This is a genomic window from Bradyrhizobium neotropicale (assembly GCF_001641695.1).
GTDB classification, from domain to species: Bacteria; Pseudomonadota; Alphaproteobacteria; order Rhizobiales; family Xanthobacteraceae; genus Bradyrhizobium; species Bradyrhizobium neotropicale.
On the sequence record NZ_LSEF01000008.1, the window covers coordinates 71,212 to 119,259 of the forward strand.

51 protein-coding genes are annotated in these 48,048 nt (G+C 64.0%); 19 read left to right on the forward strand and 32 right to left on the reverse strand.

Translation table 11 applies throughout. The features are described 5' to 3' along the window. Positions 1–10 precede the first annotated feature (10 nt). The 10 genes from AXW67_RS01085 to AXW67_RS01125 form a co-directional block, all read right to left on the reverse strand. Positions 11–469 carry a hypothetical protein gene (locus AXW67_RS01085; RefSeq protein WP_063675953.1) on the reverse strand — a complete coding sequence of 153 codons (459 nt, stop codon included), beginning with the start codon at positions 467–469 and terminating at the stop codon, positions 11–13. Positions 470–718: 249 nt separating this feature from the next. After that, positions 719–2,101, reverse strand: a complete 1,383-nt coding sequence (locus AXW67_RS01090) for a hypothetical protein (RefSeq protein ID WP_245315340.1) — start codon at positions 2,099–2,101, stop codon at positions 719–721. Positions 2,102–2,668: 567 nt separating this feature from the next. Further along, a complete protein-coding gene (locus AXW67_RS01095) occupies positions 2,669–3,076 on the reverse strand; it encodes a hypothetical protein (protein WP_051310553.1) in 408 nt (135 codons plus the stop codon). Positions 3,077–3,319: 243 nt separating this feature from the next. After that, a complete protein-coding gene (locus tag AXW67_RS01100) occupies positions 3,320–3,988 on the reverse strand; it encodes a hypothetical protein (protein ID WP_347336738.1) in 669 nt (222 codons plus the stop codon). 5 nt (positions 3,989–3,993) lie between these two features. Then, a complete protein-coding gene (locus tag AXW67_RS42980) occupies positions 3,994–4,209 on the reverse strand; it encodes a hypothetical protein (protein WP_201723622.1) in 216 nt (71 codons plus the stop codon). Positions 4,210–4,371: 162 nt separating this feature from the next. Beyond that, the gene (locus AXW67_RS01105; protein ID WP_063675959.1) at positions 4,372–5,976 is read right to left on the reverse strand and encodes a TRAP transporter large permease; all 1,605 of its coding nucleotides are present in this window, start codon (positions 5,974–5,976) and stop codon (positions 4,372–4,374) included. Continuing rightward, a complete protein-coding gene (locus AXW67_RS01110; protein WP_063675961.1) occupies positions 5,973–6,512 on the reverse strand; it encodes a TRAP transporter small permease subunit in 540 nt (179 codons plus the stop codon). Before AXW67_RS01110 ends, AXW67_RS01105 begins: the two co-directional genes overlap by 4 nt. 293 nt (positions 6,513–6,805) lie before the next feature. Further along, on the reverse strand, positions 6,806–7,840 hold the full coding sequence (gene moaA, locus AXW67_RS01115) for a GTP 3',8-cyclase MoaA (RefSeq protein WP_063675962.1): 1,035 nt from the start codon (positions 7,838–7,840) through the stop codon (positions 6,806–6,808). A 108-nt stretch (positions 7,841–7,948) separates the two neighbouring features. Then, complete coding sequence (locus AXW67_RS01120) at positions 7,949–8,440, reverse strand: hypothetical protein (RefSeq protein ID WP_063675963.1); 492 nt, start codon at positions 8,438–8,440, stop codon at positions 7,949–7,951. A gap of 173 nt (positions 8,441–8,613) precedes the next feature. After that, a complete protein-coding gene (locus AXW67_RS01125) occupies positions 8,614–9,288 on the reverse strand; it encodes an HAD-IA family hydrolase (RefSeq protein WP_063675964.1) in 675 nt (224 codons plus the stop codon). 160 nt (positions 9,289–9,448) lie between these two features. On the opposite strand from AXW67_RS01125, the gene rpiA reads away from it, so the two are divergent. From rpiA to gor, 3 genes are all read left to right on the forward strand, one after another. Next, a complete protein-coding gene (gene rpiA / locus AXW67_RS01130; protein ID WP_145927340.1) occupies positions 9,449–10,153 on the forward strand; it encodes a ribose-5-phosphate isomerase RpiA in 705 nt (234 codons plus the stop codon). A gap of 11 nt (positions 10,154–10,164) precedes the next feature. Continuing rightward, complete coding sequence (locus AXW67_RS01135) at positions 10,165–10,704, forward strand: DUF2059 domain-containing protein (protein ID WP_027551744.1); 540 nt, start codon at positions 10,165–10,167, stop codon at positions 10,702–10,704. Between the two features lie 74 nt (positions 10,705–10,778). After that, positions 10,779–12,167: a glutathione-disulfide reductase gene (gor, locus tag AXW67_RS01140; protein WP_063675967.1), complete on the forward strand. Its 1,389-nt coding sequence runs from the start codon at positions 10,779–10,781 to the stop codon at positions 12,165–12,167. A 23-nt stretch (positions 12,168–12,190) separates the two neighbouring features. Here the strand turns inward: gor and AXW67_RS01145 are convergent, their stop codons facing one another. Together AXW67_RS01145 and pdxR are read right to left on the reverse strand one after the other, a co-directional pair. Beyond that, positions 12,191–12,820, reverse strand: a complete 630-nt coding sequence (locus AXW67_RS01145) for an FMN-binding negative transcriptional regulator (RefSeq protein ID WP_063675969.1) — start codon at positions 12,818–12,820, stop codon at positions 12,191–12,193. 80 nt (positions 12,821–12,900) lie between these two features. Beyond that, entirely contained in the window at positions 12,901–14,385 is a 1,485-nt protein-coding gene (gene pdxR / locus AXW67_RS01150) for a MocR-like pyridoxine biosynthesis transcription factor PdxR (protein ID WP_063675971.1), read from the reverse strand. 142 nt (positions 14,386–14,527) lie between these two features. On the opposite strand from pdxR, the gene AXW67_RS01155 reads away from it, so the two are divergent. Further along, positions 14,528–14,908 (forward strand): nuclear transport factor 2 family protein, encoded by a 381-nt coding sequence (locus AXW67_RS01155; RefSeq protein ID WP_063675973.1) that lies wholly within the window; start codon positions 14,528–14,530, stop codon positions 14,906–14,908. A gap of 51 nt (positions 14,909–14,959) precedes the next feature. Here AXW67_RS01155 and AXW67_RS01160 read toward each other — a convergent pair whose 3' ends face one another. Together AXW67_RS01160 and AXW67_RS01165 are read right to left on the reverse strand one after the other, a co-directional pair. Beyond that, complete coding sequence (locus tag AXW67_RS01160) at positions 14,960–16,462, reverse strand: hypothetical protein (protein WP_245315342.1); 1,503 nt, start codon at positions 16,460–16,462, stop codon at positions 14,960–14,962. A gap of 300 nt (positions 16,463–16,762) precedes the next feature. After that, positions 16,763–17,221 (reverse strand): cupin domain-containing protein, encoded by a 459-nt coding sequence (locus AXW67_RS01165; RefSeq protein WP_063675977.1) that lies wholly within the window; start codon positions 17,219–17,221, stop codon positions 16,763–16,765. Positions 17,222–17,319: 98 nt separating this feature from the next. On the opposite strand from AXW67_RS01165, the gene AXW67_RS01170 reads away from it, so the two are divergent. The 5 genes from AXW67_RS01170 (at position 17,320) to AXW67_RS01190 (ending at position 21,364) form a co-directional block, all read left to right on the forward strand. Then, positions 17,320–18,873 carry a winged helix-turn-helix domain-containing protein gene (locus AXW67_RS01170; protein WP_063675979.1) on the forward strand — a complete coding sequence of 518 codons (1,554 nt, stop codon included), beginning with the start codon at positions 17,320–17,322 and terminating at the stop codon, positions 18,871–18,873. Between the two features lie 400 nt (positions 18,874–19,273). Beyond that, on the forward strand, positions 19,274–19,747 hold the full coding sequence (locus AXW67_RS01175) for a TerB family tellurite resistance protein (RefSeq protein ID WP_063675981.1): 474 nt from the start codon (positions 19,274–19,276) through the stop codon (positions 19,745–19,747). Between the two features lie 2 nt (positions 19,748–19,749). Then, on the forward strand, positions 19,750–20,109 hold the full coding sequence (locus AXW67_RS01180; protein WP_063675983.1) for a hypothetical protein: 360 nt from the start codon (positions 19,750–19,752) through the stop codon (positions 20,107–20,109). Next, positions 20,106–20,744 carry a TerC family protein gene (locus AXW67_RS01185; protein WP_027551734.1) on the forward strand — a complete coding sequence of 213 codons (639 nt, stop codon included), beginning with the start codon at positions 20,106–20,108 and terminating at the stop codon, positions 20,742–20,744. The genes AXW67_RS01180 and AXW67_RS01185 overlap by 4 nt, the downstream gene beginning before the upstream one ends. 35 nt (positions 20,745–20,779) lie before the next feature. Beyond that, positions 20,780–21,364 carry a TIGR00645 family protein gene (locus tag AXW67_RS01190; RefSeq protein ID WP_027551733.1) on the forward strand — a complete coding sequence of 195 codons (585 nt, stop codon included), beginning with the start codon at positions 20,780–20,782 and terminating at the stop codon, positions 21,362–21,364. A 15-nt stretch (positions 21,365–21,379) separates the two neighbouring features. Here AXW67_RS01190 and AXW67_RS01195 read toward each other — a convergent pair whose 3' ends face one another. From AXW67_RS01195 to AXW67_RS01205, 3 genes are all read right to left on the reverse strand, one after another. Further along, a complete protein-coding gene (locus tag AXW67_RS01195) occupies positions 21,380–22,339 on the reverse strand; it encodes an AraC family transcriptional regulator (RefSeq protein WP_063675985.1) in 960 nt (319 codons plus the stop codon). A gap of 499 nt (positions 22,340–22,838) precedes the next feature. Then, positions 22,839–23,399 (reverse strand): DUF2478 domain-containing protein, encoded by a 561-nt coding sequence (locus tag AXW67_RS01200; RefSeq protein ID WP_063675987.1) that lies wholly within the window; start codon positions 23,397–23,399, stop codon positions 22,839–22,841. 69 nt (positions 23,400–23,468) lie between these two features. Further along, entirely contained in the window at positions 23,469–24,878 is a 1,410-nt protein-coding gene (locus AXW67_RS01205; RefSeq protein WP_063675989.1) for an aldehyde dehydrogenase family protein, read from the reverse strand. A 182-nt stretch (positions 24,879–25,060) separates the two neighbouring features. Between AXW67_RS01205 and AXW67_RS01210 the strand changes: the two genes are divergently transcribed. Beyond that, positions 25,061–25,438 (forward strand): hypothetical protein, encoded by a 378-nt coding sequence (locus tag AXW67_RS01210; protein WP_063675990.1) that lies wholly within the window; start codon positions 25,061–25,063, stop codon positions 25,436–25,438. Between the two features lie 13 nt (positions 25,439–25,451). Here the strand turns inward: AXW67_RS01210 and AXW67_RS01215 are convergent, their stop codons facing one another. From AXW67_RS01215 to AXW67_RS01240, 6 genes are all read right to left on the reverse strand, one after another. Further along, a complete protein-coding gene (locus tag AXW67_RS01215) occupies positions 25,452–25,826 on the reverse strand; it encodes a winged helix-turn-helix domain-containing protein (protein ID WP_063675991.1) in 375 nt (124 codons plus the stop codon). Positions 25,827–25,978: 152 nt separating this feature from the next. Then, complete coding sequence (locus AXW67_RS01220) at positions 25,979–26,332, reverse strand: gamma-glutamylcyclotransferase family protein (protein WP_063675992.1); 354 nt, start codon at positions 26,330–26,332, stop codon at positions 25,979–25,981. Positions 26,333–26,386: 54 nt separating this feature from the next. Then, a complete protein-coding gene (locus tag AXW67_RS01225) occupies positions 26,387–27,172 on the reverse strand; it encodes a class I SAM-dependent methyltransferase (RefSeq protein ID WP_063675993.1) in 786 nt (261 codons plus the stop codon). Positions 27,173–27,181: 9 nt separating this feature from the next. After that, positions 27,182–28,609 carry an NAD-dependent succinate-semialdehyde dehydrogenase gene (locus AXW67_RS01230; protein WP_063675995.1) on the reverse strand — a complete coding sequence of 476 codons (1,428 nt, stop codon included), beginning with the start codon at positions 28,607–28,609 and terminating at the stop codon, positions 27,182–27,184. Next, positions 28,591–29,394 carry a glutamine amidotransferase-related protein gene (locus AXW67_RS01235; protein ID WP_245315344.1) on the reverse strand — a complete coding sequence of 268 codons (804 nt, stop codon included), beginning with the start codon at positions 29,392–29,394 and terminating at the stop codon, positions 28,591–28,593. The genes AXW67_RS01230 and AXW67_RS01235 overlap by 19 nt, the downstream gene beginning before the upstream one ends. Before the next feature lie 96 nt (positions 29,395–29,490). Then, positions 29,491–30,573, reverse strand: coding sequence for a substrate-binding domain-containing protein (locus AXW67_RS01240; protein ID WP_063675997.1), 1,083 nt, complete (start codon positions 30,571–30,573; stop codon positions 29,491–29,493). A 112-nt stretch (positions 30,574–30,685) separates the two neighbouring features. Between AXW67_RS01240 and AXW67_RS01245 the strand changes: the two genes are divergently transcribed. Together AXW67_RS01245 and AXW67_RS01250 are read left to right on the forward strand one after the other, a co-directional pair. Further along, the gene (locus AXW67_RS01245) at positions 30,686–32,167 is read left to right on the forward strand and encodes an aldehyde dehydrogenase family protein (RefSeq protein WP_063676098.1); all 1,482 of its coding nucleotides are present in this window, start codon (positions 30,686–30,688) and stop codon (positions 32,165–32,167) included. A 190-nt stretch (positions 32,168–32,357) separates the two neighbouring features. Beyond that, positions 32,358–32,621: a hypothetical protein gene (locus AXW67_RS01250; protein ID WP_063675999.1), complete on the forward strand. Its 264-nt coding sequence runs from the start codon at positions 32,358–32,360 to the stop codon at positions 32,619–32,621. 21 nt (positions 32,622–32,642) lie between these two features. Here the strand turns inward: AXW67_RS01250 and AXW67_RS01255 are convergent, their stop codons facing one another. The 3 genes from AXW67_RS01255 to AXW67_RS01265 form a co-directional block, all read right to left on the reverse strand. Beyond that, positions 32,643–33,434, reverse strand: a complete 792-nt coding sequence (locus AXW67_RS01255) for a COG4705 family protein (RefSeq protein ID WP_063676001.1) — start codon at positions 33,432–33,434, stop codon at positions 32,643–32,645. Positions 33,435–33,502: 68 nt separating this feature from the next. Next, complete coding sequence (locus AXW67_RS01260; RefSeq protein WP_201723619.1) at positions 33,503–33,841, reverse strand: hypothetical protein; 339 nt, start codon at positions 33,839–33,841, stop codon at positions 33,503–33,505. 128 nt (positions 33,842–33,969) lie between these two features. Further along, positions 33,970–34,719, reverse strand: coding sequence for a COG4705 family protein (locus AXW67_RS01265; RefSeq protein ID WP_063676005.1), 750 nt, complete (start codon positions 34,717–34,719; stop codon positions 33,970–33,972). A 230-nt stretch (positions 34,720–34,949) separates the two neighbouring features. Here AXW67_RS01265 and AXW67_RS01270 point away from each other — a divergent pair, with 230 nt between their 5' ends. Beyond that, a complete protein-coding gene (locus AXW67_RS01270; RefSeq protein ID WP_063676007.1) occupies positions 34,950–35,612 on the forward strand; it encodes a response regulator transcription factor in 663 nt (220 codons plus the stop codon). Further along, entirely contained in the window at positions 35,609–36,928 is a 1,320-nt protein-coding gene (locus tag AXW67_RS01275; protein ID WP_063676009.1) for an ATP-binding protein, read from the forward strand. The genes AXW67_RS01270 and AXW67_RS01275 overlap by 4 nt, the downstream gene beginning before the upstream one ends. A gap of 3 nt (positions 36,929–36,931) precedes the next feature. On the opposite strand, the gene AXW67_RS01280 is transcribed toward AXW67_RS01275, so the two are convergent. Further along, positions 36,932–37,828 carry an alpha/beta hydrolase family protein gene (locus tag AXW67_RS01280; RefSeq protein ID WP_063676010.1) on the reverse strand — a complete coding sequence of 299 codons (897 nt, stop codon included), beginning with the start codon at positions 37,826–37,828 and terminating at the stop codon, positions 36,932–36,934. Between the two features lie 181 nt (positions 37,829–38,009). Between AXW67_RS01280 and AXW67_RS01285 the strand changes: the two genes are divergently transcribed. From AXW67_RS01285 to AXW67_RS01300, 4 genes are read left to right on the forward strand one after another with little or no spacing between them, the layout of a single operon-like run. Then, entirely contained in the window at positions 38,010–39,398 is a 1,389-nt protein-coding gene (locus AXW67_RS01285; protein ID WP_027551722.1) for a class II 3-deoxy-7-phosphoheptulonate synthase, read from the forward strand. A 5-nt stretch (positions 39,399–39,403) separates the two neighbouring features. Next, positions 39,404–39,757: a diacylglycerol kinase gene (locus AXW67_RS01290; protein ID WP_063676012.1), complete on the forward strand. Its 354-nt coding sequence runs from the start codon at positions 39,404–39,406 to the stop codon at positions 39,755–39,757. 24 nt (positions 39,758–39,781) lie between these two features. Beyond that, the gene (locus AXW67_RS01295; protein ID WP_063676014.1) at positions 39,782–41,539 is read left to right on the forward strand and encodes an NAD+ synthase; all 1,758 of its coding nucleotides are present in this window, start codon (positions 39,782–39,784) and stop codon (positions 41,537–41,539) included. A gap of 38 nt (positions 41,540–41,577) precedes the next feature. After that, positions 41,578–42,111 carry a putative immunity protein gene (locus AXW67_RS01300; protein ID WP_063676016.1) on the forward strand — a complete coding sequence of 178 codons (534 nt, stop codon included), beginning with the start codon at positions 41,578–41,580 and terminating at the stop codon, positions 42,109–42,111. A gap of 78 nt (positions 42,112–42,189) precedes the next feature. Here AXW67_RS01300 and AXW67_RS01305 read toward each other — a convergent pair whose 3' ends face one another. The 5 genes from AXW67_RS01305 to AXW67_RS01325 form a co-directional block, all read right to left on the reverse strand. Further along, entirely contained in the window at positions 42,190–42,582 is a 393-nt protein-coding gene (locus AXW67_RS01305) for a cytochrome C oxidase subunit IV family protein (RefSeq protein ID WP_063676018.1), read from the reverse strand. A 9-nt stretch (positions 42,583–42,591) separates the two neighbouring features. Further along, positions 42,592–43,314: a heme-copper oxidase subunit III family protein gene (locus AXW67_RS01310; protein ID WP_063676020.1), complete on the reverse strand. Its 723-nt coding sequence runs from the start codon at positions 43,312–43,314 to the stop codon at positions 42,592–42,594. Between the two features lie 14 nt (positions 43,315–43,328). Next, a complete protein-coding gene (locus tag AXW67_RS01315; protein ID WP_027551717.1) occupies positions 43,329–44,033 on the reverse strand; it encodes a cytochrome c oxidase subunit 3 in 705 nt (234 codons plus the stop codon). After that, the gene (locus tag AXW67_RS01320) at positions 44,030–45,808 is read right to left on the reverse strand and encodes a cbb3-type cytochrome c oxidase subunit I (protein ID WP_063676022.1); all 1,779 of its coding nucleotides are present in this window, start codon (positions 45,806–45,808) and stop codon (positions 44,030–44,032) included. The genes AXW67_RS01315 and AXW67_RS01320 overlap by 4 nt, the downstream gene beginning before the upstream one ends. An 80-nt stretch (positions 45,809–45,888) precedes the next feature. Next, positions 45,889–46,722 carry a cytochrome c oxidase subunit II gene (locus AXW67_RS01325; RefSeq protein WP_063676024.1) on the reverse strand — a complete coding sequence of 278 codons (834 nt, stop codon included), beginning with the start codon at positions 46,720–46,722 and terminating at the stop codon, positions 45,889–45,891. A 545-nt stretch (positions 46,723–47,267) separates the two neighbouring features. Between AXW67_RS01325 and AXW67_RS01330 the strand changes: the two genes are divergently transcribed. Next, positions 47,268–48,048: DUF2189 domain-containing protein (locus tag AXW67_RS01330; RefSeq protein WP_430648692.1), on the forward strand; the 781-nt coding region annotated here is incomplete at its 3' end.

Genomic DNA, 48,048 nt, shown 5'->3' on the forward strand with positions numbered 1-48,048 from the left:
GAGCCGCTGGTCAGAGCGTGTCCAGATGGAAGTCCACGCCTCCACCCCATGCGAAGTTGCCGTCTCCGCCGTGGCCGCCGATACCGGCCGCGACTTCCTGGTGCTGGTCCACCATGAGCTTGTTGATCTGAGTGGCGTCCGTATTGGCGTATACCTTGGTGGTATCGTGGCCGCTGTAGGACTTCTGGCTTCCGTTCGACTCCGCGTCTCCGCCATGGGCCTTGGAAAGCAATGAGGCCTTAGCGTTTGCGCCTCCGGCGTCCCAATCCGCCGTCTGTTTGACGTGATCGCCGGTGCTCACATGCACATCGGCACCGTCGGCCTTGTTGGTTGGATCGAAGTTGAGAGTCGGCTTGCTGATGATGGCTCCCTTGAAAGTGCCGTCGCCGCCATTTCCGGCACTTTGACCGCCGGTGTTGATCGATTTGAAGTCGATCGTGTCCGTGATGTTGATTGCCTTTGGCAACATTTGAGGCCTCCGTCGTTCTGTTGTTGTCGTGCAGCATCCATCCCAAGCAGGCGGACGCGCACGGCAAGTCTGATCCGCCCGCGCGCGAGGGCGATAGATGTCAAATCGGACACCATCCGGTTTGGTGGGCCTACGTACGAAAGTACGACATTCGTCAGGGGAGGGCGCCTCGGTGCGGGCTTTGCATGCGAAGAGTGGCGACTGCGCCTGCCGCCATGCGATCAATCCTGCGAGCGGTGCGACGTTTCGCTATGCCACCAGGTGAAGGTCCGACAAGAGATGCGCCGCGTCGCCGCCCAGCGCGAGATTGCCGTGGCCGCCGTCGCCGCCAACTCCGGCGATCTGGACCGCACTCTGGTCGATGTGCACGTTGTTGACCTGATCGGCCACGGCCGTCGAATGTGGACCTGCGATTGCGATGTTGATGGGTGTATAGATCGCGACGCTGACATCGACCAGACTGCCCGCAAAATAGCCGTTGCCGCCATTGCCTGCGCTGTTCGAACCAGTCGCGATCGTGTCGGAGCCGCCCCACAGATTATGGGAGAGAAGGTTTGCATGGCTGCCGGCTGCGGCGTTGTCGTTGCCGCCGTGCCCGCCAATGCCGGCGATCTGAACCGCGGATTGATCCACGGAGACATCATTTGTCTGGACCGCATAAGCGCTGGAGCCATAGCCCGCGACCGCGATGTTGATCGGGTTGTACAGTACGAACGAGGTATGGACGAGCTCGCCGTAAAACGCGCCGTCACCGCCATTGCCGGCCTGATTGCCGCCGGTTTGAACGTCCCAGGCGCTCGCTCCGTGGCTTGATCCCCAACTGGGGTCGAGCGTGAGGATGCTACCGCCGGCGGCCACATTGCCATGTCCGCCACTCCCGCCGACGCCCGCGATCTGCGTGACCGATTGATTGATGTCGACCGTGTTCGATTGACTTGCGTGAGCAGAGCCGCCCGAACTCGCCAATGCAATGTTGATCGGATGATAGATCACCACGGGAGCGTCCACCAACGCACCCGAGAAATAGCCGCTGCCGCCGTTACCGGCACTGTTGTCGCCGCTCGCGATCAAGCCGGCGCCCGCGGAACTACTGACGCTCCCTCCCGACGCAATGTTGTCGTTGCCGCCATGTCCGCCGACACCGGCCATCTGAAAGGCGGATTGATCGACATTCAGATTGTTGGACTGGCTGGCGAGGGCGACCGATCCGTATCCCGAACTCACCGAGATGTTGATGGGTTCATAGATGAGCAGGGACGCGTGAATGATGCCCCCGTAAAAGTAGCCGTCTCCGCCGTTCCCGGCCGTGTTCGCCCCGCTCTCGATCGTGGCAGTGCCCATCCCGGGGTGGGATGCGCCAGAAGCGGACTCGGTGGCCGAAGAATGCTGGCCCGTCGCGGCGTGGTGGCCGCCCGTGCCGACCGCCGCTGTGGTGGGGTGTTCGGATTGAATTGGGCCAGAGTCATGGAGCGGGGAATGGGCGCTCACCGGCCGCGCTCCAAGATCTCCGAAAGAGCCTGGACTATGGATCAGCGGTGCCGGCCCCGGTTCGTCATCAGCATCGTACCCATCGTGGTGATGGGAGGCGTGATGATGCAGCCGGATTCCATCCGACATCAGCGAAAAATCCATCGAAGCCTTCCTCATCACAATCGCTCCGTGCAATCGGACGGGTTCCGCACTCCGGACAGAATGTCATCCCGGGAAGGTCGAAAGCCCAGTCGTCAGTTCGGACATGACCCTTCGTGCGGCAGCCGTAACATCGGCTATATCCTTTCGGGTACCACCACAGCCTTTGTAACGTTGCGCAAGTCGATGCTGGAATCGGGATCGCCTCCTCAATCGCCATTCGATCACCACGAACCGGCGCGTCTTCTCGCGCTCTCGCGAAAACAAAAGGCCCCGGCGTCGACCGGGCCCTTATAAGGGCAGTAGCCCATCGACGTTTGCGGGCCTGACTATGCTACTTCGGCAAAACTCGCTCCGCCAAGATTAGGACTGGTTTGGGCTAAAAAGGCGAAGAGCTCAGCGGACCTCAATGAACGCCGAGCCACTTCGCTGATGGGCCCGGAAGCGGTCATCAACTAGCAGACAAGCGCCTGCCTGCCTCCATGCTGGCCCTCTCAGGACGAGAGCCTCGGTGCGGTATGAATCAGGCGGCCCCTTGGGGCCGCCTGATTCAGCCTCGGAGCGGATGATCTATTGGCAGAGATGCTGGAGACCGTCAGCGCCCTTGTAATAGGTGCCGGGCCTGCAGACGATGCCGTTGCGGGCAGCATACGTGCTCCAGTTGCCGTACCAGCCGTTCTCGCCGTACATGCCGTTCCAGCCGGTGCCGCCGTACATGGCGTAGGAATTGCCCCAGCCGCCGGCGGTCGCGGGCGCCGCCGCAGGCGCGCGATACACCGATCGCCGAATTGGCGCCCGATATCGATAGATGGGGGTAGACCCGGTTCCAAGACCCGTGCAATTGGCGAATTCAGCTTGGCATTCGTCCGGATTGGAGAGGGACGCCTGCGCCAGTGCGGCAGAGCTGGACAGGGCGGATGCCGCAATCACGATCGAGAAGGCGCAAGCAGCTAGGGCAACCTTTCTTACATGCTTCATAGGCTTTCTCCGTTGCACAGGAAGACAACGTTGACACGTGTGTTGTCCGCGTTGCAACGAGGGTTGATCCATATCAACGTGTGCGATCCGCAATCCGAAATGCCGATAAAGTCTTCGTGACCCTTGTCTGTCATCTGCGAATGTGATCGCAAATTTGCATCCGGTCGCGCGACATGAAGCACGCATTGTTCGCGTCACTTGCGCGGTCACGCCAATTCAGGATGTCAGCTGCGCGCGCTGTGCTCAGGGCGGCAGGAATGCTGCTGCCCGCTCGAGCTGGTCGACCGGCGCAGCTTCGGTGGGCCGCTCGAACACCAGGCGCGAGGTCGCTGATATTGCAGCGTCTGCACTGCCATCCTGGCCGATGAGGATAAGGCCGGCTCCGCCATTGGCGACAGTCAGAATGATCTCCTCGCCGCTCCAGGTCTTGATCGAGTCCATTCCGATGATGAGAAATTCACCCGTGGGCTGGTCAAGATATTGAAGCCTCAATTGAGGGCCGATCTCCGCTGGAGCGATCCCAAAACCCAGCCGCTTGGCGCGCGCGTAAATTGAGGCCAAGGTCACGGTATCCGTCTTGAAGCCGAGCTCTGCCGCCGAAACCGTGACAAGCTCGACGTTCTTTTTCCTGGAGCTGACGATAAAGGCCGGTCGTGCGAGGACTTCCTCAGCCGATCCTCCGACATGGCAGCCGTTTGCATCCAGGGCATTACGAAGGGTGAGCGAATTCGAAAAATTACCGAGCGTGATTTTCTTCCATGCCGGTGGATCGACGACGGATCTGATCGGCGTGACCGGCGCATGAGCTGAGGAGGCCGGCTTCAGCTTCAATTGTTTCTGCAACACATCTCGCGCGCTGCATTGCGCGCGAGATTCAGTCGCGAACTGGAATATGCACACCGCGCAGAACATCGCGATCAAGAGAGGATGTTTGCGATGATGTGCTGCTGTCGAACGATGTTGTCGCGCCCGACAGGCAAATCGCTGATAAAAACTTTGGTCCATTGCAACCTCTCGCGTGAGGCGCGGACAAAATGAATTACGAAGCGCTTTTCAATATCGGCGGCCAGTCCGCGTCGTAACGGACCTCTGGAAACGGCTGTCAGCTTAAACCCGATCGCGAGCGTGAGCATCGGAAATTTCGGGAGAGGCACAGAGAGTCTATCGGGCAAGCATGCTGACGGAGCTCGCACACGCCGGTGCGCTAGCACCGTTCGAATACCGCGCACGCTTTGATGAGCACCTTCCCCCGTGAGGGAGAAGGGAAGGGGCCAAGTGTCGGCCGAGTGTCCGCCTTACTTCTGCGGCGGTCCCAGATCCAGCGGCGGCAGGTCGATCTGCGGCACCTCGATCTTGACCTTGTCGAGGTCGACGTTGAGCGGCTTGTCGAGCAGGCCCGTCACCACGGACGGGAAGACGATCACGAGCAGCACCATGATCATCTGCAAACCGATCCAGGGCACCGCGCCCCAATAGATGTCGGAGCTCTTCACCGAGCGCGGCGCGACGCCGCGCAGGTAGAACAGCGCGAAGCCGAATGGCGGATGCAGGAACGAGGTCTGCATGTTCACGCAGAGCATCACGCCGAACCAGATCAGGGCGGCATCCGGGCCGACCACCGGCGCCAGTACCTTCTGCGCGATCGGCGCGATCATCGGCAGGATGATGAAGGCGATCTCGAAGAAGTCGAGGAAGAACGCGACGAAGAAGATGAAGAGATTGATGAAGATCAGGAAGCCCCAGACGCCGCCGGGCAGCGAGGTGAGCAGGTGCTCGAGCCAGACGCCGCCGTTGCATCCCAGGAACACGATCGAGAAGCAGGTCGAGCCGATCAGGATGAAGGTGACCATGCAGGTGATGCGCATGGTCGTCTCGTAGCCCTGCTTGATCAGGTCGCGCAGGTCCGGGATGCGGGCCGCTTCGATGCAGATCCAGGCGACCGCGAGATAGGTGATCGCATAGGCGAACTTGAAGACGATGTTCTCGCTGTAGAGCATCGCGATGATCGTGCCGATGCCGGCGGTGATCACACCGATGATCAGGATCTTGCGCCCCGCGGAGGAGAAGTCCTTGTGGTGGATGGCGGCGAGAACGATGGCGCCGACCGCACCCATCGCGCCGGCTTCGGTCGGGGTCGCAAGGCCCAGCATCATGGTCCCGAGCACGACGAAGATCAGGACGGCGGAGGGGATGATGCCGAGCAGGCATTTCCGCCAGAGCGGCCACCCGGTCAGGGTGCGCGCCTCCTTGGGGACCGCAGGAACATGGCTCGGCTTGATGAGGCCGAGCACGAAGGTGTAGCCGGCGAACAGGATGATCTGGAAGATCGAGGGGCCCCAGGCGCCGAGATACATGTCACCGACGGACTTGCCGAGCTGGTCGGCGAGCACGATCAGCACGAGCGAGGGCGGAACAAGCTGCGTGATGGTGCCGGAGGCCGCCAGCACGCCGGTGATGTAGCGGATGTTGTAGCCGTAGCGAATCATCACCGGCATCGAGATCAGCGCCATGGCGATGACCTGCGCCGCCACCGTGCCTGTGATGGCGCCGAGGATGAAGCCGACGATGATGACGGAGTAGCCGAGGCCGCCGCGGATCGGGCCGAACAGCTGGCCCATGGAATCCAGCATGTCCTCGGCAAGCCCGCATCGCTCGAGCACCGCTCCCATGAAGGTGAAGAAGGGAATCGCGAGCAGGAGCTCGTTGGAGAGCACGCTGCCGAATACGCGGCCCGGAATCGCCTGGAGGAAGTTCAGGTCGAAGAAGCCGAGATGGATCGCGAGAAACCCGAAGGAGAGGCCGAGCGCCGCCAAGGTGAAGGCGACGGGATACCCAATCAGCATCGCCAGAACCAGGCCGCCGAACATCAACGGCGGCATCATCTCCAGCGTAATGGTCATTGGGTCGGCCTCTCATACTTGGCGTCGATCGTCACGTAGCCCTGGAGAGCCGCGATACGCTTGATAACTTCGGATACACCCTGCAGCGCCAGCATGACGAAGCCTGCGGGGATGACGAACTTGATCGGCCAGCGGAGCAGACCGCCGGCATTGCCGGACATCTCGCCGACGTCATAGGCCTGCATGAAGAACGGCCAGGAGAGTTTGGCCAGCAGCAGGCAGGAGGGGATCAGGAAGAAGAGTGTGCCGATCAGGTCGAGCCAGAGCTGGCCGCGTTCGGATAGCATCAGATAGAATATCTCGACGCGGACATGCTCGTTGCGCTTGAAGGTGTAGGATGCGCCGAACATCACGAGGACGGCGAACATGTACCATTGCAGCTCCAGCCAGCCATTCGACGAGTAGCTGAAGGCGTAGCGGATCATGGCGTTTGCCGCGCTGACGAGGCAGGCCAGCAGCACCAGCAGATTGCAGATGTTGCCGATCTTCTCATTGAGAAGGTCGATGGCGTTACTCACCGCCAACAATGGACGCATCTTAGTTCTCTCCGCCGCGGCCTGACTTCATGGGAGGCATCAGCACGCATCACTCGGCCCGCGTGCAACATGCGCGCGGCCGCACGGCCGTATTCCGGAGCGATTGCGGCGTCAGTCCTCCCCTCAATGCCTTGCCGTCTTGACCGCGACCGCCAACGGGGCGGGCCGGCTTATTGTTGCCGGGCAAGCAAAGGCGGATGCACCATTTCAGCGGGTTGCTGCGCCGTCAATCGGAAAATGGACAAATTGACGCGTCGTCAGCAGCTTAGGTTAGCGGGGCGTGCGACGAATCGTCAGCCGCCGGTGACGCTCATGTGCCGGCTCACGCTGGGCCGGTCGTGGCGGCGATCGATGATGAAGTCGTGGCCCTTCGGCTTCAGTCCGATGGCGCGGTCGATCGCATCGGCAAGCAGCGCGTCCTCAGCCGACGCACGCAGGGGTTTGCGCAGGTCGGATGCGTCCTCGTGGCCGAGGCAGGTGTGCAGCGTTCCGGTGCAGGTGATCCGCACGCGGTTGCAGGATTCACAGAAATTGTGGGTCATCGGCGTGATGAAGCCGAGCTTGCCGCCGGTCTCCGCGACGCTGACGTAGCGCGCCGGCCCGCCGGTGGACTCCGTGAGGTCCGTCAGCGTGAACTGCTGGGCGAGCCGCGCACGCACCAGCGACAGCGGCAGATACTGGTCGATGCGCCCCGCACCGATCTCGCCCATCGGCATCACCTCGATCAGCGTCAGGCCCATGCCCTTGCCGTGGGCCCACCGCATCAGCTCGGGAATCTCGTCCTCGTTGAGGTTCTTCAGCGCCACCGCGTTGATCTTCACGGCAAGGCCCGCGGCGCGCGCCGCTTCGATGCCCTCGAGCACCTTGTCGATCTCGCCCCAGCGGGTGATCTCGCGAAACTTTCGCGGGTCGAGCGTGTCGAGCGAGACGTTGATGCGGCGGACGCCGCAATCGGCAAGCTCCTGGGCGTATTTCGCAAGCTGCGTACCGTTGCTGGTCAGCGTCAGCTCATGCAAGCTCCCGGTCGTCAGATGGCGCGACAGCGAGCGCACCAGCGACATCACGTTGCGGCGGACCAGCGGCTCGCCGCCGGTGAGGCGCAGCTTCCTGACGCCCTTGGCAATGAAGGCGGAGCAGAGCCGGTCGAGTTCCTCGAGTGTCAGCAAATCCGCCTTGGGCAGGAACGTCATGTCCTCCGACATGCAGTAGAAGCAGCGCAGGTCGCAGCGGTCGGTGACGGAGACGCGCAAATAGGTGATGGTCCGTCCGAACGGATCGGTCATTGGGCTCGACAGCGCGGCGAGGGGGCTCGCAGGAGATCCGTTCATTCGATAGGCCTTGTCACTTACGGCGACGGGCGCACCTTTGCTTCAGCGGTGCTCTCCGTGCAATCTAAGCATCGGACGCGGCAAGGACAATCGTGCGCTTCACGGAGTTCAGCGCTGCGGCGGCGAGCCCGCATTGGGATCGGGGAACGGTGAGCCGGCGGTCGGTGCGGTGTCTGCGGGTGCGGCTGCGGCGGGAGCCGGTTTCGGCTTCCTCGGCCGGTGCGGCTTTTTCCTGACTGGCTTCGGCGGCGCTGCCGGCTGGAGTTCCGCGAACACCGGATTCGGATCGGTCGTGGCGGTCGCGGGCGAGGTGAAGCTGCCGGGGTTCTTGATGACATTCACCGGCACGCTGGCCGCCTGGTACTTGTTGAGGGCGTAGCTGACCGTGAACGGGCCGTCCGGCGCGGGGACCGAGACGGAGCAGGGGGTCTTGCAGCCCGGGCCAAGCGAGGTCGTGGCGTCGGCGCCCGGCGGGTTGGATTCGAGCTGGACCTGGACCGGCGGTGGGGCGGACTTGAACATGTCCGAGACCGAGGAGCAGCCGCCAAGGCTCGCGAGAAGGCTCGCCCCCGCTAGCGCAATCGCGATGACACGACGCATGGCCCATCCAATTATGTGCGACAGACCGCCACAATCCCCAGCGGCGACCTTAGGAGCGTCGTTCCGCCCGGGCAACCGGCCGGGCGCGCATGGATAATAGATGGTTAACGCAGTGGAGCGTTGGGATTAACTAGTGTTTTCAGTTGCTTGCTGCGAACCCCTAAGCGCTTGCCCTAAGCACTTATCAGGCTGCTTGCGGCAGCCGGCAGGTCGCGCATGTGATGGATCAGCCGGTCCGGCTTCAGCTCGGCGATCGGTACGTCGGTATAGCCGAAGCTGACCCCGATCACGGGAACCCCGGCGCGCCGGGCTACTCCCACGTCGGTTCCGGCATCGCCGACCATGATGCTGGCGGCGAGCTGCCCGCCGGCCCGCGCCACCGTCTGGCGCAGGATGGTCGGATCGGGCTTCTGGACGCCAAAGGTATCGGCGCCGCAGATCGCCGCGAAACGGCCACTCAGTCCGAGCTGGTCCAAAAGCCGCTTGGACAGCCATTCCAGCTTGTTGGTGCAGACCGCAAGGGTGTGGCCGTGCTCTGCAAGATGGTCGAGTGCCGCCTCCAGGCCCTCGAAGGGACGCGATTCGTCGGCGATATGGTCGGCGTAATAGGCGATGAAATCGGCCGTCAGCCGGTCCATCTCCGCGATGCCGACCATGCGGCCTTCGGCCTCCAGGCCCCTCTCGATCAGCTTGCGGGCGCCGGCGCCGATCATGTTGCGGGCCGACTGCGCCGGCACGGGCGGCAGCCCTTCGCGGTCGAGCACGTGGTTCAGCGCGTTGATCAGGTCGGGCGCCGTATCCACAAGCGTGCCGTCGAGATCGAAGACGATGGTGTGACGAGAGGTCATGGGCGAAAGCGCTATCGGGCCGGCCGTATCAGCGCAAGGGGACATCCCATAAGATCAGCTTATAGACTTGGCCCGAGACCCTGTTCTCCGGGCCAAAACGAGGCTAGATAGCCCCGCAAGCGATGGTTTCAGCGGCATACCGATCGAGGACAGGCTCAACGTGGACATGGACCAATTGAAGCGGCAGGCCGCGGCGCGTGCGCTCGAGGACGTGCGGGACGGCATGCAGCTCGGGCTCGGCACCGGTTCGACGGCAAAACATTTCATCGAGCTGCTCGGCGAGCGCGTGCGGGCCGGCCTCAAGGTGATCGGCGTGCCGACCTCGGAGGCGACGCGCGCGGATGCCGAGCGCTGCGGCGTGCCGCTGACGACGCTGGACGAGATCGACCATCTCGACCTCACCGTCGACGGCGCCGACGAGATCGATCCCGCGCTCAATTTGATCAAGGGCGGCGGCGGCGCGCTGTTGCGCGAGAAGATCGTGGCAGCGGCCTCGGATCGTATGATCGTCATTGCCGACGACACCAAATGGGTGCCAACGCTCGGCCGCTTTCCGCTTCCTGTGGAGGTGATCCCGTTCGGGCTCGGCGCGACGCGCCGGGCGATCGAGAAGGCATTTGCGAGCTGCGGAGTTTCCGGGCAAATGGCGGTCCGCAAGGCCAAGGATGGCCACGTTTTCGTCACCGATGGCGGCCACTGGATCCTCGATGCCCAACTCGGACGTATTGAAGATCCGGCGCGCCTCGCCGAGGCGTTGAGCGCGATCCCCGGTGTGGTCGAGCACGGGCTGTTCATCGGCCTGGCCAGCTCGGCTGTTCTGGCGGGTGGCGGCGGAATCCGCGTGGTTGAACGGCGAAAGCCCTAAGGAGACTAGGAATGAAGAGCGTGTTTAAATTCTTGCCGGCCGCGACCCTCGCTGTGGGACTGGCCTTCGGTGCCCTCCCGGCCTCGGCCCAGCAGCCGGCCGCGCCGCCGCAGCAGCCGGCCCAGCCGCGATCGACGCCGGCCGCGATCGCCGCGGCCAAGGAGATCCTGGTGCTCAAGAGCGCCAATTCGATGTACGCCAACGCCGTGCCCGGCATGGTGGAGAAGACCAAGACCGCGCTGATTCAGCAGAACCTCAACTACCAGAAGGATCTGAACGAGGTCGCGCCGATCGTCGCCCAGCAGCTCAAGGGCCGCGAGAGCGAGATCGGCGAGGGCATGGCGCAGGTCTATGCCAGCGAGTTCACCGAGCAGGAGCTGAAGGATCTCGTCACCTTCTACAAGTCGCCGCTCGGACAGAAGCTGATTCAGGCCGAGCCTCGCGCCATCGGCCTCAGCATGGCCTTCATGAACTCGTGGGCCCACAACTTCTCCGAGACCGTCATGGGCGCCTTCCGCGCCGAGATGCGCAAGCGTGGCAAGGAAATCTGACAGACACTATATCTGATCAGAATCCCTAAAGCGCCCATCGCGCTTTAGGGTGTTATTTGAGGTCGGAGTGGACAATGGCTGAATTCGACGTCGACCTCTTTGTCATCGGTGGCGGTTCGGGCGGCGTGCGTGCCGCCCGCATCGCGGCCGGCCACGGCGCCCGCGTGATGATCGCGGAAGAGTACCGCATGGGCGGGACTTGCGTGATCCGTGGCTGCGTACCCAAGAAGCTGTTCGTGATCGGCTCGCACGTCCGTCACGAGATCGAGGATGCCGCGGGTTTCGGCTGGACCATTCCGCAAGCGACCTTCGACTGGCCGACGCTGATCGCCAACAAGGACAAGGAGATCGCGCGGCTGGAGGCGGCCTACACCACAAACGTCGAGAAGTCGGGCGCACAGATCGTCAAGAGCCGCGCGGTGCTGGAGGACGCCCACACCGTCCGCCTGCTCGAGAACGACAGGAAGATCACGGCAAAGTATATCCTGATCGCCACCGGTGGTGCGCCCAACCATGGCGCGTCCATCCCCGGCATCGAGCACGTGATCTCCTCCAACGAGGCGTTTCACCTGAAGAAGCTGCCGAAGCGGATCGTGATCCAGGGCGGCGGCTACATCGCTCTGGAATTCGCCGGCATCTTTGCCGGCTACGGCTCCGACGTCACCGTGATCTATCGCGGCGACAACATCCTGCGCGGCTTCGACGAGGACGTTCGCGCCCATGTCCGTACCGAGATGGAGAAGCAGGGCATTACCATCCTCACCGGCTGCACGGTGACCAGGGTCGATCGCCACGGCGAGGAATTCACCACCCATCTGTCGAACGGCTCCAGCGTCGCCTCCGAGCAGGTGATGTTCGCGATCGGCCGCCATCCGGGCGTCGCCAATCTCGGCCTCGAGAAGGCCGGCGTCGCCATCAACCCGAAGAACGGCGGCATCGCGGTCGACCACTTCTCGAAGAGCTCGGTCGACAACATCTACGCGATCGGCGACGTCACCCATCGCTTCAATCTGACGCCGGTCGCGATCCGCGAGGGCCACGCCTTCGCCGACACCGTGTTCGGCAAGCGCGAAGTCAGGGTCGATCACGCCAACATCCCGACCGCGGTGTTCTCGCAGCCGGAGGTCGGTACCGTCGGCCTGACCGAGACCGAGGCGCGCGCGCAGTACAGCCACGTCGACATCTACAAGACGACGTTCCGCCCGATCAAGGCGACGATGTCCGGCCGCGACACCCGCGTGCTGATGAAGCTCGTCGTCGACGGCTCTTCCGACCGCGTGCTCGGCTGCCACATCGTCGGCGATGCCGCCGCCGAGATCACCCAGGCCCTCGCCATCGCCGTGAAGATGAAGGCGACCAAGGCCGATTTCGACGCCACGGTCGCGCTGCATCCGACCGCGGCCGAAGAACTCGTCACCATGCGCACGCCGACCGCCCGCCACGTGCGGCAGGCGGCGGAGTAGGTTTTTTCGAACAGTCGCGCCCGTCAACCCGGAAGCGGGATCAGCGGCGCGACCTCGCGGTCATGCGGGTTCTCGCTCGCCGCAAGGCCTGCCGCGACGCCGACGCGGTCGGCTTCGGGACGGTTCTGGCTCATCTTGCGCTTGCCCTCGAACCGCACGACGGGAATGCGTATGCCGACGATTCCGCGAAGTTGCGCGGCGATGAAGTCGGCGGGAGCGTCAGTGACGGCCCAGGGTTTTGCGCGGGATCCTTCATGCCTGTTCGTCAGCCGCGTCACAGCGTCGAGCAGACGTTCCGGCTCCTGGAAGAACTCCACCGGGCCGTAGGCATGCACCGCGACGTAATTCCAGGTCGGCACGACCTTTTCGGTTTCCCGCTTGGTCGCGTACCAGGACGGCGTCACATACGCGTCGGGGCCTGAGAAGATCGCTAGCGCATCTCCGATCGGGGCCAGCTTCCATTGCGGGTTGGCCTTCGCCAGATGGCCGTACAGCACGCCATGCTCGCCTTCGCTCTCGTCGAGGAAGAGCGGCAGCGGGGTCGCCACCGGACCCTCGGTGGTCGCCGTCACCAGATTGGCAAGGCGCGCGGAGCGGATGGTCGCGCGGATGCTCTCGATGTCGTCGTCCTTGAAGGCAGGGGGTATGTACATGGCTTATCTCCTTGGGCTCGGAGATAGTCCAAATCTGGCCTGCAAGAAACGGCCAGTTTTGAGCAATTCAACAAGTCCAGTTATCCATGCGCCACCTCGTCGACTGCCTGGGCGAGAAGCCGGCAGCCGCGTTCGATCTGCGCCGTCTCAAGCGCCGCATAGCCCATGACAAGACCGACCGCCTCCCGCGACCGGCGCCGGCCAACTCGGCGTCCATCGAACAGGGCGGAGACGGGATAGATGCCGACGCACTTGGCGCGGGCCGCTTCGATCAGCGCCGCTTCGCGCGCTTGCGGCACATCGTCGAACCACGCCACCACGTGCAGGCCAGCGGCTGCGCCGTCGATCCGGACCCGGCCGCGGAACCTGCGGTGCAAGGCGTCGAGCAGCGCCTGCTGGCGTTCGGCGTTGCGTCGGCGGACCCGGCGGACATGACCGTCGTAGGCGCCGCTCTCCAGCATCGCGGCGAGCGCATCCTGCTCGACCAGCGGTGTGTGCCGGTCCATGACCTGCTTGGCGGCGCCGAACAGGGATCGAAGCCCGGAGGGCACCACGAGATATCCGATCCGCAGTGTCGGAGAGAGTGTCTTGGAAATGGTTCCGAGATAGATCACGTTGTCACTGCCTTCCAGCGCATGCAGCGGCGGAATCGGTTTGGTGTCGTAGCGGTACTCGCTGTCGTAGTCGTCCTCGATCACGCAGGCGTTGCTTTTCCTCGCCCAGGCGAGCAACTGGTGACGGCGCCCGATCGGCAGGACGCCGCCCAGCGGATATTGATGCGACGGCGTCACATAGGCGAGACGGGCTTCGACGCCATCGAGCTGTTCCGTCTCCAGGCCGTCCTGATCGACAGGGATCGGGACCGCGACGGCGCCCGTCGCCGCAAAAGTGTGCCGCGCCATCTGGTAACCGGGATCTTCCATGACGAAACGGTCGCCGGCGTCGAGCAGCAGGCGCGCGCAGATGTCGAGGCCCTGCTGCGAGCCGTTCACGACGACGATCTGATCGACCTCGCATCGCACGCTGCGCGACCGCCACAGATAGCCCTGAAGGGCGTTGCGGAGCCGCAGCGAGCCGCAGGGATCGTCATAGGCCAGGCGTTCGGGCTTGCGGCCCATCGCCGCGACCACGGCTTTCTTCCACGCGAGCATCGGGAAGTCGGATGGCGAAAGCTCGCCATAGCGGAAGTTCGCGACCAGACCGCGCGGCGGCTCGGTCCAGCGCGGCGGATCCTGCTGCAGCCGCTCGCCGAACTTCGACAGCCGTACGACGCGCGTGGACGTCCGAGGGGCGACGCGCGCACGTCCGCGCTCGACGACCGCGGGCGCGACGCGCGGCCTTGCGCCATGCCGTATCTCGATGAAACCTTCAGCGGCGAGCTGCTCGTAGGCGACGGTGACGGTCGAACGCGCCACGCCCATCTCGTCGGCGAGCGCCCGGGACGAGGGCAGCGCGCCGTCGGTGCCGTATACCCGCGCCATGATCTGATCCCTGAGCGCCTCGTAAATCTGGCGCGCTCCCATCCGGCCGGCACGGCGCTCGGGATTCGTTCTCATCTCGACCATCCATCGTTCGCAGGAAGGAGCGATCTCTCACGCTCGTGATCAGTACGACATGAAAGGCGGCGTAGCATATCTTCATTGCAGGCGCCGGCTTCAACGTTGTTCTAAGGGGCCGAAGTGACAGAAGCGTAGACCGGAGATCGAGATGGACGATCGAGTCAGGTTGACGGCGCTCCAGCGCCATTGGGATGCTTCCGACGCAAACGATTTCGAGGTCGAGCATGACATCTATCGTGAGGATGCCGTGCTTGATTATCCGCAATCGGGCGAGCGGATCCGTGGTCGCGGGAACATTCAAGAGAGCCGTTTCGTCCAGCCGAACAAGAAGCGCTTCACGATTCGGCGAATTGTCGGCGCCGGCGATCTGTGGGTGACCGAATTCGTCCTGACCTATGACGGCGCGCCATCCTATGCGGTGAGCATCATGGAATTCCGCGAAGGACTGGTCGCGCACGAAACGCAATATTTTTGCGATCCGTTCGACCCAGGCTCCTTGCGTGCACATCTTGTCGAGCGCGTGAGTTAGGGCGCTTCGGTCTGGATGCGCCGAGGGACTTTGGGCTGCGTTCGTAGATGTTCATCGCTCCAAATCTGATTGATCGACAAATATTCGAACGCGGCCAACATCCTCGACTTCACGATAGTGGCTCAACTCCTTTTTGAGTTCGGGATCTGAATTGGCCCAAGCCAACCAATCGAACTGGAACGTGCTCAGCAGATAGGTATCCACCAGAATTACATCCGGGCGACCGTTTCGCAGGTCTGCCAGCAACTGCCGCCGCTCGAACTGTATGATGTCGTCCAGTTTCGCTTGCTCGGCTTGCGTTGGTTGCGAGCCGTTCTGGCGCAATATTGCGCCGGCCGCCAAGAGCTGCGCACAAGAGCTGCCCACCCAAATTCCATGGATTTGACGGACGAGCGGATGCCCCAGACCGATGTGATCGGTAATCGTGAGCAGCCGCGGGTGCTTTACAAGTGCTTGGACACGCTGCTCCAGCGACGGAAACCCCGGGGCGGGTGAGGATAAATAGAACCCGACGAGCACAACGACAGCAAGGCCGCCGATCGCAACCGCCGCCCGCAATGTCTTGGTGCAGACATGCAGCAGCGGCGCCGCAATCGCGAACAGACAAAGCGCGTAGGCCGTGTAGGGCCACCCCTTGCCTTGAAGAAGGAAAGCCGCGCCTCCGCCGACCGATGCAGCCAGCCAAGGCGTCGCGTCGCTCCACATTCTGAAGTTTTGAGGGGCTACGAGGCGCAGGAACGCGATAGAGGCGCCGACCACGGCGATTGGGAGAGGAAGTAGGCTCCCGAACTCTCTCCTGATTGGCAAATAGGCCTCAGTGACCATCGGAGCATAGGAGAACAGATATTCGGGGAAGACGGCAAACACGACCGCCCCGTAGCTGGCCACAGTAATGGCGGCTGTACATGCTTCAAAGGTCAACAAAGGCCCGAAAGAACGCTGACGGACGGCGGCAAGGATGATCGGCAGGCCCAGCACCAGAGCAAAAAAGGGCTTGATACACATGGCCAGCCCCGCGCCCAGTCCTCCGAAAATCGCGACCGGTCCGGGATCGAAGCCGCGCCAACGTATCGCGGTGATGGCTACAAAAGGGGTCAGCGCAATGACGGCGATGTGTTCACGTTGTCCGAATATGGCGCCCGGAAGAATTGCGAGCAAAATCGCAAGCGACCACGCCGAGAAATTTCGCTCTCCGGCTTCCAGCTTTGCCGCTGCAGCTGCGCGATCGATGACGACAAGCGCGCCAACGATCTCGACAATTACCAGGATGATCACGATGTACTCGGGGGCAATGCCGGTCAATCGTGCAAGCTTCACTGCCGGCATGTACATGTAGACCGATAGAGGCGGGTTGGACTCGAAGAGGTCGATCCCAAGCCTTCGGCCATCCAGGATTTTTTCGTTTGCAGTGAGCAGCCAGCCCAGATCCGCGTTGAGTACGAGAGGTATCTGAATCAACAAGGCCGTTGCGAGGATCGCGGCCACGATAGTCCAGCGTTGATTCATGCTGAAGCTGCTTCTTGCCGCGAGCGCCCGCGGCAGATCGAGCCTCACGTCTCGGCCGCCAAGCGGAGGCGATCTATCCTCTTCCACCTAGGTTAACCTGCCATAGCGTGATCAGCGCCATTCTCAACCGGCAGTCGTTACTATTGTCCTACAATGATCCCGAGCAATCCTGTTTGGGGGGCCTGGGGCAGGACCCGTTGCAGCCTCGTTCCGGGAATTGCTGACGGAACTGGGCACAGGAGCGGAGCTTCGGTCTCATCAGCCGACGTCAGATCTATCCACTCCCTTCAGGGGGGGCACGGACTTCCGCGCGAAGGCGGGGACGATCAAGCCAGGATGACGGGGCGACTAACTCCTGAGTGCCGATAGCTGATCCGTGTCATAGCGGGCCCGCAATTTCGCGATCTCAGCGGGATCGGCCGCGCCGCCGCGCGCCACGATCTCGGCCAGCTCCTCGAAATAGCGCTCATGGCCGGGCGGCGACACCGTCATGAGCACGCGCGCGATCTTGTCGGACGAGTTGCCGATGTTGTGCGGCACCCCAGGGGGAAGAAACACATAGGTGCCGGGCGTGGCGCGCACGCGTTCGTTGCCGACCTGCCAGTCGCACTCGCCCTCCAGGACGTAGAACGTCTCCTCCTGCACGCGATGGACATGCAGGCCGGTCGAGAAGCCGGGTGGGATCATCCACTCGAACATCGAGGTGTGTCGCGTGTCGTCGCCGGTGACCAGACACGTCATGGGATGGCCGGCAAGCCTGACCTGCCTGCCTTCACCGGGTCTGCGGATGATCGGCTTTGCACTCATCTCCAACGCTCCAGTTGCCATGATGGGGGCTTCAGCCTGCTCCTGCCGCCTCCAAAGGTCGTGAAAGACCCCCGAAATTGGTGCAAAATATCCCCGAAATGGCCCCGCAGCACGCACCAGACACCTACAAGTTCGGCGCCTTTGCACTCGATGCCGAGACGGGCGCGCTGTTTTGCGGCGGCGCGCCGACCTTGCTCGGCCAGCGGGGCGCCGCGCTGCTGCGCACCCTGTTGGAGCGCGCCTCATCTCCCGTCAGCAAGGACGCGCTGATGGAGGCGGCGTGGCCGGGGCTCAATGTCGAGGAAAGCAATCTCACGGTGCAGATCGCCGCACTCCGCCGTGCGCTCGAACAGGATGGCGGCGGCCGCTGGATCGAGACGTTGCCGCGTCGCGGTTACCGCTATGTCGGTCCGCCAGTGACGCGCGTCGAGGCGAATGCGAACGAAGCCGCGCACCGGGCCGCGTTGTTGGTGCCGGTCAAGCCTTCGGTCGCCGTGCTGCCGTTCGAACATTCCGGCGAAGCCGCCTGGTTCGCTGACGGCATGGTCGACGACATCATCACGGGGCTGTCGCGCATCAGATGGCTATTCGTGATCGCGCGCAATTCCAGCTTCGTCTGGCGGGACCGCGTCGCGGACGTCAAGCAGGTCGGCCGCGATCTTGGGGTACGCTATATCCTGCAGGGCAGCGTGCGGCGCGCCGCTGACCGCCTCCGCATCAATGCGCAGCTCGTCGATGCCGCAAGCGGCACCCATATCTGGGCCGAGCGCTATGACCGCACCGTGGGCGACTCGTTTGCCCTGCAGGACGAGATCGCGCTCGCCGTGGTCGGCGCGATCGAGCCGAGCCTGCGCCGCGCCGAGGTCGAGCGCATCCGGCGCAAACGCCCCGACAGCCTCGACGCCTACGAACTCGTGCTGCGCGCCCAGCCGGATGTCGACTCCGGCATGCCTGATCGTGCTGCGCTCGCGCTGCCGCAGCTTGAGCAGGCCTTGGAGCTCGATCCCAGTTACGCGCTCGCTCACGGCCTCGCCGCGATGAGCTATCACAATCGCTTTCTGCGGGCAGGGCTGAGGGAAGAGGACCGGCTGGCGTCAGTCCGTCACGCGCGACTTGCAATCGAGCACGGGCGCGACGATGCGCTCGCGCTGACCTTTGCCGGCTTCTCGCTCGGCATGGATGCTCATGACCGCCAGGCCGCCTTCGCCGCGTTCGAAGCGGCCCTGGCGCTCAGCCCCTCGACTGCGCTGGCCTGGATCCTCGGCAGTGTCGTCGCCGGCTGGGCCGGTCAAGCGGAGCGCGCCATCGATTGGAGCGAGCGCGGCATGCGCCTCAGCCCGTTCGATCCCTGGGCCTTTGCCGCCTACGATGCGCAGGCGCTCGGCCATTTCTGCAGGGACCGCCATGAGGAGGCGGCGAGCGCGGCCTACAAGTCCAATCTCGCCAATCCCGCGCATAGCATCACCTGGGTCCAGCTCGCAGCATCCCTCGCTGCGCTCGGCCGGCTGGAAGAGGCGAGGGCGGCGGCCGCGTGTGTTCTGGAGTTGCAGCCGACTTTCCGCATCGCCAGCCAGTTCGCCGGGGTCGATTGCGCGGCGGAGCTCGCATCGAAGCTCGGTCGCGCGCTGCGCGCAGCCGGCCTGCCGGAGTGATGTGGGCTCAGTGCAGCAACGCTAACGCGTAGCAGCGTGTTCGGGACACGAGAGCGATAATGCCGCTATGCCACACTCCGTCATTGCGGAGTGGGGCATTGCGTAGCAGTCGCGCCTAAGCCGGCTTGTCCGAACACGGCAACATGGAACCGATGCGGCTGCTGGTCGCATGCGCGGCGCCTTGATTCCGGTCGGCTCACCGTTATCTCTCACGAGAACAAGAATCCGGGCCCCTCTGGCGAGGACGCCGACATCGTCGGCAAACCTCGCGATGTCGGATGACCTGTCCCGCGCGCGAATGCGATGGATCGGCCGATGGTCGGGCCCAGCCTGTCTGTTCTTTCCGACATCGTCCCCATCGCAGCTCCACGCGGCCATTTGCCAATGATGAGGAGCAACGATGTCTGACGCCAACCATTCAAATCCGCTCGAGATCGAGATCACGGAGCCGTCCCGCCTCAATGAGCAGGCTGCGGCGGCGCTGGTGATCGCCGGCGCGCTCGTCGCCGTGGCCGACCGCCGCGTCTCACCCGTCGAGCGCGACGAGGTGATCAGCTTCATCAGGGATCGCGACCTGGCGCCGCACATCGGCGATGACAGGCTGACCGCGATGTTCGATGAGCTCGCCGAACGGCTCGAACAGCCCGACTTCGCCAACGTGGTGATCGACACGCTGCGCCCGGTCTCGGATCTGGCGCTCGCATCCCATCTCATGGACCTGTCCGAGCGCGTCGCGGCAGCGGACGAGGACGTGCACCCTCATGAGGTGCAGGCGATCAAGCTGCTGCGCCTGCTGACGCTGGTATTGCCGCGGGCAAAGCAGGTCCCCTCCGGCGCCGTGCGCGCTGACAAGCCTGCGGCGTCTGCGGGGTAAGCATGAGCGCGGCTCCGGACGAGCGTGCGACGCGTGACGGCGCCACCGGCCAGCCGGCCGGCGGCGACCCGCGCTTTGACGCGCTCGTTCATCGCCTGCCGCCGCGCATGGCCGACTCCGTCTCCTATCTGCTCAGGCCGTCGAGCCGCTGGGTCAGGATTCCCTCCGGCGCGCTGCTGGTCGTCGGCGGCGTGCTCTCCTTCCTGCCGGTGCTCGGCGTCTGGATGCTGCCGCTTGGCCTGGCACTACTTGCCGAGGACGTGCCCGCGCTGCGCGCGTCGCGCTCGAAGGTCCTGGATTGGGTCGAGCGGCGCAAGCCGCACTGGCTCGATCCGTCCGCACCGAAAAATGATCCGTCATGACTGAATTCCTCACCGCCGACGCGCTGGCTGCACTCTTCCAGGTCGTGCTAATCGACCTCGTGCTCGCCGGCGACAACGCCGTCGTCATCGGCCTCGCCGCGGCCGGCCTGCCGGCCGACCAGCGCCGCCGCGCCATCATCGTCGGAATCGCGGCAGCCACGGTGCTGCGCATCGTCTTTGCCGGTGTCGCGACCCAGCTCCTGCAGGTGATTGGCCTATTGCTCGCTGGTGGCGTGCTGCTGTTGTGGGTGTGCTGGAAGATGTGGCGCGAGCTGCGTGAACAGGCTTCGCACACGAGCGGGCTTGCGTTCAGCCATGGCGGCGGCGCGAGCGCCGCGGCAGCGCCGCGCAAGACCTTCGGCCAGGCGGCCTTGCAGATCGTTGCGGCCGACGTCTCGATGTCGCTCGACAACGTGCTGGCCGTTGCAGGCGCCGCGCGCGAGCATCCCTACATCCTCGCCTTCGGCCTCTTGCTGTCGGTCGCGATGATGGGTGTCGCCGCGGATCTGCTCGGCCGCGTGCTGCAGAAGCAGCGGTGGATCGCCTATGTCGGCCTCGCCATCATCGTCTATGTCGCCGTCGAGATGATTTATCGCGGCTCGCTCGAGCTCGCGCCGGTCATCGCGAGCCTGTGAGGCTCGACCTTCCTGTCCGCAATCCGGAGCAATCAATGACGTCCCAACGCCTGGCACCTTCCGCGCGCTCCGAGCGCCAGCCGCCGATCGGCCTGTTTCCGAGGCTGATCTTCGGCTCGCGCTGGCTGCAGCTGCCGCTCTATGTCGGCCTCATCGTCGCGCAGGCGGTCTACGTGCTCCTGTTCCTGAAAGAGCTCTGGCATCTCGCCGTGCACTGGTTCGACGTCAACGAGCAGCAGATCATGCTGACCGTGCTCGGGCTGATCGACGTCGTCATGATCTCGAACCTGCTGGTGATGGTGATTGTCGGCGGCTACGAGACCTTCGTCTCCCGCCTGAACCTGCGCGGTCATCCGGACGAGCCGGAATGGCTGAGCCACGTCAATGCCAGCGTGCTCAAGATCAAGCTCGCAATGGCGATCGTCGGCATCTCCTCGATCTCGCTGCTTCGAACCTTCATCGAGGCGGGTAATCTCGGCACGACGCGCAGCAATTTCACCGAGACCGGGGTGATGTGGCAGGTGTTGATCCACCTCACCTTCATCATCTCCGCGATCGGAATCGCCTGGGTCGATCGCCTCGCCGAAAGCGCGTATCGCAAGGAGGCGGGGCACGGCTGAGGAGGCTCCGATCTCTCAGAACCGCTTGGCCGGCGGGCGCCGGTTCCGCGCCAACGTTTCGGACGGCGTCTCGCCGAACGTCGCCTTGTAGCTCTTCGAGAACTCGCCCATGTGCGAGAAGCCGTTGGCGAGCGCAGCGGCCTTGACCGTCATTCCGGGGCTTCCGGCCATGAGCTGCATTCGGGTCGACCATAGCCGTTTGAGCCTGAGATAATGATGCAGGCTCATGCCGTGCACCGCCTGCGCTGCGTTCTGGAGCGTGCGTACGGAGACGCCGAACGCGGTCGCGAGATCGTCGCTGTAGAGCGAGGTGGTGCCGGACAGCGCAGCCACCTCGTCCAGCCGCGCGACCAGCTCGCGGTGCTTGTCGAACGATCCACGCCGGAGAGCTAGCGCGTCGGCCGGGAGCAGCGCTTCGTCGAGGCTGCCCACGAGCGATTCCTGAATGGGCCGGTTGAGGGCTTCGAATTGCCGGGGATCGGTGCTGGCGGAGGCGAGGCAGAACATGTCCAGGATCGCGGCGCGCAGGCGCTGCATCGGCGCATCGTGCAGGCGGACGAACGCGAGCCCGGTCTCGAAGTCCGCCCAGCCGCGCTGGTGCATGTCGGAGTTGAAGCGCAGCATCAGATACGTGTTGGGGTGGTGCTCGATCACCGTGGCGGGGACCTTGCCGCGCACGACGAGGACCGTCGAATTGTCGATCTCGCGGCCGTTGGCGATCGAGTGGCAGGCAATCGGAATGGCGAGGCCGATGCCGTGGTCAGTGCCCATATTGGCCTCGAGCCGGCGGGCAAAGGTCCGCTGCAGCACGAAGAGGCCGTCCTGGAGCCGGAGGATCGCGCGGGACAGGGAGAATTCGCGCGGCGCAAGGGGCGTGCTGGTGCCGCCCAGCACCTGGCTCGGCTTGAATGCGTCGAAGTCGGTGTAGCGCTCAATGCTCAGGATTCGCGAAGGCTTAAGCCAGCGTACCGGCATTTTGGGGTCCCAATAGTTGCAGCGGTGAGCCGGCACGCGTGGTCGACGGTCTCGCGTCGACAGCGGGGCGCAAATGGTCGCAGGCGCGGTGCAGCCGGTATCTTCAGTGCGCTGCCAAAATGGGCCGAACGACTGAACAGTGTTTTTGGTTAGCGTGGCAGTTGCTGGATCGGCCGTGGTCGGGGACGCCCGCAAAACCACGGTGCGGCATTCGGGCACCCTCGGGCGACCGTCACCTTCGATAGCTGTAGAGGCCGGTAATGCTCCGGGATATGGCCGAGGCGCGGCGATCTGGTATTTTGCGCGGATTGAATGACGCGGTCATAATTGCATATGCCGCATGCCTTGATCGCGGGACATCGCCGATGCCGAAGCCTCTGGACGACTTGCCTGGGCGTGGCCTGTCGAAGGCCCTGAACGCTCGATCAGGCGAACCAGCTTGCCCACGCCATGTACGGCGCGGAGGCGCGCGTCGAACGGTTGAGCGGGGCAGAGCGTCCTATTTGAGGATCTCGCAGGTCGTCGGGTGTGATGTGATTGTCGACCGCGAAATGCGCGCGGAGACGGCATGCCACCAGCCATCCAGCGCATCACGCTCGCAGCGAAGCTTGACGCTCATGCCGCCGGCGAACTTGATCCAGTCGTTGAAGCGGTCGCTTGCCACGGCAATCGCGACAGGAATGTCAGCGTCCAGCGCGCGCTTGATCAGGTGTGACAAGCCCTTGCCGTCGCGCTCCCGTTTGCCGAAACGGTTGATGATGACGAGGTCGGCGCCAAGTGCCATCGCGTCCGCGATCCGCTCGCCGGCATTCTGGAGCCGGGCGAGGTCGAGCCGGTAGCCGCGCGCGGCGGGGTCAAAATCTTGCGCCAGGAGCAGCGTCTCGCCGCTGTGAAGCAGCACCGCCGACAGGCTCGAATCCGCACATTGGCCGGCCTGCACCATGCCGACGACGCGAAAGCCCTGCGCATTCAGATCCGCGGCGAAGCCGCGCAGGACGGCGTCGGGATCCTGATGCGGCTCATAGACCAGCGAGGCAAGGTCGCATTGCGCATCGAACATGGTCCGCCTCCGTCTTGTGTTAAGTCGGGTGGGAGCGCGGCGGTTCCGCCGCGCTCCCCGGACTTGGGATCAGGCCGCCGGCGGCCCGTTGATGATCTGGAGCTGGGTGAATTCGGCGAGGCCCTCCTCGGCGAACTCCGTGCCGATGCCCGACTGCTTGGCGCCGCCGAACGGGATGTTCGGGGCCATGTCGAGATGCTTGTTGATCCACACCGTGCCGGACTCGAGCTGGCTCGCGACCTCGTGGGCGCGCTTGACGTCGGACGACCATACCGAGGCGCCGAGGCCGTAGGTCGTGGCGTTGGCGCGGCGGATCACGTCTTCCTTGTCGGAATATTTGATCAACGGCAGCACAGGGCCGAACTGCTCCTCGTCGACCAGCTTCGAGCCCTCCTGGATGTCACGTACGATGGTCGGCTCGATGAAATAGCCGGGACGATCCATCGCCGAGCCGCCGGCGACCACCTTGCCGTTCTTGTGTGCGTCCTCGAGGAACGCCTTCACCTTTTCGTACTGCATCTTGTTCTGGAGCGGTCCGAGCTTGGTGCCCTGCTTGGAGCCGTCGTCGACCACCGTGTTCCTGGCGATCGCGACCAGCTCGTTGCAGAGCTCGTCGTAGACGGATTCGTGCACATAGAGCCGCTTGATGGCGAGGCAGACCTGGCCGGAATTCTGGAACGCGCCCTCGAAGATGCCGGGTGCGACCGTCTTCGGATCGACGTCGTCGAGCACGATGCCGGCGTCGTTGCCGCCGAGCTCGAGCGTGATGCGCTTGAGCGTCTGCGCCGCGCTCGCCATCACCTTCTGGCCGGTCGCGGACGAGCCGGTGAAGGAGATCTTGCGGATGTCGGGATGCTTGGTCATCTCGCCGCCGAGATCGTTGGCGTCGGTGATAACGTTGAGCACGCCCTTCGGCAGGACGTCCTTGATCAGCTCGGCGAAGCGCAGCGTGGCGAGCGGCGTGGTCGGCGCCGGCTTGACCACCAGCGTGTTGCCGGCCAGCAGCGCGGACGGGAGCTTGAAGCTGAGGATCAGGAGAGGGTAGTTCCAGGGGATGATGGCGCCGACGACGCCCAGCGGGCGGCGATAGGCCTCGACCTTGCGGTCACCGGAATTCTCGATCACGCGCATTGGCAAATCCAGCGAGCCGAGATAGCGGAAGAACGCGGCCATGCCGAGCACTTCACCGGTGGCGTCCGCAAGCGGCTTGCCTTGCTCGGAGGTGAGCAGACGCGCGAGCTCGCCCGAGTTCGCCTCGATCACGTCGGCCATCCTGATGACGAGCTTGCGCCGCTCCTCGATCGGGGTCGCGGCCCAGGCCGGGTAGGCGGCCTTCGCTGCGGCGACTGCCGCATCGAGCTGAGCCTTGGAGGCCCGCGGGCACTGCGCCAGCACCTCTTCGGTCGCGGGATTGAGAACCGGCATGGTCAAATCGCCGGGCACCATCTTGCCGTCGATGAGAAGATTGTAGTTGCTCATAGGCTTGTCGCTCCCTTGAAGAACAGGCCGTTCGGGGCCTCGTTATATCCAACCATATATCACGGTCAGGTTGCGCCGGCCATGGTGTCGGATTCGATGGATTCCAGAAAAGGCGGCTGGACGCTGGCGGCATTATCGATATATCCTGAAGAATATAGCGAAAGTGCGTTCCGGGATTTGCGATGGAAATCAAGGTCAGATCGCTCACGACCTGCGAGGTTGCGGCCGACGGCGGCGCCATCTCGCTGGGCTTCGAAGATGCGACGGGGAATCCGGCCGCGGTCAGCATCTCGCTGAACCAGGTTGGCGCGCTGCTCATGACCTTACCCGGCCTGATCGAGACGGCGCTCAAGACCCGCTACGGCGACCAGAGCCTGCGCTATGCCTATCCGCTGGCGTCCTGGGTGCTGGAGCAGTCAACCGATACCAGCCAGCGCATCATCACGCTTGCGACCGAGGATGGTTTCAAGGTGCGTTTCTCGATCCCGAAGGCGGAGCAGGATCTGTTGGGCGAAGCCCTGACCCAGCCAATGTCCGAAGTGACGGTGAGGCCGAATTAGCCGCCGGGCGCGATCAGGATTTGCGCGAACGGGCGATCTCGGTCTGGAGTGCCTGGAGCTCCTTGCGCACCGCGCGCGCGGCGTCGCGCTCGATCTTGCGATAGCGCGCGACCAGGGCGGCGCCGAACGGAGTCAGCATCGCGCCGCCGCCGTTCTTGCCGCCGGCCTGCGGCTCGACCGCGGCGTGCCCGCAGATGCGGTTGATCTCGTCGACGAGATCCCAGGCGCGCTTGTAGGACATGTCCATGGCGCGGCCGGCCGCCGAGATCGAGCCATGCTGCCGGATCTGCTCCAGGAGCTCGATCTTGCCGGGTCCGATCCGGTCCTCGCTGTCGAGGTCGATGCGAACGCTCAGTTGGGGAAGCGATTTGGCGCTCGCGCGCGACATGATCGGGTCTCTTGGGCAAACTGCGGCAAAGATTGCCACTCTTGCCCGTCCCGGACAAGGTGAGGGCGCTCGATATTCAGAAGGCAGTGGTCTCTGCTGGTTGTGATGGCACCCAATCCCCGATTGCGGCCAGCGCGGCATTTCCCATCAGCTCAATCTTGGGCCTTGATGTAAACCCAAGCCTTGAGACCAGAGCGTAGTGTGACCTCGACCCGTTTATAGTCCGAAACCTCATACCGATCAGCCGCAGCCAGTTCGTCAGCAGTGATCTCAAATACCGTTCCCTCGACGATCTCGTTCAGGTCATCGACGGGGATGACGATAGGGTGAAATCGTTCGCCGCTCTTTGCCAGAACATCGGGGTCGGTTATCTCCACCAAAGTCTTCCTAAAGCCCGCCATCGCGTCTTGTTTCCCCGCGAGACGCCGACCAAACGACGACAATTGCACGCTTTCGAGCTGCAAAGTTCCGTAGGAAAATAGGAATATTCCGTGAGCGCCAGTCATGGTCGGATTCCGGTCTAGAGAAAGATCAAGCCGTGCCAGTGAACGCTTCGGATATCAGATGCGATTGACGATCAGCTTGAGTGAGCCGGCGAAGGTCGGCTGTTGCCGATAGTGCCCGTGGTGTGCATTCCATCGGCCGGAGGCGAGATCGTCGCCGAGCCTGTCCTCGAAGCGCCGCACCACGTCCTCACTGACAAAGCTCCAGGCCGAACAGGCGAGCCGCGCGGCCGGATCGAGCAGCATCTCGGGTCGGCCGTAATAGGCCTCGTTGAAGCCGTCGGTGCAGTCGAGCGGAATGGGGACGGGCAAGACGTCGGTGGTGCCACCCAGCGCTGCGGCGATGTCGGCGATCGCGGGGTATCTGACAGCCTCGACCGCGATCACCTCGGGGCAATAGGCGTGCAGCCAGAATCGGTCGAGCTCATTGGGATCGCAGGTCATGATCGCGATCGGACCGCGCGTCACCCGGCGCATCTCGCGCAGTCCGGCATTGAGGTTCTTCCATTGATGCACGGAGAAGGTCGACATCGCGGCACCGAACGAGCCGTCCTCGAAGGGAAGCTTTTCCGCGACGGCATCGATCGCGGCGGGAAGATGCGCCGGCCGCTGCGCCCGCATCGATTGCGACGGCTCGATCGGGGTCACGGTGCGATCGACCGGCTCGTAGGAGCCGGCGCCCGCACCGACATTGAGGATGGTCCGGGCCTCGCCGAGCGCCGCTTCGATCAGCTCCGCGATGCGCGGATCCGGCTGGCGAAAATTCGCATAGCCCTCGCCGATGGCGCCATAATTGGCGTCGCCGGCGCTGCCGTCCTGGTGGCGTGGCGCGTTGTCCTGCATGAGGGGGCCTTACAGCGTCTTGTGCGAGACGTTCTTGACGACGGTATAGCATTGCAGCCCTTCGGTGCCACCCTCGCGGCCGTAGCCGCTGTCCTTCACCCCGCCGAACGGCGTCTCGGCAACGGAGGCGACGAAGTGGTTGATGGAGAGAGTGCCGACCTCGACGCCCTCGGCTAGGCGATCGGCATTGCTGGCGGAGCGCGTGAAGGCGTAAGCCGCGAGCCCGTAAGGAAGGGCATTGGCCTTCTCGATTGCCTCATCCAGCGTCTTGACCGGATTGACCAAAGCGAGCGGCCCGAACGGCTCCTCGTTCATGGCGCGGGCATCGTCGGGCACGTCGGCGAGGACCGTGAGCGGAAAGAAGTAGCCGCGATTGCCGATGCGCTGTCCGCCGGCGAGCACGCGCGCGCCCTTCGTCTTGGCATCGGTGACCAGGGTCTCCATCGCATCGATCCGCCGCGCGTTGGCGAGCGGACCCAACTGGGTGGAGGGATCGAGGCCGTTGCCGACCTTCAACTGGCTGGCGCGCTCGGCGAAGGAGTGCGCGAACTGCTCGTAGATATTCTCCTGCACGAAGAAGCGCGTCGGCGCGACGCAGACCTGGCCCGCATTGCGCGACTTGCCGACGACGGATGCGGCCGCGGTCGAGACCGGATCGACGTCGTCGCAGACGATCACCGGAGCATGGCCGCCAAGCTCCATGATCGCCGGCTTCATGTGCCGGCCGGCCATCTCGGCGAGATGCTTGCCGACGGGAATGGAGCCCGTGAAGGTCACCAGGCGGATGCGCGACTGCGGAATCAGGTAGTCGGAGATCTCGGCGGGATTGCCGAACACGAGGTTGAGCACGCCGGCCGGCAGGCCCGCGTCATGGAAGGCGCGCACGAGCTGCGCCGCGCCCGCCGGCGTTTCCTCAGAGGCTTTGAGGATGATCGAGCATCCGGCGGAGAGGGCGCCCGCAACCTTGCGCGCTGGCGAGCTCATCGGGAAATTCCAGGGCGAGAACGCCGCCACCGGTCCGATCGGCTGCCGCAGCACCGTGTGGCGCATGCCCGGCTCGCTCGGGATCACCCGGCCATAGAGCCGTAGGCCCTCCGTCGCGTCCCATTCGATGATGTCACATCCCCTGAGGATTTCGAGCCGCGCCTGTTCGATCGGCTTGCCCTGTTCGAGCGTCATGGCCGCCGCCATCTGATCGACGCGCTCGCGGATGAGAGAGGCGGCTTTCAGGATGATCTGTGCCCGCTTAGCGGGTGCGGTACCGCGCCAGATCGCAAATCCCTTCCCGGCGGCCGCGAGTGCATCATCGAGATCCGATCTGGTCGCGGTCGGGACGGTGCCGAGCACGCTTTCGTCGGCGGGGTTGATGATGGTCTGCCCGCTCGCGCGCTTCCATTGTCCGTCGATGTAGAGTTCGATCAGGGGATAATCCGCCATCTCTCTTCACCTTGCTTGTGCAGTCCTGGTTGCGGCATTGCCTTGCCCGAGCTGGCCGAGCCAGTCGGAAAAGATGCGATCGGCCTGTCGCGCGAGCATCTTCGAGACCTGCGCGGTCTTCGTCCGAAGCTCCCGTATCGAAATCCCGGCGCCCGCGAGCTCGACGGCATGGCCGACATACCACTCCTCGAGCTGCCGCGGATCGGCCTCCAGGTGAAACTGGAGCGCAAGCGCATTGCGCCCAAAGCGAACGCCTGGTTCTCGTAGTTCTCGTTGGAGGCGAGCCGTATGGCGTTGTCGGGAAGATCAAAGGTGTCGCCGTGCCAGTGCAGAACCGGTGTGCCTTCGGTAAGCGGGTTCAGGCTGGAGGTGAGCCCGGCCTCGGACAGCGCGACCGATCCCCAGCCGATCTCCTTGATGGGGCCGGCATAGACGCGCGCGCCGAGAGCCTTCGCCATGAGTTGGGCGCCGAGACAGATTCCGAGCGTCGGCAATCCCTGCGCGAGACGGCGCTCCAGGAGATCGATTTCCCTGGTGATGAAGGGATAGCTCTCGGCTTCGTAGACGCCGATCGGACCGCCGAGCACGATCAGGAGGTCGGCATCCCCGATCGAAGAATGGTGGAGATCGTCGACCGGCGCCTCGCAGAACGAAACATTCCAGCCTTCGCGTTCCATGATCGGCGCGAGCAGGCCGAGATCCTCGAATGCCACGTGACGGAGCGCGACGGCGGATCGACGGCGTTGAAACATCCAGTAGGCCCTATGCGCGGCACTCGTGAGCATCCGCTATATCCGTAGTGATATAACGGATGCCGGGCCTCGTCCAGATGCTCGGCTGACCGATGTGCCGCATGCATGCCCTGCATGCGGCATCCGGCATCACCGCACCGCGTGCATCTCCAGAAAGGCCTTCACGCCGGTGACAGTGCCCGTATCCGACGGCACATAGCCGGGAAGGGTGGCCACCGCAGCACGAAAATCGGCGCTGCGGATGATCTCGAGAATGCGCCGCGTCGGCTCGGTGTCGAGGAACGCGCGCTTGCAGACGAAGAAATAATCCTCGGTGAGGATCCGGATGAAATCGAGGCCGAAATGCCGGGCAGCGGCCTCGACGCCGAAGCTCGCATCCGCCATGCCGCTCGCGACATAGGCGGCGACCGCGGCATGGGTGAACTCGATCTGCTGTGCGCCGTTGATGCGGCTCTCGTCGATGCCGTGAGCTGCGAGCAACTGGTCGAACAGAAGGCGGGTGCCGGAATCATGGTCGCGGTTGACGAAGCGCACCTTCGGAGCGGTCAGATCCTCGATCGATCCGATATGAAGTGGATTGCCGCGCGCGACCATCAGCCCCATCTCGCGCGTGACGAAACTGATGATGCGATCCTCGCGCGGATCGAGCCATTCGCGTGCCGCCTTGATGCCCTGCGCCCGCAGCGCGCCGTGCGGCAAATGCAGGCCGGAGAGGTCGCAGGCGCCCTGCGCCAGCGACACCAGCGAATGCTGGTTGCTGACATAGCGCAGGTCGACGCCGATGCCGGGCTCACGGTCGAGGAATTCGCGCAGCTTGGCCACCGCAAAGCCGTGGCTGGCATGGACGCGGATCACCGAAGGGCGCTGCTCGAGGAACGGCTTGATCTCGCTCGCAAGCTCCTGCGCGAGGTTGTCGAGTTGCGGGCCGAGGCGGGCCTGCATGCGCTCGCCGGCCCACACCAGCCGCTCGCCGAACGGCGTGAGCCTCGAGCCTTTGCCGCGCTGGGTTTCGACCAGCGGCGTGCCGAAGAATTCCGACCATTGCTCGATCAGATTCCAGACGTGCCGGTAGGAGAGCTGTGCGTCGTTGGCAGCGCTGGTGATCTTCCCGGTCTTCCGGATTTCATTGAGCACGCCGAGCATGACCACCGCGCTGCGCGGGCTGCCTTCCCGGCGAAACCGCCATACGGCCTCGATCTCGATCTGAAGCATGGCAATCTTTATGAAGTTGATTTCATATCTGGTGGGTCCATAGGCAAATCATATCATATTTACAGCAGCCAATAGCCTCCTAGGTTGGTATACCAGAACAGGAGGAAATATGATGTCTGTTGCATATGACTTTGCGCACTCGCCGGCCAGCGAGTTGTCCCGGCCGCAGCATCTCTTGATCGACGGCCGCCGTGTCCCCGCCAGCTCCGGGCGCAGCTTCAAGTCCCTCAATCCGGCAACCGGACAGGTCATCGCCACCATCGCCGAAGGCAACGAGGTCGATGTCGATCATGCAGTCGCCGCTGCGCGTCGGGCCTTCGAAGGCCCCTGGCGCACGATGCGCGCTTCCGAGCGCGGCCAGATCCTGATGCGGTGGGCGCAGCTCCTCAAATCGCACGCCGACGAGATCGTCGAGCTGGAGTCGATCGACGCGGGCAAGCCAATCGCGGCAACGCTGCGCCAGGATTTCCCAGCGGCCGTTGACACACTGATCTACTACGCCGGCTGGGCCGACAAGATCAGCGGCGACGTCGTGCCCGTGCGCGACGATGCCTTGACCTACACCGTGCGCGAGCCGGTCGGCGTGGTCGCGGCGATCGTGCCCTGGAATTTCCCGCTGATGATCGGCATGTGGAAGCTCGCACCCGCGCTCGCCTGCGGCTGCACCGTTGTGATGAAGCCGGCCGAGCTGACCTCGCTGTCGGCGCTGCGCATTGCAGAGCTTGCCCTCGAAGCCGGCGTTCCGGCCGGGGTCTTCAACGTCGTCACCGGTCCTGGCCGCGTCGTCGGCGATGCCCTGGTCAATCATCCCGATGTCGACAAGGTCACCTTCACCGGCTCACCGGGTGTCGGGCGCGGAATCATGAAGGGCGCCGCCGGCAACTTCAAGCGCGTGTCGCTCGAGCTCGGCGGCAAGTCTGCCAACGTCATCTTCGACGATGCCGATCTCGAAGCCGCATCGAAGGCGGCGGCCTCCGGCATCTTCTTCAACGCGGGCCAGGTGTGCTCGGCCGGCTCCCGCGTGCTGGTGCAGGAGAAGGCCTATGACGAAGTCGTCGAACGGCTCGCCGCGCGCGCGAAATTGCTCAGGATCGGCGATCCGCTCGACCGCAAGACGACGCTCGGGCCGGTGATCTCCGAGAAGCAGATGAAGTCGATCCTCGATTATGTCGACATCGGGCAGAACGAGGGCGCAACTCTCGTCACTGGCGGCGAGCGGGTCGGCGAGCGCGGCTATTTCATCAGTCCCGCGGTGTTTGCGAACGTCGAGCACGAGATGCGGATCTCGCAGGAGGAGATTTTCGGACCCGTCGTCAGCGTCATCAAGTTCAAGGATGATGCCGACGCGCTCAGGATCGCCAACGGCACGGCCTACAGCCTCGCCGCCGGCGTCTGGAGCCGCGATATCGGCAGGCTCCAGCGTTTTGCCAAGCGCGCGCGGGCCGGCACGGTCTGGATGAACACCTACGGCTATACCGACGTGCGCCTGCCCTGGGGCGGCGAGCGCGACTCCGGCCTCGGCCGCGAGCACGGCACCGCCGCCATCGACAATTTCACCGAGCCCAAGGCTGTCTGGATGAACCTTGCCGTCTGATAAACCTCCCGAGCCGGCCAGCCCTGGAGCCCGCCTGATCGTCCGGTCAGGCGGGCTTCCTTTTCGAGATCGATAAAATCGTCTGCAATCCGCTCAGCGGTGGCAAACCCTGCGGATAAGAACCGCGCCGCCTTAAACCCGAGTTTTGGAACCGACATGCATCCTCCCTGGAAAAGGGCGGGGCATCAACATGGCTATTCTCAGAGAGGTCGTCGTTGCGATGGCGGGGGTCTATGCGCTCCTGTTCGTCTGCGACGCCTTGTTCGGCGTCGGCGAGACGCGCTTCGACGACACCTATTACAGCAGCGATTTCTACGCGCCGCGATCGAAGGAGTTTCGCTTCGCAAATGGCACGACGCCGGCAGCGCGCGTCAGCGACGCCTTCGCGCAGTTCACGCCGATCGAAGCGAAGGCCGGCAAGCGCTATTCGTCCCTGACGACGATCATTCGCTAGCCAGATCCTTTCACCTGTCTCTCAGGCTTGCTCCGCCGTCTGACGATGGCCTGGATGCTGACCCGCACGTTGTGGGATCAGCAGCAGGCATACGACGATGAAAACGGCGATCACGGCGGAGGCCAGCGGCCTGCTCAAGGCCAGACCGCCGTGATCGAGCGGCTTGTCGAGGAAATCGCCGACGGTGGCGCCGAGCGGACGGCTCAGGATGAAGGCCGCCCAAAACAGCGCGACGCGTGACACGCGGGTCCAGAAATACAGCGCTGCAACGATGGCCAGTCCCGCCGCGAAGATCAGCGCGCCGCTGCGGTAGCCCATGTCGCCGGTGTCGGCGATCCAGTCCCCGAGCGCGGTGCCCAGCGTTTGTGAGAAGGTGATCGCGGCCCAGTAAAAGGCCTCCACGCGCGGTGTGCTGACGCTATTGACCGAGATCGTTCCCTCGGCGCGATACCAGAGGCCAAGCAACAGCACGAGGAAGGTGAGCAGCAGCGTCGATCCGCCGGTATAACCGATGCCGAGCGAGCGGTCGGCGAGGTCGGCCATTGTCGTGCCGAAGGTGGTCGACGCGACGATGGTTGCCCAGTACAGCGCCGGATGGAATCTGTGCGTCCGGATCTGCGCCGTGACCAGGACGATCATGGCGACCAGGAACAGGCAGGTCCCCGCGAGGTAACCCCAGTTCAGCGTCATCGTGACGGTGTCGCCGCCGGTCTCGCCCAGCGTCGTAGCGGCGATCTTGATGATCCAGAAGCCGAGCGTGACTTCGGGGACCTTGCTTTCACTGACGATGCTCCGCTTGGTGTGATCTTGCATGGTGTCCTCTTTTGCTGCGTCAGCTGGGCAACGCGGCCGACGCTCGAGATTTCCGGTGTGCGTGAGCGTCAGGTTTTCGCGCTGCTGTCCATGACCGCGAGCAGATCGGCGACCGCCTGCTTGCATTTGGCAGCATCGGGCGTGCTCGTGCGCAACGCCTCCAGCGCGCGGTCGATGGCCTTGTCGACGGTGTGCCAATCCGCTGCCGCACGCGGCTTCAATCCCGCTTCGGCCTCGTCCCATTTGGTTTCGAGGTCCTTTGCCCGGGTCTTGGCGCCGGGAAGGTCACCCTTGTCGATCAGCGCGGCGACGTCGACCGCGATGGTTCGGAACGGCGTGAGATCGCCGAGCTTTGCTGTCGCGGCCTCCGCGAGCGGAACGAACGTGATGTGCTGGGTCGCGTGCATCCGCGGTTCGCCAGCGAATGTTGTCGCCAGACAAACGGCTATGGCGGATATCAGTTTCATCATCATGTGGTTTTCTCCTGTTGTGCTCGTCCGGCTCTGCCGGGAGCGGTGAAGACTTGAGATCGGAGCTATTGCGCGGGGCCGGCCCGGCGGGTCCCGTCGCCTTCGAATGTCGCCCAGGCGACGAGGCCGACGATCAAGGTCAGGAACGCGATGCTGGTCTGGATCGTGCCGAGGCCCATGCCGCCATAATCGCGCGACTGCGACAGCAGATCGCCGAGCGAGGCGCCAAGAGGGCGGGTGAGGATGTAGGCGAGCCAGAAGGTGAGGACGGGGTTGGCGCCGATGTAGTACGAGAGCGTCACCGCCGCGATTAGCGCTCCGAACGCCACGACGCCGAGTTGGAAGCCGAGACCGAGCGCTTCCGTTGCCAAGTCGCCGGCGGCCGTGCCGAGCGCGAAAGTGAACAGAATCGCCGTCCAGTAGAACAGCTCGCGACGTGTCGTGACGATGGTGTGGATCGACAACGTACGCTCGGCGCCGTACCAGACCGCAAACGTGGCTGCGAGCGCGCAGGCGAAGGCAGCGGTGCTGATATAAAGACTGACCTCGAGCTTGTCGGTCAGGAGATCGGTGAGCTGCGTACCGACGACGCTGACGAGTACGACGGTGAGCCAGTAAATCCAGGGCACATAAGCGCGGCGGCTCAGTTGCAGAAGGAGCGCGACGGTTAGCAGGCCGGTCATGCAGATCGCAGTCAGGCTGGTGCCGAGGCCGACGTGCACCGCGAGATAGTCGGCGCCGGTTTCGCCGACCGTGGTCGAGAGAATCTTGATGGCCCAGAAGATCGCCGTGACCTCCGGAACCTTGTTCAGCATCCGTCTTGCGCCAAAGCTTGAATATTGCGACACGTCCAAATCTCCCAGAACCGATCTCGCATCGAAGCGATGCGGACCGTCGCGCGGTTGACTTAGGCCCAGATTAGAAATCAGAATTTTCAGAGCGGGACGGCTTTCGCCGCAATTTGGGCCTGCTGGCGCTCCCTAACCCTGCGCTAAGTCGGAGCGGCCATGGTTTTGAGGCCGGACGGCCCACGAAGGATTGACGTTTGCGGGTGCTGCTGATCGAGGACGACAGGATGGTTGGAGCTGCCGTTGAGCAGGCGCTCAAGGACGCGGCCTATGCGGTCGACTGGGTGAGGGACGGCGAGACCGCGCTGCTTGCTGTCGCGAATGAATCCTACGAGGTGCTGCTGCTCGATCTCGGCCTGCCGAAGGCGGACGGTCGGGATATCTTGCGGCGACTGCGCGCGGAGGGCCGCAGGCTCCCCATCATCATCGTGACGGCGCGCGATGCGATCGATGACAGGATCGAGGGGCTCGATCTCGGCGCCGATGACTATCTCGTCAAGCCTTTCGAAATCCGCGAGTTGCTGGCGCGGATGCGCGCGGTCACGCGCCGCGAGGCCAGCGGCTCGCCAGCGCAGCTCGGCAACGGAACGCTCAGCCTCGACCCGGCAAGCCGCGAGGCCTCATACCTGACGAAGTCCGCGGTGCTCACAGCGCGCGAATTCGCGCTGCTCCAGGCGCTGCTGTCGCGTCCGGGGACGATCCTTTCGCGCGGCGAGCTCGAGCGGCAGATCTATGGATGGAACGAGGAGGTCGCGAGCAACGCGATCGAATTCCTGATTCATGCGGTGCGCAAGAAGCTCGGCGCGAATGCGATCCGCAACGTGCGCGGGGTCGGCTGGATGGTGGACCGGCGCCCATGATCAGGTCCTTGCGAGGCCGTCTCTTCGCGGGCCTCACCGCAATCATCCTGCTGACCGGACTGGCCGGCGGCCTGTTCGCCCATCACTGGGCCTTCAACGAGGCTATCGAGATGCAGGATTCGGTCCTGATCCAGATCGCCGGCCTCGTCCAGAGCGGCAGCCTCACCGGTGGCCGCGAGCTGCATGGCGTGGATGAAGATGCCGAGGTATGGCTGATCGATCAGCCTGCGGCGCCGCAGGCCGCGGACGACGGGCTCAAGCAGCTCTGGAGCCTCAAGGACGGTCTCGCGCTGGCAACGCGAAAGGGGCAGCCGATCCGCGTGCTGCTGGGGACGCGGCTTGATGGCACCCGGTTCGCGGTGGCGCAGCGTACCTCCGTGCGCGACGAGATCGCAAGCGACATGGCTTTTCGCACCGTTCTGCCGATTGCTGCCCTCATTCCCTGCCTATTGCTGGTGACGGCGATCGTCATCGCGCGCTCGCTGCGGCCGATGGTTCGTGTTGCGGACGATCTCGACGGACGGCGCGCCGACGACATGACGTCGCTACCGGTGGCGCAAATGCCGAGCGAACTGAATCCTTTCATCGCGTCGATCAACGGGCTCTTGCAGCGCGTGCGTCTTTTGATGGACCAGCAGCGCCGCTTCGTTGCGGACGCCGCGCATGAATTGCGCACGCCGATCACGGCACTCAGCCTTCAGGCGGAGAATCTCGATCCTGTCGATCTGCCCGTCGGTGCGCGCGACCGTCTCTCCGCGCTTCGGCAGGGCATCCGCCGGACCATGCATCTGCTCGAGCAATTGCTCGCACTCGCAAGACAGGACGCGGGATCGCCTGACGAAGCGACGATGCCCGTCGTGGCGCTGGACCGTGTGGCGAAAGAGGTTGTCGCTGAAGCACTGCCCGAAGCCGTCAATCGCAGCGTCGATCTCGGCTTTGCTCGCGTCGAACCTGTCGCGGTTCGCGGTGAAGCCGTGATGCTTGCCGCCGTGGTCCGCAATCTCCTCGACAATGCGTTGCGCTTCACGCCCCATGGCGGGCGGATCGATGCGTGCGTGTATCGGGACGGTACTACGGCGATCCTTCAAATCGAGGACAGCGGGCCCGGGGTTTCGCCGGACGAGATTGGCCGGATTTTTGAGCCATTCTTCCGCGGACAGCGTCCGGAAGGCGATGGCGTGGGCCTTGGTCTCTCGATCGTCAGGCGGATCGTCAATCGTCTTGGCGGATCCATTGACGCCGTGAACTCGGCGGAGGCCGGCCGAACCGGATTGCGGGTTCTCGTCAAGTTGCCTGTGTCGGCCGATCGTGCCTGACCCTCACTCGCCCTGGATCCATTCCGCCGCGCCGCGCCACAGTGTGTCGCGGTGCTCGGGGCGGAAGAAGCCGAAATGGCCGATCGCCTTGGCGCCGACATCGGACGGTTTCACCGTCAACACCTCCGGCTTGATCGCGGTGAAGCCTTCGGCGAGCAGCTCGACCGCAGGCCGCGTCGCCCAGGGATCGTCGGAGAAGCACAGCGCGCGCAACTCGCCGCTGAATTTCGCAAAATTCTCCAGCGCTGGCAGCTTTGAATCGAAGAGATAGCGGGGGCTCGAGACCCACTCGGCCCATTGCAGGAAGACGCCCTTTGGGAGGTCCTCGCCGATGCCGACCCAGCCGGGGGCGTAGCCGAGCATGTGGGCGAGCGGCACGCCGACGAAATTCATGAAGGCAAAGACGCGGTATTTCTCCGGCGGCGTCATCAGCCGCCAGGTCGCGGCCTGGGACGCCACGAACAGGGCGCGCGTGACCTCACTGTTGTTCTCGATCAGCCCCAGCGCCTGGCCGCCGAAGGAATGGCCGACATAGGCAAAAGGCAGGGTGGTGTAGCGCTCGCGCATCCAGCGCACCGCGGCGGTGACGTCGAGCGCCGCCCAGTCCGACATCGAGGCGTTGAAGCCGACCAGCGATTTCGGCTGGTTGTAGCCGACCATCGCCGGCAGGCGCGAGCCGGCGATGCCGCGGTAATCATAGGTCAAGACTGCGCAGCCGCGGTGGGCGAGGTAGGAGGCGAAGCCGCGGTAAATCTTGCGGGGGACGGCGGTGGCCGAACTGATCAGGACGGCATGGCGCTTGGCCCCGCGCGGCAGGAACAGGGTGCCGGCCAGCGAATAGCCGTCGGTGGCCGGGAAGGTGATGTCGTCGACGAAGACGTCGTCCTGTGCCGCGTCCATGGGCAGTCGGTATCCTGCCAGTTTCGTTGCGGTTTACAGCAAATGCGAATTCGGCTTTTCTCGCAAGAGGTTGCAATGCAAAACTGATTTACAACTGGCGGTCGGTTGCCAGCCTGTGTATAAGGCGGCCCTTCGCAACCCACAGATCAGGTTGTACTTTTTGCTTCACGGAGAGATTGCGATGTCCGAGCGGTGGACGCCCGAGAGCTGGCGCAGCAAGCCGGTGCTACAGGTGCCCGACTATCCCGACGCCAAGGCGCTGGCCGACGTCGAGGCGCAGCTTGCGACCTTTCCGCCGCTGGTGTTCGCGGGCGAGGCGCGCAACCTGAAGAAGGCGCTCGCCCGAGTCTCGGCCGGCGAGGCCTTCCTGCTCCAGGGCGGCGACTGCGCCGAGAGCTTTGCCGAGCATGGCGCCAACAACATCCGCGACTTCTTCCGCGTGCTGCTCCAGATGGCGGTCGTGCTGACCTATGCCGGCGCGGTTCCCGTGGTGAAGGTCGGTCGCATCGCCGGCCAGTTCGCAAAACCGCGCTCCTCGCCGACCGAGAAGGTGGGCGGCGTCGAGCTGCCGAGCTATCGCGGCGACATCGTCAACGACATCGCGTTCACGAAGGAAGCGCGCGTGCCGGATCCGCAGCGTCAGCTGATGGCCTACCGGCAGTCTGCGGCGACGCTGAACCTGCTGCGCGCCTTCGCCACCGGCGGCTACGCCAATCTCGGCAGCGTGCATCAGTGGATGCTCGGCTTCCTGAAGGATTCTCCGCAGTCCCGCCGCTACAAGGAGCTGGCCGACCGCATCTCGGACGCGCTCAACTTCATGCGCGCCTGTGGGCTCGATCTGGAAGCCCATCCCGAGCTCCGCTCAACCGACTTCTACACCAGTCACGAGGCGCTGCTGCTCGGCTACGAGCAGGCCATGACCCGCGTCGACTCCACCACCGGCGACTGGTACGCGACAAGCGGCCACATGATCTGGATCGGCGACCGCACCCGCCAGCTCGACCACGGGCATATCGAATATTTCCGCGGCATCAAGAACCCGATCGGCTTGAAGTGCGGCCCGTCGCTCAAGGCCGACGAGCTGTTGAAGCTGATCGACGTGCTCAACCCAGATAACGAGCCGGGCCGGCTGACGCTGATCGGCCGCTTCGGCTCCGACAAGGTCGCCGAGCATCTGCCGAACTTGATCCGCGCCGTGAAGCGCGAGGGCAGGGTGGTGGTCTGGTCCTGCGATCCCATGCATGGCAATACCATCACCTCGACCACCGGCTACAAGACGCGCCCCTTCGACCGCATCCTCTCGGAGGTGAAATCGTTCTTCGCCATTCACGCGGCCGAAGGCACCCATGCCGGCGGTGTGCATCTGGAGATGACCGGCAAGGACGTCACCGAGTGCCTCGGCGGCGCCCGCGCGATCACGGACGAGGATCTCAACGACCGCTATCACACGGTCTGCGATCCCCGCCTCAATGCCGAACAATCCATCGACATGGCCTTCCTGGTCGCGGAGCTGCTCAAGCAGGAACGCGCCGGCAAGGTCAAGCCGATACCGACCGCAGCGGGGCTTTGAGACCTTTGCTGCGGCTCTGGAAGGCCACGATCAATTCCCGTAACGGTCTGGCCTTCGCATTCCGCTCGGAGCAGGCCGTCCGCGAGGAAATCTATGCGCTCCTTGTGTCGCTGCCGGTCGCCTGGTTCATCGGCGCGACCGCGATGCGCGCGGTCGAGCTGGTCTGTGCGGTCGCGTTCGTGCTGGTGGTCGAGCTGCTCAATACCGCGATCGAAAAGCTCGCCGACCGCCTGACCATGGACCACGACAAGCAGATCGGGCGGGTCAAGGACATGGGCTCGGCCGCCGTCGGCGTGGCGCTGCTGATGGCCGGTGCATTCTGGATCTTCGCCCTCGTCGAGCGGTTGGGTTTCGTCTAGCGACAGAAGCGGAGCGTGGCGCCCATGACCGAACGTCTCAACGAATTCGCGGTCACGCTCGCCCAGCTCAATCCGACGGTGGGCGACATCGACGGCAATGCCGCGAAGGTGCGCGCTGCGCGGGCGCAGGCCGTGGCCGACGGCGCCGACCTCGTGCTGTTTCCGGAATTGTTCATCGCCGGCTATCCGCCGGAAGACCTGGTGCAGAAGCCGGCCTTCCAGGTCGCCTGCCGCGCGGCGATCGAAAGCCTTGCGCGCGAGACCGCGGATGGCGGCCCGGCGCTGCTGGTCGGCACGCCCTGGGTCGAGGAGGGCAGGCTCTACAATGCCTGCGCGCTGCTCGACGGCGGGCAAATCGCCGCGCTGCGCTTCAAATGCAACCTGCCGAATTACGGCGTGTTCGACGAGAAGCGCCTGTTCGCGCGCGGACCCGCAGCGGGCCCCGTGACCGTGCGCGGCGTGCGGATCGGCGTGCCGATCTGCGAGGACATCTGGCTCGAAGAGTCCGAGGACTACGAGAACGTCGTCGAGACGCTCGCCGAGACTGGGGCGGAGATCATCCTGGTGCCGAACGGCTCGCCTTACGCCCGCGACAAGGGCGACGTGCGCCTGTCGGTGGCGGTGGCGCGGGTCACCGAGAGCGGCCTGCCGCTGGTCTATCTCAACCAGGTCTGCGGCCAGGACGAGCTGGTGTTCGACGGCGCCTCCTTCGTGCTCAACGGCGATCTTTCGCTCGCCGCTCAACTGCCGGCGTTTGCGGAGAACGTCACCACGCTGCGCTTCAGCAAGAATGGCGACGATTGGCGCTGCACGGGTCCGATCGTCGAGCTGCCCGAAGGCGACAAGGGCGACTACGCCGCCTGCGTGCTCGGCTTGCGCGACTATGTCGCCAAGAACGGCTTTCCCGGCGTGCTGCTCGGCATTTCCGGCGGCATCGATTCCGCGCTGTGCGCAGCGATCGCGGTCGACGCGCTCGGCGCGGATCAGGTGCATGGCGTGATGCTGCCCTACCGCTTCACGGCGGCGACATCGATCGCCGATGCCGGCGAACTCGCAGGCCACCTCGGCATCCGGTACGAGGTGCTGCCGATCGCGGAAGCCGTAAACGGCTTCGAGAACATCCTCTCCGGCATCTTCAAGAATCTGCCGCCCGATATCACCGAGGAGAATCTTCAGGCCCGCACCCGCGGCACGCTCCTGATGGCAATCTCCAACAAGACCGGGTTGATGGTGGTGACCACCGGCAACAAGTCGGAAATGTCGGTCGGCTACGCCACGCTCTATGGCGACATGAACGGTGGCTTCAATCCGATCAAGGACATCTACAAGACCCAGGTGTTCCGGCTGGCGGCGCTGCGCAATGAATGGAAGCCGGACGGCGCGCTCGGGCCCGCGGGCGAGGTCATCCCGCCCGACATCATCGCGCGCCCGCCGACGGCTGAGCTGCGCGAGAACCAGACCGATCAGGACTCGCTCCCGCCTTATGATGTGCTCGATGCCATTCTGGAGCGTCTGGTCGAGCGCGAGGAGCGTTTGGACCAGATCATCGCAGCGGGCTTTGCGCGCGAGATGGTCGTGCATATCGAGCATCTCCTCAATGTCGCCGAATACAAGCGCCGCCAGGCCGCGCCCGGCGTGAAGGTGACGCGGAAAAATTTCGGCCGCGACCGCCGCTATCCCATCACCAACCGCTTCCGCGACAAGGGCGCGCCGCTGCCCGCGCCCGACGAGACGCTGGTCTCGCGCGGCAGCCGCGCCTCGATCGACGCGTTCGAGGGGTGACGTTTTCCAAGTGAGACGGGTGATCGGGCAGGCGAAGCATGGCAGACGAGATCATCCTGGACATGGACGACCTCCGTGCGGTCGCGGCATACGCGGCGGAAAATGCCGCGGACGTCCTGGAGATATTCGAGCGATCGCATCCTGCGGATTGCCGTCCGCGTGATGCGGTCGAAATCGCTCGGATGTTCGCGCGGGGAGGCAAGCGGGTAAGGGCCCTGCGCGATGCGGCCTGGGCGGCCCTGAGGGCGGCACAAGAATCTGAGAATGAAGCTGCAAGCCAGGCTGCGCGAGCTGCGATGTGCGCCTCATCCGCGGCCTATCTTCATCCTCTGGCTCGTTCTACCCAGGTCAAGCACATTCTCGGAGCGCCTGCTCACGCAGCCCGAGCCGTCGAACTTGTAGCGGGTGAGGCTCCCGGTGTTGGCGCCGACTATGTTGAGCGCGCCTGCCGACGTGCAACCCGAAGGCTCGTCGAGGTGCTGCGGCGCTACCCGCTGGCACCGCCCGGTGGGGGGCGGGTGGGCGAACTACTTCGCTCCATCGACCGGACGCTTCGCGGCGGGGTCTCGTAGGCGGCCTGCTTGCCGCGAAGTACCGGATGCCGCTTTCGCGGGGCATGACAGTGGGCGAGGTGTGAACTCAGGTGAGCGCTACGACGGGGCGGCGAAGAACAGCACCCGAAGCAAGTGGGTGTACTCGGATTCGAGCACCATGATTGTCACAAACACCAGCACCGCGACCGGCGGCGCCAGGATGGCATAGGTCAGGGCCAGCCGCTCCCAGGCCATGTGCATGAAGACGGCGACGATCAGGCCGGCCTTCACCACCATGAACAGCAGGATCAGCGACCACCTGAGATAGCCATGCAGGCCAAAGTAGTCGACCAGAAAAGAGCAGGTGCTGAGAACGAACAACCACCCCCAGACCACGAGATAGAGCTTGATCGGGTGCTGCTGGCCCTTGGCGTGCGCCGCTCCTGATGCGACTGCGTCATGCGCATGGGCGTGTAGCTGTCCTTCCATGTGTACCGCTGCATTTGTCATTGGCCGATCTCACCAAAGATAGAACAAGGCAAAGATGAACACCCACACGAGATCGACGAAGTGCCAGTACAGGCCCATGATCTCGACGATTTCGTAATACCCCTTGCGGCTGGTGAAGAAGCCGCGCCTTTCGACGTCGAAGTCGCCGCGCAAGACCTTCCGCGCAATGGCGATCAGGAAGATCACACCGATCGTCACGTGGGTGCCGTGAAAGCCGGTGATCATGAAGAAGCTTGCACCAAACTGCGGCGCACCCCACGGATTGCCCCAGGGCCGGACGCCCTCCATGATCAGCTTGGTCCACTCGAAAGCCTGCATGCCGACGAATGTTGCGCCGAAGCCCGCCGTGACCAGCATCAAGGCTGCGGTCCTAACGCGGTCGCGGCGGTATCCGAAATTGACTGCCATTGCCATCGTGCCGCTGCTGCTGATCAGGATGAAGGTCATGATGGCGATCAGGATCATCGGGATGTGTGTATCGCCGATGTTGAGGGCAAAGACTTCGCTGGTATTGGGCCACGGCTCGGTCGTCGACATGCGCGCGGTCATGTAGGAGAGCAGGAAGCAACTGAAGATGAAGGTGTCGCTGAGGAGGAAGATCCACATCATGGCCTTTCCCCAGGACACATTCTTGAACGCGCGCTGATCGGAAGCCCAGTCGGCGGCGATGCCGCGCAAGCCTTCAAGACGTGCAGGCGATTGGCCCGGATTGGTCAGCACGGTCTCAGTCATCTGGTCTCGCCTCCCTAGCTCAGCAATTGGCGACAGATGTCGACGAAATTGTCGGTCCAGCCCGTGAGAAGCCCGAGCAGGACAAGCCAGACCAACAGCAGAAAGTGCCAGTAGATGGTGCACAGCTCCACGCTCAAGCGCAGGTCGGCGATCCCAGCGCCACGCCACACCTTGGCTGAGGTTCGGCCCAGCGCCACCAGGCCGCCGGTCAGATGTAGCCCGTGCACTGCGGTCAAGAGGTAGAAGAAGGAATTGGCCGGATTGGACGCCACGAAATATCCGGCCGCGTTGAGCTGCTGCCACGCCAGGAGCTGCCCGGCGAGGAAAATCACGGCAGCTACGCCGCCCGCGAGCAGGCCGACCATGACGCCGTCAGCGTCGTCTCGCCGCGCGGCCATATACGACCATTGCAGCGCGACGCTGCTCAGGACCAGGACGCCCGTATTGAGCCACAGCAGCCGCGGCACGGGCAGCGCCCGCCAGTCCACCACGTTCATGCGCATCGAGTAGGCGCTGATGAAGAGGACGAACAACGCGCTCGCGACGGCGAGAAACACGCCAAGTCCGATCTTCGCTGCCGGCCAGGTCATGGCATCGCCGCCGGGGAAGTCACCGGCCGGACCTTCCTCCAGCCAGGGCTTGGCCGTCAGCCGCTGCTGCGACAGCCACCATCCGGCGATGAGAGCGATCACAGTCAGGAACAGGATGATGGCGCTCACGAAGCAGCTCCCTGAACGAGCCGCGTCGCGCGCGGCGGTTGGTTCTGCGGAATGAAGTCCTCCGCGGCGCCGGGCACGCTGTAGTCATAGGCCCAGCGGTAGACGACCGGGAGCTCCTTGCCCCAGTTGCCGTGCCCGGGGGGCGTCTCCGGCGTCTGCCACTCCAGCGTCGTCGCCCGCCACGGATTGCCGCCTGCGGCCTCACCCTTGAACAGGCTCCAGGTAAGATTGAACAGGAACACCATTTGGCTGAAGCCGACGGTCAGGGCCACGATGGAGATGAAGGCGTTCAGTGAGTGGGCCGAGGGCGGGATGAATGCCGCGTCGCCGAGTTCGAAATACCGGCGCGGGACCCCGAGCAGTCCAAGATAGTGCATCGGGAAGAAGATCAGGTAGGCGCCGAGGAAGGTGACCCAGAAGTGAAACTTGCCGAGGACGTCGTTCAGCATCCGCCCCGTGACCTTGGGGTACCAATGATAGATCGCCCCGAGCACGACCATGATCGGCGCCACGCCCATCACCATGTGGAAGTGCGCGACCACGAACATCGTATCCGAGAGCGGCACGTCGACGACGACGTTGCCGAGGAAGAGGCCGGTGAGCCCGCCGTTCACGAAGGTGATGATGAAGCCGAGCGCGAACAGCATGGGCACCCTGAGATGAATGTCGCCGCGCCACAAGGTCAGCACCCAGTTGTAGACCTTGATCGCGGTGGGGATGGCGATGATGAGCGTCGTGGTAGCGAAGAAGTACCCGAACTGCGGGAACATGCCGCTCACATACATGTGGTGCGCCCACACGATGAAGCTGAGCGCGCCGATGGCGACGATCGCCCAGACCATCATGCGGTAACCGAAGATGTTCTTGCGCGCATGCGTGCTGATCAGATCGGAGACGATGCCGAACGCGGGCAGGGCGACGATGTAGACCTCGGGATGGCCGAAGAACCAGAACAGGTGCTGGAAGAGCAGCGGGCTGCCGCCACCATATTTCGACAGCGTGCCCATCTCGACGAGCGAGGGCATGAAGAAGCTGGTTCCCAAGAGACGGTCGAGCAGCAGCATGACCGAGGCAACGAAGAGTGCAGGGAATGCCAGGAGCGCCATGACGGTCGCCGTGAAGATGCCCCACACCGTGAGGGGAAGACGCATCAGCGTCATGCCGCGGGTGCGCGCCTGCAGCACCGTGACCACATAGTTCAGCCCGCCCATGGTGAAGCCGATGATGAACAGGATCAGGGACGACATCATGAGAATGATGCCCCAATCCTGCCCGGGCGTTCCGGAGAGGATTGCCTGCGGCGGGTACAGCGTCCAGCCGGCGCCGGTGGGCCCGCCGGGCACGAAGAATGTCGAGGCCAGCACCAGGACCGCGAGCAGGTAGACCCAGTAGCTCAGCATGTTCACATAGGGAAAGACCATGTCCCGGGCGCCGACCATCAGCGGGATCAGGTAGTTGCCGAAGCCGCCCAGGAACAATGCGGTGAGCAGGTAGATCACCATGATCATGCCGTGCATGGTGATGAACTGGAGGTACTGGTTGGCATCGATGAAAGAGAAGGTGCCGGGGAATCCCAGCTGCAGCCGCATCAGCCAGGACAGCACCAGGGCCACCAGCCCGATGGCCGAGGCTGTCAGCGCGTACTGAACGGCGATCACCTTGGCGTCCTGCGAGAAGACATACCGTGTCCACCAGCTCCTCGGATGATAGAGCTCGACATCAGGTACTTCGGCAGGCGGGATGCCAGCGATCCCTTCATATGGAATATCGACCATAGAAAGACCTCCTCGGTCGTTTCCGTCGGGGGCGACGAGTTGGCCTCACGCACCCGATCTATCTTCGCGGCGGCACCTTGCTAGTTGCCGCCGGATTGGTACGTCGCCTTCACGACGGCTTTTCCTGCCGACAATTCCGCAAACGTCTTCTGTTGCTCCAGCCAGGCGTGATACTCACGCTCGTCGTCGACGATGACCTTGGCCCGCATCTGATAATGAGCAGCGCCACACAGCTCGGCACAGAGAACATCGAACGTTCCGGTCCGGATCGGCTTGATCCAGAAATAGGTCACCGCGCCCGGGACCATGTCCATCTTGGCCCGGAATTCGGGCACGTAGAAATCGTGCAGGACATCAACCGAGCGGAGGAGAACCTTGACCGGCTTTCCCACTTGAAGGTGCAGGTCGCCGTTCTCGATCACGACATCGTCCTGCGCATGCGGATCGTCGCGATTGAGTCCCATCGGATTGTCGGATCCGATGTTGCGGACATCGGATGTGCCGAGCCGTCCATCCTTGCCCGGAAGGCGGAAGCTCCATTGCCATTGCTGACCCATGACCTCGACCTCGGTGGCGTCCGCGGGCACGGTCACGAACTGGTGCCAGACCACGAGACCGGGCGCCAGCATCGCCGCGACGCCGACGCCGGTCCCGACGCTCAGCCACCATTCGAGCCGCTTGTTTTCCGGATTGTAGTCGGCCCGTCTTCCCTCCTTGTGGTGAAAGCGGAAGACGCAATAGGCCATGAAGGCGATGACGGCGACGAAGACGAAGCCCGTGATCCAGAACGTGATGTTGATGGTGTGGTCGATATAGGCCCAGTTCGTGGCGATCGGCGTCCACCACCACGGGCTGTAGAGGTGAAACAGCACCGAGCCGATCGCGACCAGAAGCAGTATCAGTGCGACAACCATCCTGATCCATCCTTGCCATCAAAGGCTGCGGATACGAATCCAGGGCGGAGCTCATGTCTGTCGCGATGGCTGGCCTTTCTTGGTTGGCCTCTATGCCATCGCCGGCCTGTTGCCTCGCCCATTTCACCGGTCGCGAAATCAAAAGAACGGTCGCGACCACCAATCATCGGCGCTGAGGGCGTCTGTATCTAAAATGATACCAGCCTAACCCGGCGTCAATAGAGCATGTAGGCGTGCTGATGTGGCGTGAGCGCTGATGTCGCCCGGCAAGAAGCGTCAGTTGCGCGGGACTGGTGGCGGCGTCTTGGGTGACGCAACGCACAATCTGTGCAGATGCACAATTCACCCAACCGTGAGTGCGGCCGTGCCCAGTGCGCGCTAAGCTTGCGAGGCAGGTCGCGACGGGTTCCGTCCGGCCAGGCTCGTTTCGCTGAACCTGGGTTACCGTACTCGGCCCTTCGCGTTTCTCGCTCGTGAGGCGGACACGCGTGGCTGGAAAGCGCGTGTTATCGACACCGCGATTTTCAGCACGGGAGGGTGCGTTCATGGCCACTCTGTACTCCCACGACCTCATCAGGCGGCACGTATTCGGCGAGGCGGCCTCTTATCCCATTCGCAAGGTCGGCTTGTCCGACCTGACCGAGGCGCTGCGCCTGGGTTGGGAGGATTTCCAGGCGATGCCAAGCCACGCGATCGTCGTCTGCGTGATTTATCCGGTTCTTGGTCTCGTCCTGTTCAGGATGGTGCTCGGCTATTCGGTGCTGCCGCTGTTGTTTCCGCTGGCTGCCGGGTTTGCCTTGATCGGTCCCTTCGCCGCGATCGGTCTCTACGAACTCAGCCGCCGCCGCGAGCGCGGCGAGGAGGTCGATGCATGGGACGCGATCAAGGTGCTGCGCGCACCGTCGTTCGGCGCCATGCTCGAGCTCGGCGTGCTCCTGCTCGTCCTGTTCGGGGCCTGGATCGGTGTCGCGAACGCAATCTACGTCACGATCTTCGGCCACGCGCCGGCTGCAAGCATTCCTGACTTCGCAACGCGCGTGCTGACGACGCCGGCAGGCTGGTCGCTCATCATCGTCGGCTGTGGTGTCGGCTTCCTGTTTGCGGTTGTGGCCCTGTGCATCAGCGTCGTGTCGTTTCCGTTGATGCTCGACCGGCATGCGACCGCGATCGATGCAATCCGCACCTCGCTGCGAGTGGTGGCGGCGAATCCGGTTGCGATGGCCGCCTGGGGCCTCATCGTGGCGGCGCTGCTCGTGATCGGCTCGCTGCCGTTCTTCGTCGGCCTCGCTGTCGTTCTGCCGGTGCTCGGTCATGCCACCTGGCACC

Excerpts from the sequence above, each read along its gene's own strand:
- AXW67_RS01220 (WP_063675992.1), bottom strand. The coding sequence starts at position 26,332 with ATGACTGGCGCTCACGGAATATTCCTATTTTCCTACGGAACTTTGCAG.
- AXW67_RS01215 (WP_063675991.1), bottom strand. The coding sequence starts at position 25,826 with ATGTCGCGCGCGAGCGCCAAATCGCTTCCCCAACTGAGCGTTCGCATC.
- AXW67_RS01185 (WP_027551734.1), top strand. The coding sequence starts at position 20,106 with ATGACTGAATTCCTCACCGCCGACGCGCTGGCTGCACTCTTCCAGGTC.
- AXW67_RS01085 (WP_063675953.1), bottom strand. The coding sequence starts at position 469 with ATGTTGCCAAAGGCAATCAACATCACGGACACGATCGACTTCAAATCG.
- AXW67_RS01285 (WP_027551722.1), top strand. The coding sequence starts at position 38,010 with ATGTCCGAGCGGTGGACGCCCGAGAGCTGGCGCAGCAAGCCGGTGCTA.
- AXW67_RS01250 (WP_063675999.1), top strand. The coding sequence starts at position 32,358 with ATGGCTATTCTCAGAGAGGTCGTCGTTGCGATGGCGGGGGTCTATGCG.
- AXW67_RS01320 (WP_063676022.1), bottom strand. The coding sequence starts at position 45,808 with ATGGTCGATATTCCATATGAAGGGATCGCTGGCATCCCGCCTGCCGAA.
- AXW67_RS01310 (WP_063676020.1), bottom strand. The coding sequence starts at position 43,314 with ATGACTGAGACCGTGCTGACCAATCCGGGCCAATCGCCTGCACGTCTT.
- AXW67_RS01190 (WP_027551733.1), top strand. The coding sequence starts at position 20,780 with ATGACGTCCCAACGCCTGGCACCTTCCGCGCGCTCCGAGCGCCAGCCG.
- AXW67_RS01265 (WP_063676005.1), bottom strand. The coding sequence starts at position 34,719 with ATGCTGAACAAGGTTCCGGAGGTCACGGCGATCTTCTGGGCCATCAAG.
- AXW67_RS01145 (WP_063675969.1), bottom strand. The coding sequence starts at position 12,820 with ATGTACATACCCCCTGCCTTCAAGGACGACGACATCGAGAGCATCCGC.
- AXW67_RS01105 (WP_063675959.1), bottom strand. The coding sequence starts at position 5,976 with ATGACCATTACGCTGGAGATGATGCCGCCGTTGATGTTCGGCGGCCTG.
- AXW67_RS01280 (WP_063676010.1), bottom strand. The coding sequence starts at position 37,828 with ATGGACGCGGCACAGGACGACGTCTTCGTCGACGACATCACCTTCCCG.
- AXW67_RS01090 (WP_245315340.1), bottom strand. The coding sequence starts at position 2,101 with ATGGATTTTTCGCTGATGTCGGATGGAATCCGGCTGCATCATCACGCC.
- AXW67_RS01275 (WP_063676009.1), top strand. The coding sequence starts at position 35,609 with ATGATCAGGTCCTTGCGAGGCCGTCTCTTCGCGGGCCTCACCGCAATC.
- AXW67_RS01095 (WP_051310553.1), bottom strand. The coding sequence starts at position 3,076 with ATGAAGCATGTAAGAAAGGTTGCCCTAGCTGCTTGCGCCTTCTCGATC.
- AXW67_RS01295 (WP_063676014.1), top strand. The coding sequence starts at position 39,782 with ATGACCGAACGTCTCAACGAATTCGCGGTCACGCTCGCCCAGCTCAAT.
- gor (WP_063675967.1), top strand. The coding sequence starts at position 10,779 with ATGGCTGAATTCGACGTCGACCTCTTTGTCATCGGTGGCGGTTCGGGC.
- AXW67_RS01110 (WP_063675961.1), bottom strand. The coding sequence starts at position 6,512 with ATGCGTCCATTGTTGGCGGTGAGTAACGCCATCGACCTTCTCAATGAG.
- AXW67_RS01210 (WP_063675990.1), top strand. The coding sequence starts at position 25,061 with ATGGAAATCAAGGTCAGATCGCTCACGACCTGCGAGGTTGCGGCCGAC.
- AXW67_RS01235 (WP_245315344.1), bottom strand. The coding sequence starts at position 29,394 with ATGCTCACGAGTGCCGCGCATAGGGCCTACTGGATGTTTCAACGCCGT.
- AXW67_RS01200 (WP_063675987.1), bottom strand. The coding sequence starts at position 23,399 with ATGTTCGATGCGCAATGCGACCTTGCCTCGCTGGTCTATGAGCCGCAT.
- AXW67_RS01170 (WP_063675979.1), top strand. The coding sequence starts at position 17,320 with ATGGCCCCGCAGCACGCACCAGACACCTACAAGTTCGGCGCCTTTGCA.
- AXW67_RS01245 (WP_063676098.1), top strand. The coding sequence starts at position 30,686 with ATGTCTGTTGCATATGACTTTGCGCACTCGCCGGCCAGCGAGTTGTCC.
- AXW67_RS01195 (WP_063675985.1), bottom strand. The coding sequence starts at position 22,339 with ATGCCGGTACGCTGGCTTAAGCCTTCGCGAATCCTGAGCATTGAGCGC.
- AXW67_RS01230 (WP_063675995.1), bottom strand. The coding sequence starts at position 28,609 with ATGGCGGATTATCCCCTGATCGAACTCTACATCGACGGACAATGGAAG.
- AXW67_RS01125 (WP_063675964.1), bottom strand. The coding sequence starts at position 9,288 with ATGACCTCTCGTCACACCATCGTCTTCGATCTCGACGGCACGCTTGTG.
- AXW67_RS01175 (WP_063675981.1), top strand. The coding sequence starts at position 19,274 with ATGTCTGACGCCAACCATTCAAATCCGCTCGAGATCGAGATCACGGAG.
- AXW67_RS01205 (WP_063675989.1), bottom strand. The coding sequence starts at position 24,878 with ATGAGCAACTACAATCTTCTCATCGACGGCAAGATGGTGCCCGGCGAT.
- AXW67_RS01180 (WP_063675983.1), top strand. The coding sequence starts at position 19,750 with ATGAGCGCGGCTCCGGACGAGCGTGCGACGCGTGACGGCGCCACCGGC.
- AXW67_RS01300 (WP_063676016.1), top strand. The coding sequence starts at position 41,578 with ATGGCAGACGAGATCATCCTGGACATGGACGACCTCCGTGCGGTCGCG.
- AXW67_RS01260 (WP_201723619.1), bottom strand. The coding sequence starts at position 33,841 with ATGCACGCGACCCAGCACATCACGTTCGTTCCGCTCGCGGAGGCCGCG.
- AXW67_RS01135 (WP_027551744.1), top strand. The coding sequence starts at position 10,165 with ATGAAGAGCGTGTTTAAATTCTTGCCGGCCGCGACCCTCGCTGTGGGA.
- pdxR (WP_063675971.1), bottom strand. The coding sequence starts at position 14,385 with ATGGTCGAGATGAGAACGAATCCCGAGCGCCGTGCCGGCCGGATGGGA.
- AXW67_RS01240 (WP_063675997.1), bottom strand. The coding sequence starts at position 30,573 with ATGCTTCAGATCGAGATCGAGGCCGTATGGCGGTTTCGCCGGGAAGGC.
- AXW67_RS01155 (WP_063675973.1), top strand. The coding sequence starts at position 14,528 with ATGGACGATCGAGTCAGGTTGACGGCGCTCCAGCGCCATTGGGATGCT.
- AXW67_RS42980 (WP_201723622.1), bottom strand. The coding sequence starts at position 4,209 with ATGCTCACGCTCGCGATCGGGTTTAAGCTGACAGCCGTTTCCAGAGGT.
- AXW67_RS01325 (WP_063676024.1), bottom strand. The coding sequence starts at position 46,722 with ATGGTTGTCGCACTGATACTGCTTCTGGTCGCGATCGGCTCGGTGCTG.
- AXW67_RS01225 (WP_063675993.1), bottom strand. The coding sequence starts at position 27,172 with ATGCAGGACAACGCGCCACGCCACCAGGACGGCAGCGCCGGCGACGCC.
- AXW67_RS01255 (WP_063676001.1), bottom strand. The coding sequence starts at position 33,434 with ATGCAAGATCACACCAAGCGGAGCATCGTCAGTGAAAGCAAGGTCCCC.
- AXW67_RS01100 (WP_347336738.1), bottom strand. The coding sequence starts at position 3,988 with ATGTTCTGCGCGGTGTGCATATTCCAGTTCGCGACTGAATCTCGCGCG.
- AXW67_RS01120 (WP_063675963.1), bottom strand. The coding sequence starts at position 8,440 with ATGCGTCGTGTCATCGCGATTGCGCTAGCGGGGGCGAGCCTTCTCGCG.
- AXW67_RS01305 (WP_063676018.1), bottom strand. The coding sequence starts at position 42,582 with ATGACAAATGCAGCGGTACACATGGAAGGACAGCTACACGCCCATGCG.
- moaA (WP_063675962.1), bottom strand. The coding sequence starts at position 7,840 with ATGAACGGATCTCCTGCGAGCCCCCTCGCCGCGCTGTCGAGCCCAATG.
- AXW67_RS01165 (WP_063675977.1), bottom strand. The coding sequence starts at position 17,221 with ATGAGTGCAAAGCCGATCATCCGCAGACCCGGTGAAGGCAGGCAGGTC.